The following is a 57,671-nucleotide window of genomic DNA, read 5'->3' as shown; positions in this document are numbered from 1 at the left end:
TATCATAGCGCTGTTGGTCCATAAAACGTTGAGCAATCTCAATAGGATCAAACTTTTTCTCATGATTGATAGCTGTTTGAGTAGGCGTACTTCTAGAAGCAGCATGCTTCGATAAGGGCTCAGTTTTGCCAGTATTTGCACTCAATCGCTCTGATGGCTTTTGCGCTTTGTTTTTGCGCATGATCAAGGCCGCAACAAGTAAAACAACCACCAATCCGGCGATGATATATAGCATATTGTCCATAGTTACTCCCACGCCTACGATCAGAGCTGCTTGCATTGATCTGTTAGGCAATTATTGATTGCGTAATTTTTCGAGACGAGCTTGCAGCTCAGCCAGTTTTTGATTTTGTAATTGTAATTTGCGAGTATGTTTTTTAAGCGTGCTACTAGTTTTTGATAGCTGCTGAGCTTGTGATGCGGTACTTTGTCTTGATGATTTCAGCAGTTCTAACACCTCAGTGCTAAGTCCGTTACCCGTTGCCATGCCTGCTTTGGTTTTAGTGCCATCTGCGCTGCCTTCATGACCGGGAGCCACGACAGAAAACTGCGCCTTCGATAAAATTTGAGTCTTAGTGGTCGCCGGCTTTTCAATATGTTTTGTTGCTTGCGTATTGGCACCTTTGGACACAGAATCTGATGCAGTTGGTTTTTTCGCGACAGGCGTATTGGCGCCTCTATATTGCCTTTGAGCACTGATGGCAGCTTCAAGTTTTTGCTGTGAAGGTAGCGCATCATAATTAGGTAAACTCAACTGTGCATCTGCTTTTAATTGATTGGCGTTTTTATTGATAAAAGCGTCAGGATTTTGCGTCTGAATTTCCTTCATGACGGTTTGAACGTCAATATTGTTTTTTTCTGCGATTTGCTGTGCAATCACCCATAAGTTGTCGTTACGCTGTACGGTATAATTGATCTCGCTACTAGCTGACTTGTCTGATACTTGGCTTGAAGTGTTTTTTGCTGCGACCGACGTTTTAGGCGTCACTGCTTTCTGCAAAGCGTTCGAGTTAGAGAGCGCATTATTGAAAGGGGTTGTAGCGACCATATTATTATCGCTATCATTTGGGATAATAGCTTTATTTTTATTGGTGAAAGCTGCTTCATTCGGCGTCAGGGTTTTGAGCGCCATAGGACTAGCAACCATCATATCTGTATTGCTTTGACTCTTCGGCTGTATCTGACGAGTAATTTGTATGTTTAAAATATCGAACTGTTTATCAGTCTCGCTAGTAGCAGAAAGCGTACTATTTGATGAGACGGTTAAAGCTGTACTATTATCATTATTCACACCCGCTATGACACTATCGTTCTTTATATTAATAGGATTATTTAATCGACCGTTTTCTAAACGGCTAGGCGCATAGGTTGTGATATTGCTTTGTGTTGTTACAACTGCTATTGGTAAGCCAGAGGATATAGTCGTTGCCTGAACGCTCGGTATTTGTGAGCTTGACGCTTGGATACTTGGCGTTTGAATAACAGGTACTTGTATATTAGGCGATTCAACATTGCGCTCGGGTAATGTTGCAGCCTTTAATGTAGGTTTCGATGAACCAGATGATATTAAAGGTGGCGGTGCCCCATTTCTAACCGTCAATGGCTGCGCGTTAGTTGTAGAAACCACGGGTAAATTAGGTTTCTTTGCGCCTGTTACGATATTTTTAGAAGTCGCAATCGGTAAGCTATCATTAAGTGGCATCAGTAATGTTTTTGGAATAACATTACGCTGATTGCCATCATTAATTGCTAGAACCACATCGGCAAAGGGTTTGGACATAAGCTTGGTGGTGGTAATAAAAACTTGACCACTTGTAGCTGAAATCGGATGAAAGCGTACGATCATGGAATCAGTTGGGGTTAGCCCCATTTGCTGATAAGTAGCAGAATTTGCCAAACTGGCTGAAAAGTCAGTGTTTTCAATATCCGTGACCATAATACTGGCAACTAAAGGTTCGTGCTGAGCTGAAATAACAACAGTCTTGCCAATGGTTGCTGCTTGGGCGCTAGACACTAAGGCTGCATAACTTATTGAATAAAATAATGCCATCGATACTGCGCGATGTATGCTAGTCAAGCGATAAGATAAATGACAAGACATATGCAGCCCTTTGGAGTAAAAGTTGTCTGTGTTGTTATAACAAAATACTGTTTAGTTTACCAGTTTATTCCACTGCTGTTGTGACCAATAGCTCAATTGTATGTTTACTATTTACACACATCAGTCAACTTTTTTATCAAGCAGCATGGCATCACCATAACTAAAAAACCGATACTCGGATTCGATGGCATGTTGATAAGCTTCTTCGATAGATTTTTTTGTGGCAAATGCGGACACTAGCATCAGCAATGTAGACTTTGGCAAGTGAAAATTGGTCAGTAGCTTATCCACGACGCCAAACTTAAAACCGGGATATATAAAAATCTCTGTATCACCTGCCCAGCCAGAGAGTGGCTGTCCATCGGCTGCGGTTTGTTGGTAAGCCGTTTCAAGGACACGTGTGACAGTAGTCCCGATAGCAATGACTTGCTTGCCATTGGCATGGGTCTGATTGATAAGGTCGGCAGTGGCTTGAGGCAGGTCTGCATATTCGCTATGCATCGTATGATTCAGCAGGTTCTCTGTTTTTACCGGAGCAAAAGTACCTGCGCCGACATGCAGTGTAACAAAAGCAGTTTGAATACCTTTTGCTGCCAGCTTTTCTAATACAATATCATCAAAATGTAAGCTAGCTGTCGGGGCAGCGACGCTGGCAAGCTTAGCAGGGTCATGAAAAACAGTCTGATAGCGAGTATTGTCGGTCGCATCGGCATGGCGTTCGAAATAGGGTGGAATAGGCAGCTCGCCATAACGCTCTAAATCAGGCAGAATGGGCGCATCAAAAGCCAAGATAAATAAGTTCTCTTGGCGTCCAATCATGACGCCAGTCATATGACCATCAGCAAGTATAAGACCTTGTCCAATTTTCAACGCTTTACTGGCTTTAACATGACAAAGAGCGATATGCTTTTTTGCAATAACCGTCATGTCTATGATGTCAGAGTTTGACGTTATTGTGTCTAGATCCGCGCTATTTAAATCCGATAGAGCGACTAGACGCTCTATTAATACTTCAATCTTGCCACCGGTATCTTTTTGACCAAATAAGCGCGCTTTCATCACTTTGGTGTCGTTAAAAATAATCAAATCGCCAGTATTAAGTAGATCCGGCAACTCAGAGAACTGTTTATCTGCAACTTCAACATGAGTATTTACATGATTAGCAGGTAAATAAAGTAGCTTTGATGCGGAGCGCTGCGCCAATGGATAACGGGCAATCAGCTGGTCTGGCAGTTCATAATCATAATCATCAACACTTAGATACTCTAAAATATCGTCATTATGACTGGCAGTAATTTCAGAGTTATTATTTAAGGTTTGAGGTTCAGAAGCAGTCATAAGAAAGTCTTTCGATAGGTGAGAATTTTGAGAGCAATTGTAGCAGATATGAGGATATGAAAGAATGCTTTGCTAAGCAGTACTTTTTTATTTACCTCTGAATATAAATAAAATAGCCTAAGTAAAAATTGAGATATTTATTTAGGAAAATGCTCTAAAAAATTCAGGCGAAAAATCATTCAAATAAATTTAATTGTGGCGTGACTTGCGTTGCAGATGTGAGCGAAGAAAAAGTTACACCAACGAGTCGAATAGGAAGGTCGCGCGGAATGTCCAAAAATAGCTTATCTAACCAAAAGTGAGCGGATTCTGCGCTATTAAATGCTGTCGATAAGGTGTGCGAGCGCGTGACTTGAGTAAAATCTGAGTATTTGACCTTTAGAGTAATAGTATAGGCAATAAGCTGTTTTTTGTGCAGCTGACTAAAGGCATCAGCATTTTGTTCACAGATTTGTATTTTTAGTTCATTATCATCCGTTAAGTTTTCTCTAAACGTAGTCTCAGAGCCAACCGATTTGTGTGTGCGCTCAGACTTGACCGCACGCTCGTCACGTCCATGAGCGATATCATGATAAAACTGTCCACGTTTACCGAACTCATTGACCAATATGGCAGCTGGCGTGCCCCGAAGGTCAGCGCCGTTATTAATACCCATTGCATGCAGGCGTTTGGCCGTTGCCTTACCAATACCGTGGAAGCGCTCAATAGGCAAAGCGCTGATAAAGGCATCAGCTTCCGCTGGCGTGATGACCGCTGTGCCATTAGGTTTATTAATATCAGAGGCAATTTTCGCCAGCATCTTATTAAATGAGACACCAGCAGAGGCGTTTAGACCGGTTTGTTCTAAAATCTGCGCTCGTAACCAATTTGCCATTAAGGTAGCTGAGCCTTGATGAACAGACAACCCAGTAACATCCAAATAGGCTTCATCTAATGACAAAGGCTCAACGTGCGGCGTCAGACTGTGCATTATACGACGTATCTCAACACTAACAGCACGGTACACATCAAAGCGTGGCGGTACAAATATCACCTCAGGACAGCGCTTTCTGGCTTCATAGCATGACATGGCGGAGCGTACGCCAAACTTACGAACTTCGTAACTTGCAGCAGCAACCACGCCGCGACCATTGGGATCGCCGCCAACCACCAATGGCTTACCACGCAGCTCAGGGAAATCGCGCTGTTCTACACTGGCATAAAAAGCATCCATATCGATATGAATGATTTTTCGAAGGTTAGATTGGCTAATGACAGGCTTAGCGTCTGTTGTAATATGTATTGTCATAAAACTATTTTACCTGATTTTTCGCATCGATTTTGGTCTCTAATACTCACTCAAAACTTGAGAAGTGTTACATAGATTGATAAAAAACAAGAGTTTCATTAAAGTTTTGAACTACTGAAAACTATTCTAAAAATTTAGTATCGATAGTACATCATCGTTCATTTAATCAATAATATTCAAAGAACTTAGATTATAAGGTGCCAAATATGCATAACACTTAGTCGTGTTTTTAATTATACTGACCGTTCATATTCATATCTTGACCATTCATCGGAGATACTGTTTGTATTTATTACAATTTTTCTTGTATAGCGTTACAATAAGACAGCTAGGATACAAAGCGTTTATAGAATAGATCAAGAAAGGTAAATCATCGTAAATATAGGCATAGTTTTTGATGGGTACAGATGAGTAGCAAGTGGATTTGTATCGCTTATATCAAGCTCATCGCGTTAGCAACGATGAAGATCATTAATAAATATCAGTATAGAAAACCCAATATTTCATGACGATTAGCTCAAACTATGATGAGAGAAGTTAAGGAGCTGGGTATGAATAATGAATTAAAAGGGAGTGATTTAACACGCGCATTGCTTGCACGGGGCGACAAACAAATATGGTGCGCAGTTGATGATGAGAGTGACGAGCACGCGATGATGGACCATTATGGTAGTGATTTCACTGCTGGTATTGTTACATTTGAAGAGGGCTGTTTTTATTGTAATAGCGGCACAGCATGGCTGTTTGCAGTACCCATAAAAATAGTTGAGGCAACGCAATCTGATATGAATATTTGAATAGCCTATTTTTCATACTTTAAATTAGATAATATAAATGGTAATAGCACCACTATATTTACAGAAAAAAGCCTCCTAAATCGGAGGCTTTTTACAGCTTATATTAAGCATTTGGTGCATCAGGCTGCACCATAGGGTCGGCGTCGGCAAAAGCCCTTAATGTTCGACAGTGGGCGTCGATCGCAACGATATTTGGATAAGCACTGAGATCTACTTTGAAGCGTTCGGCAGAAGAGACCTGCGGAATCAAATAACAATCTGCAAAAGTAGGGCTGTCGCCATAGCAGAATTTACCGCGTGTTTTGTCTTGTGCCAAGCGTTTTTCGAGAGCGTCAAAACCTTCACTCATCCAGCGATGGCACCAAGCCATGACTTGATCTTCATCTACTGATAGCTCATTACGTAGATACTGCAAAACACGTCGGTTATTTAGCGGATGGATATCACAGCCAATCATAGCGCTCAAAGCCCTTACTTGCATGCGACCTGCTGTGTCTTTGGGCAACAGAGGATGCTCAGGATAGACCTCTTCTAACCACTCTAAAATAGCAGGACTTTGATACAACCATAAATCATTTACTTGTACAACAGGTACCAAGCCCTGAGGATTGATAGATTGGAAGACAGCTTCTAATTGCTCATCTTTTGCTAAATTAACCGCAATATAATCATAATCTAACTGCTTTAAATTCATGGCGATACGGGTACGATAAGAAGTACTACTGCGAAAGTAGCCATAAAGTATCATCATAAGGTATTCCTTTTATTGTGCTGTGTTGTGAGTAAGATAAAGGGTTATAATTACTGAGCTTACTAATGTCTTAAAGAGTGAAAGATGCCGATTATGACATTAAGTCTTTATTTCAATTTTCTAATATTGTATTGATAATGCATTCAGTTAATCATTCACAGAGTAAACCATGCCAGTAGCTGAAAACCTGATAGAAAATCTTCCTACCATGAATAAAAACCAAGGCGGCGTACAATCGCTTGAGATTGGGTTGTCAGTATTAGATGTGCTCATCGATTGTAACGAGCCGATGATGCTAAAGGATATTGCACAAGCCATGCAAATGCATCCAGCAAAGTGCCACCGTTATTTGGTCAGTCTTATTCGTAAACACTATGCTCGCCAGCTCAGTGATGGACGCTATGGACTTGGTGATAGAGTTCATGCAATGGGCGCGCTAGGAGCTATGGGGCATACTGGGTTTAATCAAAATAATATCTTAGAGCGACTGACATATATTGCCAATGAGATTAAAGATGCACTAAATTGCGGCGTACAAATCGCTAAATGGTTTAGCGAAGGACCTATTATCATTCAATCTGTTGAACCAGATAGCGCTATTAGTATTATTACTCGTATCGGATCGCGTATGCCCTTGACTACATCGGCGACAGGTCATCTGTTTGCAAGCTATCAGCCAGATACCCTTATCAAACCCTTGGTCATCGCAGAATGGCAAGCGAAGCAAGAGCCGGCGATAACAGAGAAATGGCAACACTTTAACCAATTGCGAGCCAAGGTTCGTACCCAAGGCTATGCGACTGTTACTGGTGATATGTTAATGGGGATTAATGCGATTACTATTCCCGTTATCATACCGCAGCTATCAACCACTGCGAATCTATACTCCAAAGACAAATTATCTGTTGAAAGTTTGTCTTTGGAGTATGCCATTACTATCATTGGTACCACAGAGCAGTTGCCCATGAGTGAGCAGCGTAATGTGGTCGAGCAAATATTAGCGATAGCGCAGCGTTATCAAATAGTGTAGCTCATAAAATAGCTAAAACTGATCTTAGCTATTTTATAAAGAATAATCTAAACGCTAAAAAATATTACTCACCGGCAGGCGCGACTTCTCGTGCTTCAGCCAACTCCTCTGCATGTAAAAACTGAGTATGAGCGGGTGCGCGTTTGGTACGTGACCATTCGTCCAGCATCTCATATTTCATCTCTTCCGTAATCATCGAAACTTTTTCTTCTGAGGTGACATCGTCGTAAGTAAGCTCCATACGATGTCCATTTGGATCGAAGAAATAGATAGAATGAAAGATGCCATGATTCGTCACACCAACCACGTCGATGCCGTTTTCTTCCAAATGCTTTTTAGCTGCCATTAAGGCATCGCGGTCTTTCACCTTCATCGCTAGATGTTGTACCCAGCTTGGCGTATTAGGGTCAAAGCCCATTTCAGGCTGATTAGGCACTTCAAAAAATGCCAATACATTGCCATTGCCCGCATCCAAAAACACATGCATATAAGGGTCAAAGGCTTTGGTCGAAGGCACATGGTCTTCTGCAAAGGCTAAGATGAAATCCATGTTTAGGTATTTCTTGTACCATTCAACGGTTTCTTTGGCGTCTTTGCAGCGATAGGCGACATGATGGATTTTTTCAATTTTAAAACTCATATCAAACTCCTTTTGATGGGCGTGCTATCAGATTAACTGTCAGGCAGCATGTATAAACGATATACCAATAGCTATCTGACAGCTCAAATTTGCTGTTTGCGCGCCTGTGTTATATAAAGATGCTATTTGTCAAAATCAAAAGTAAGTGCAGGCAATACTTTGCCGCGCACTTCACCAAAGCCAACACGAATACCGTCTTTTTCGCTATAGCCCTTCATGATTACCGTGTCGCCATCTTCGATAAAGCTGCGTGTCTCACCGCCTTGTAGGGTGATAGGTTTGGTCGCATTCCACGCAATCTCTAACATCGAGCCATAAGAATCAGGCGTCGGTCCTGAAATAGTCCCTGAGCCCATCATATCGCCCACTTCTACTTTACAGCCAGTAATCGTATGGTGGGTCAGCTGCTGCGCCATAGACCAGTACATATATTTAAAATTGGTTTCGCAAACCACCGTTGCTTCTTCAGCATTTTCAGGCAATAGCTCTACCGATAAATGGATATCGTAGCTGTTATTGCTGTCTTTTTCGTTTAAATAAGCAAGTGGCTTTGGTTCTTGTGTTGGGCATGGCATCTTGAACGGTGCCAAAGCATCCATCGTCACAATCCAAGGAGACACTTCAGAGGCAAAGGTTTTGGCATTAAATGGACCTAACGGCACATATTCCCATTTTTGAATATCACGAGCTGACCAATCATTCAGCAAAACCATACCGAAAATATGATCAATAGCATTGTCTACGGCAATCGGTTGACCGATGCTATTTCCTTTACCAACGACAAATGCCGTTTCAAGCTCAAAGTCCAAACGCTTACAAGGCGAAAAGATAGGGCGATCATCAGCATTGGGCTTTAGCTGACCAGATGGACGTATCACATCCGTGCCACTGACGATAACGGTGCTCGCGCGTCCGTTATAACCGACTGGCATCTCAGTCCAGTTAGGTAATAGGGCGTTATTTGGGTCACGGAACATGGTGCCGACGTTGGTTGCGTGTTCTTTAGACGAATAGAAGTCAGTAAAGCCGGGCACTTGAACAGGCAAGTGCATGGTGACATCCGCTTGCTTAAACAGGGCTTTTTGCTGCAAGTCTGTGTTGTCACGTAAGGTATCGCAATCATTAGAGAGTAGCGTTTGAATGGTTTGACGTGCTTTGGTCCAGTTATCTCGACCAGAGTCAATAAAGGCATTTAAGGTGTTTTTATCGAAATATGAACCACCGTCTAAACCCAATAACCCTTCTGTTTCAAGTACGGATAAATCCAATACGTGATCGCCGATAGCGATACCAGCGCGACGTTTGCTGTCGGTGCTGTCACTAAAAATGCCATAAGGCAGGTTATGAATAGAGAAGTCAGAATCGGTTGCGATATCGAGGAAAGATGAGAGGTTTTTGTCAATCGTTGACATGATCGGCTCCTTGCTAAAGCGAATATTAAATTACGTTATAATTAACTACTTACGTATAATGTAATTTATAGCATAATCGATTGCAAGTTTTTTTATGTGCTCGTTCTATAAATTGATTGAGTTTTGACCGAGACGAAAAGCTATTTGGTTATTGTTTTTGCTAAAAATATCACCATTACGAAATCCAACGCATGAAAAAAGGCTAAGTAATGATACTTAGCCTTCGTTTATTTTTTAATAAAAGCGATTAGGACATTAGTTTTTTAAAACGTCAACCATCGCATTGGCAACATAGTCGATATTGCTGCTGTTTAAGCCGGCAACACACATGCGTGAGTTCGATACCATATAGATACCATACTTGCTTTGTAGCTGTGCAACTTGTTCAGGTGTTAGACCTGTGAAGCTAAACATACCGTTTTGTGCGGTCAAGTAACCAAAGCTACGACCTGGGATTTTTTCTTCTAATACTGATTTGAGCTTGCTGCGCATAGATTTGATACGGTCACGCATGGCATACACTTCGCCAACCCATTGCTCATGCAAGGCTTCGTCGTTCATAACGATATCGACCACGCGACCACCATGTGACGGCGGGCTTGAGTAGATACGACGTACCGTAGAGTTCAGCTGACCAAAGACGCGATCAGTTTCATCTACCGTTGGGCACACGACTGATAGACCGCCGACACGCTCGCCATATAGCGATAAGTTTTTAGAGAATGAGTTACTGACAAACAATGGCAGACCCATATCGACGGCTTTACGAATGGCGTAAGCATCGCTGTCCATATCTTCGCCAAAGCCTTGGTAAGCGATGTCCATAAACGGAATCAGCTCGCGCGCTTGAATGACGTTTAGGACTGTATCCCATTGCTCACGAGTCAAATCAACGCCCGTTGGGTTATGACAGCAAGGATGAAGCAGCAGAACATCATCTTTATTCAATGTCTCAAAAAACGCGATCATCTCATCAAATTTGATGCCACCAGTAGCAGTATCGTAGTACGGGTATTTACCGACTTCGACGTCAGACCCTTCAAAGATCGCAATGTGATTGCCCCATGTAGGGTCGCTCACGTAACACTTAGACTGCGGGAACCATTCGTGGATGAATTCTGCGCCGACTTTTAACGCACCAGAACCACCGATGGTCGCGATAGTAGCAACCAAGCCATCTTGTAAAATCTGAGCGTCTTTACCAAACAGCAATTCTTGACAGCCTTTGCGATGTCCTGGTAAACCTGCCATTGGTAAGTACGGACGCGGCGAGATAGGGTCAGCAATACGTTGTTCAGCGGTTTTTACACACTCAAGTACTGGCATTTTGCCATCTTCATCATAATAGACGCCAACACCCAAATTGACTTTGTCTGGGTTGGTGTCTGCTGCAAATTTGTCCATCAATCCTAAGATTGGGTCGCCGGCATAGTAATCGATACGTTCAAACATGTGTTTTCCTTACAAGGGATATAAGTACAAAGGTATAAGTTGAGGCGCTAAAAAGCATAAACCAGTTTGGGTATTAACTCAATGTTAGATTCCATTATCCCCACCAATTCATGCATTTTTTTGCCTAGTGATATCATTTTTTCTTGGATCATAGTTTAAATTGCTTTGATAAGGGATATAAAACTGGCTGTTAAATATTTTGCAAATCATCAAAATGGCTAGCAAAGTAGTGCTGCAAAAAATGCTTAAAAGCAATGCTGGCTGGTGATAGGGCACGCGATGAGCGTTGATAAATAAAAAATCGACGCATTTTGACAGGTTGCGTCAAAGGTCGCATCTGTAAACCATTGGCGCTGACCCAGTCTATCACCTCCGGCATATAAGGCAGACACAAGGTAATGCCAAAGCCTTGGCGGGTCATCTCGAGCGCCGTCGACATAAAATTTACTTTATAGCGTGCTTGTTGTATGTGGTTTGCGATGCGCTCATCAAGCTCAGCGGTCACTTGCTCAATAAATGGACCTTGCAGGGTAATAAGCGGCGTATCGATCAAATCTTGCCAAATAATTTCTGATTTATGTGCCAGCGCATGACTATCAGGCATGACCACACAGAATGGCAGCTGATATAGCAAATCGGCACTGATGTCATCTTCAGCTTCCATAAATTCAAGCTCAGTGCCCACGCCCAAATCCACCTCAATATTTTGAATGTGTGCTAAGACATTTTCTGCTGAGCAATCAAGCAAAGACACGCTGATCTCAGGATATTCTTTGGCAAACTGAGCGATAACCGCTGGCATAGAAGAGGCCGCAAACTGTGATACGGCGAGCCTGACTTGACCTTGCGCTAAGCTCGTTAAGCTACTGGCTTCATTCTCAAACAGCTGCATCTCATTTAAGATGCGCCGAGCTTGTGGCAATAGATGCCGTCCAACTGCCGACAACGACAGCTGGCGTGTAGTGCGATCAAATAATACGATGCCAAGGCTAGATTCGAGCTCTTTTATCAATCCACTGACCGCAGATTGGGTCAGATGCATCTGATCACTGGCACGAGTAAAGCTGCCGTTGTCAGCGACTTTGATAAAAGCGGTAAGTTGGCGAATGCTGATATTCATAAGTAAACCTGATAAATAAATCAAAAAATACGATTAGTCTTATAAATCAAGCTAATCTAATATAAATGCATCGTCAATAGGAATGATTGATGAAACTTATTTTTTGCTGATTTTTAGCGCTTTATACCACCAATTGCAATTAAGGATGATGACAATGGCAGATTTATTTGACAACCCTATGGGCCTACAAGGCTTCGATTTTGTTGAGTTCGTCTCACAAGAGCCTGAGCTTGTCGAAGAGCTGTTTCGCAACCTTGGCTTTACCCACATCGCCAATCACCGCTCAAAAGATGTTGCCTTGTTTCGTCAAGGAGACATCAACCTTATCTTAAACCGCGAGCCAAAAAGCCATGGTAGCTACTTTTTAGGTGAGCATGGTGCCGGCGCCTGTAGCATGGGCTTTCGTGTAAAAAATGCCCAACAAGCTTATGATTTGGCGATCGAAAACGGCGCTGAGCCAGTAGATGTCAAAACAGGGGTGATGGAGTTGCGTCTACCAGCAATCAAAGGTATCGGTGGCTCGCTCATTTATCTTATCGACCGTTTTACGGCTGGTAATTCTATCTATGACATCGATTTTGAATATCTGCCTGATGTCGATAAGCATCCAAAAGGCTTTGGTTTCAAAGTCATCGACCATCTAACGCATAACGTCTACCGTGGTCGCATGGCGTACTGGGCTGACTTCTACGAGCGTATCTTTAACTTCCGCGAAATTCGTTATTTCGATATTAAAGGCGAATATACTGGCTTGACCAGTAAAGCCATGACGGCGCCTGATGGCAAAATTCGTATCCCACTGAATGAAGAGTCGAAACAGGGCGGCGGTCAAATCGAAGAGTACTTAATGCAATTTAATGGCGAAGGTATTCAGCATATCGCGCTATTGAGTGATGACTTATTGTCTAGCATCGACAAGCTAAGAGAGATGGGTATTCCGCTCATGACGGCACCAAATGATACTTATTATAAGATGCTTGATGAGCGTCTACCAGGTCATGGCGAGAATATCTCTGAGCTACAGATGCGCGGTATCTTGTTAGATGGTACGACCGAGGGCGATGTTCCGCGTCTGCTACTACAGATTTTCTCTGAAACTATCTTAGGTAGCCCAGTATTCTTTGAGTTTATCCAGCGTAAAGGTAATTACGAAGAGGGCTTTGGTGAAGGTAACTTTAAAGCATTGTTTGAATCTATCGAGCGCGACCAAGTACGCCGCGGCATGGTTGGTCAGACAGAGATTGAAACGCCATAATTGTCAGAGATTTCTTAAGAATGCCTTTAAAAAAGCACTTTTAAACAAGTATCAAAAGGGCAAGATGAAAGGGGTTTATCTTGTCCTTATTACCTTTGTTACTCTGCTATTAATAATAAACGTTAAAAGCTAGGCGAACAAAGTAAATAAAGCAAATGACTGATACCAAGGTATCAGACTCATTGCAACACAAGGAAACTAGGCATGGAAAGCCGTCAAGAGAGAACTGCGTACACAAAGCCTCTCAGTAGCAATGCATTAAGCACTGAAGCTTCTACTCATCATTTAACTCAGAAGAAGCAACCTTACGTATCGCGTCAACCAGACAATCATGGTCATATTCATTATAGTGACGATGAAAACGCGATGTGGCAAGCGCTGCTTGAACGTCAAGCCAAGCAAATACCCAATCGTGCCAGTTTAGCCTATCTTGAGGGTTTAGAGAAACTCAAACTATCGCGTACGCATATTCCGCAACTACAGGATATTGATGAAGTATTACAAGTCAGTACTGGTTGGCAAACCGCTGCTGTACCGGCGTTAATCAGCTTCGGCAAATTCTTCAAACTCTTAGCTGATAAACGCTTTCCAGTTGCGACCTTTATCCGCCGCTTTGATGATATGGACTATATCGAAGAGCCGGATATTTTTCATGAAATCGTCGGACATTGTCCGCTGCTGACCCATCCTGCGTTTGCAACTTTTAATGAGACTTATGGCAAGCTTGGTCTCAATGCGTCTCAGCAAGAGCGTCTTTATTTAGCGCGCCTGTATTGGTTCACCATCGAATTTGGTCTAATGGGCGCGACCAAAGAAACCCGCAAGATTTATGGCGGTGGTATTTTAAGCTCACCATCTGAAACCATTTATGCCCTAAGCGATGAACCGGACTGTCGTGCGTTTGATTTGATTGATGTATTGCGCACTCCTTACCGTATTGACCAAATTCAGCCTATCTATTATGCAATTGATGATTTGGATACGTTATTTGATATCGTGAATAGCGACATTATGGGCGCTGTAAAAAAGGCGATGAGTTTAGGGCTGTTTGAGCCAACATATGCTATCAAAACGGCTTAATAGACAGTCCATTTTTCATAAGTCATAAAAAAACCAACGTCAACACGGACGTACATTCATTAAAAAACCAATAGTTAAAATAAAAGGATATTATCATGACGACATTATCACAAGCCAGCTGTGAAGCCTGCCGTATTGGCGCACCAACAGTCAGCGACAGCGAAGCAACAGAGTTATTACAACAAATTCCAGAGTGGACGTTGATTGAAATCGATGGCATCAAGCAATTACAGCGCCAATATAAATTTAAGAATTTTGTCTTAGCAATGGCATTTGCTAATGAGCTTGCTGAGATTTCTGAGGTAGAAGGGCATCATCCGGGCATATTGGTAGAGTGGGGCAAGGTGACGGTCACTTGGTGGTCGCACAGTATTAGAGGTTTGCATCGCAATGACTTTGTCATGGCAGCCAAGACCGACAGCTTACTCACCAAATAATCAGAGTAGCAATACTGCTAACAACTGATTAAACTTGTCACCCTAAAATCAAACCCTAATGCCAGAAGCTACTGGCACTCTAAGGATGTGTGATGCCTCCAAAAATTCTAACCCAAATCTCACCGCAACTGGCATTTATGATTTCAGCCATTGTCATTGCTATCATGGGCGTTACCATGATTGGCTTTGGCTGGGTACCACATTTATCATTGATACTTGCTATCTGTGTGCTTTTAGGCATTGGTCTATATAAAGGTCTCAGTTTTGATGATATGCAGACGCAAATGGCGACTGGCGTCATGCGTGGTATCGGAGCAATATATCTGTTTTTCTTCATTGGTTTGATGGTCGCTGCCTTAATGATGTCTGGTGCTATTCCAACCTTGATGTATTTTGGTTTTGAGCTGATATCGCCGCAGTATTATTATATCTCCGCCTTTGTGTTGACCTCTATTATTGGTATCGCTTTGGGCAGTAGTTTGACGACTGCTGCGACGCTTGGCGTGGCTTTCATTGGTATGAGTGATGCCTTTGATGCTAACGTTGCGATAGCGGCAGGCGCTGTGGTATCAGGGGCATTTTTTGGTGATAAAATGTCGCCATTGTCAGATACGTGTACCATTGCTTCAGCCGTTGTAGGCATCGATTTGTTCGAGCATATACGCAATATGATGTATACCACGATACCAGCATGGATATTGACTGTCATACTATTTTGGTTTTTCTCCGGACAGACGGCTGGCTCAGATTTAAGTCAAGTAACGGTGCTGAAAGGACAATTGATTGACAGTGGTTTGGTACATGGTTATGCGGTATTACCATTTGTGGTCTTGATTGCGCTGGCGCTACTTCGAGTGAATGCCATTTACGCCATTATTTGTACCATTGCTATAGCAATTATCATTACTTATATGCATAGCACACCAAAAGTTGGGCAGCTGGGTGGTTATTTCTTTGCAGGTTACACATCCGCAGAGTCATTGGAGCTTGGTGAAGTGGGCGGTATGCTGTCGCGTGGTGGTATGCAAAGTATGTTCTTTACTCAAGCGATTGTGATATTGGCGCTGAGTCTAGGAGGATTGCTGACGGCATTGGGAATTTTACCAGCCTTGTTATCTGGTATTAAAGACAGTTTAACGACAGCAGGACGCGCTATCTTTGCTGCTGCCATGTCAGCACTCAGTATCAATGTCCTTATCGGTGAGCAGTATTTGAGTATTCTTTTATCGGGTACAGCATTTCGTCCGACGTTTGAGCGCTTGAACTTGCATCCAAAAAATCTATCACGTACCATTGAAGATGCTGGTACAGTGATCAATCCACTTGTACCATGGAGTGTGTGCGGTGTGTTTATCAGCCAAGCGTTAGGTGTGCCAGTGCTTGATTATCTGCCTTATGCGTTCTTCTGTTATTTATCACTGCTACTGACGATATTGTTTGGCTTTACAGGGATAACGATTACGCGCAAAGATGGGTCTAGCGTCCGTAAGCATCAAAAAGCACAAGCAGTTCATTAAATAATAGTGTCGGCATTTTATCGATAAGACACAGTTGAATATGACCGCCATGCACGGAGTCTAATTGACGAATGTAATGCAGTTGATGTTGAAAACTGGCGACGCGCCGATGGCTTAATTCGTCAACAGGGTTTGTTAGGTTATGGTTTGCCTGCCGCGATTGGCGCCATGATCGGTTCAAAATCGTCGGTTGTGAATCTGATTGGCGCTGGCGGTACTCAGTTTGCGATTGCAGAACTCATCTACGCCGCCGAGCTTGAGCTGCCACTGATTGTCCTCCTTTGGAACCATCAAGGCTATGGCGAAATTCGTCATTACATGGAGTAGGGTGGGTTGCCACTGGTTGGAGTTAATATCAAGACGCCGCATTTTTAGCCATAGCTGCAGGCTGTACCGTACTGTTAAAACCTTCTGGAATGACATTAATCCAATCAGGTCATATTTAGATAAATGAGCAACAAATAGTATTGCCAGAAGCAGGCTGAGGTGGGTTTAAGCAAAGTGGTATTGGTCGAAAGTTGGGTGCAGGTGGTCTATCGGCTTATCAAAAAAGAAAGCATATCTTGTTACTGCAATAATGCTCAAAATCTGTACACTGAAAAGCCTCCAACAAGGAGGTTTCTTTAAGCCAATACAAAATCATGACGAGAAAATGGGTTGCTGTGATAAATGCCTTGTAAGCACGATTAAATTCAAAGAATGTCAAAACAATAAAACCGCTAAGATATTTCCATAGCGGTTTTATTGTCTATATTTTGAGCAGCTTAGTATTGAAAAATATACGATACTAACCGAATACTTTCATGCGATCTTCAATAGGCTTAAACGTTTTGTCGCCTGCAGGCTGCTTGATAGCACCAAATACCATTTGAGCGTTTAGCGTCCAGTCTTTGTCAATATTCCATGCTTCAGCAATTTTGTCATCGATAATAGGATTATAGTGTTGCAGATTTGCGCCAACGTCGATACTGGCCAAAGCCGTCCAGATAACATACTGATGCATCGCGTTGGTTTGATGTGCCCAAATGGGGAACATATCGGCATATAACGGCGCGTTTTCTTGCATGTTTTTCACGACACTTTGATCTTCAAAGAACATGATTGTACCTGCACCCGCCTTAAAGCCCGCGATTTTGTCTTTTGTTGATTTAAACTTCTCTTCATCTCCAACGATTTTACGTAACGTCTCTTCAGTCATATTCCACAGTTTCTGATGCTCTTCCCCAAACAATACGACAACACGCGTCGATTGTGAGTTAAACGATGACGGCGTATGCAAGATTGCATGCTCAACCAACTTAACGACTTCGTCATTCGAGACGGGCAATTGATTGCTCAACGCATAGACAGAACGGCGTTTTTCGGCAAGTTGTTGTAAGGTATTTAGGTCTGACATAGTATTTCTCCACATGGTTAATATAAATTGATTGGAACTAATAAATGATCGGTACTGTTAATGGTTATATCCAGTATCTGAACTTCCAATAATTATCCTTTAGTATAGATAAATTAAAATGCCTTGAAGCGTCCATTAGCTCACTGGTACTTCCATTAGCAATACTTTAGCATCATCGATGACGTCCATCGTGAGGCTTTTGGTGTCCGAAATGCCAAGACCATCGCGGATATCTAAAGTGTTACCGTTTACGACGACTTTACCGCTGATGACAAAGACATAAACACCATTGTTAGGATCTTTTAGCTGATAGGTTTGGGTAACGCCTTTATCAAAATCACCCATGCTAAACCAAGCATCTTGATGAATCCATACACCTGCATCGTCAGCATTAGGTGACAATACTTGATTGAACTCATTTGGCTTTATAATATCATCCATACGGATTTGCTGATAGCGAGGCGTGACGTTCGTCTTATTTGGGATGACCCAAATCTGTAGGAGTTTTACATCTTCTTTATCATCGCCGTTCATCTCACTATGAGTAATACCAGTACCTGCTGACATGACTTGAATCTCGCCCGTTTCGATAATACCATTATTACCGATATTATCGCCGTGACCGAGCTTACCCGATAAAGGAATACTGATAATTTCCATATCGCGGTGCGCATGCTTACCAAAGCCTTGACCACCAATGATGCAGTCGTCATTGATGACGCGTAGGGCACCAAAACTCATGCGTTCTGGATTATGATAATTAGCAAAGCTAAAAGTGTGCTTGCTTTTTAGCCATCCATGGTTGGCATTGCCACGAGAGTCTGCTGCATGATAGATCATTTTCATAATTTATCCTTAGATATTAATAGGTTAAATATCTACAAATTTACTATTAGTTAACTTATTTAAACAATAAGTCTATTATAATTGTTGTCCTCTGATAGATAAACAACGTTAACTGCAATTAACTATTCTTGTTTTTAGAACAATTGGATGGTAGGGATAGCGTCACATATTCATAGTGAAACCATTAACTTTATAACAGGGTCAGTTGCATAAACGGTTGCTATTAAGCCCAAAAATATATTATGCAATATGTTGTAAAAAGTCTCTATCACGCGCTCTAACTGATAGATACAGCACGGGCAAAACAAATAAGCCTACCGCCCAAAAACTTAGCTGCATATATAACAACGCACCCACTAATGCGCCTACTAAAAAGCTAGATACCAATACTGAGCTGTGTGCCAGTTTTTTGCGATTGTCGGCTGTGCGATTGACTAAGTAATCGGTCAGATTGATACCCAGTTGTGTAGTATTACCCGTCATCAATACTGTCGGACTCATATGCTTAATCACCGTTTTACTAGCAGTATTACGAATCGCCAGCGCAATTAAGCCTAATCCACCTGTTATCGCCACGGTTATATCACCAGCATCGACAAAAGGCTGATAGTACAAACCAGCAATCATAAAAGCGGTCAGAAAAAATGCTTCCCCTAAGAATAAATGACTCAGCGTGAGCTGTTTATTTTTACTATGGTCAATAAACATCTTGGTCACCATCACCGTTAAAATAAATAACGGTAAGGCAGCAAGCTTAATCCATAGACCAGCTTCACCTTTGACCAAACCGCTGCCCGCCATCACCAAGTTACCCGTGACATGTGCGGTGAAGAAACCAAACAAGGTGATAAAACCGATGGTATCAATCGCGCCGCCGACCACTGTCAATAACACAGGCGTTTGGTAGCGCTGCCAAAAGCTTGGCAAGTTATCACTGGCAGTGCTGTGATCATTAATTATCATAATTATTAGTTGCCCTAGATGTACTCTTAATTCCCGTTTTCTTAGTTATTTGCAGTTATCTGCGCGTACTACGGTTATCTATTGAATAAGCGCCTTCACCATAAACAAAAATATATGTACCTAAGCAGTGTTCATATTTTAATTATTGACCAGATATAGATAAACCGTAATAATCGCAAATAACAGTTCTTATTTAGAGAACAGTCAAGGAGCATCTTATATGGGACAATTAGAAGATATGGCAATGTTTGTGCGCATTGTTGAAGCCGGCAGCATCACAAAAGCCGCTGAGCAATTAAATATTGCCAAATCAGCGGTTAGTCGTCGCCTCAAAGATTTAGAGACGCGCTTGGGTAGTCAACTTATTAGCCGGACCACGCGCCAATCTAACTTAACCCAAGCCGGTGAGCATTATTATCAAAAGGTGAACAATATACTGAGCGAAGTTGATGCCCTAAACGAAGAAACCAGTGGTGCGCCCACGCGTATCGAGGGTATCTTAAAAATGACTGCACCATTGTCATTTGGCTTGATGCATCTAAATGATGTCATTGATGAATATGCCAATCAGCATCCCAATTTGAATTTTGAGCTCGATTTCTCTGATCGGCATACAGATTTGGTTGAAGAAGGGTTTGAATTGGGGATTCGTATTAGAGAGTTGCAGGACTCGAGCTATCAAGCCAAACGTCTGGCACTGATTCGCTATACCTTATGTGCCAGCCCTGAATATCTGAGTAAAATGGGTATACCAAATACATTAGAAGATTTTGCCAAGCATGAGTTTTTACAATACGGTCTAAACAAATCCAACACGATAGAGCTCATAGATGAGCAAGGTAAAAAGCACCAAGTCGCTATCAACTCAAAGACAAAGGCCAATAATGGCGACTTTTTACGAGAAATGGCGGTAAAAAATCATGGAATCGCTTTGTTGCCCAATTTTATTACTTACAAAACCTTAGCCAGTGGTGCACTTGTGCCTATCATGCAACAGTATCAATTGCCGACTTTAAATGCTTATGCTGTTTATCCTAAAAACCGTTTCTTATCGCAGCGCTGCCGTTATCTAATCGATTTTATCGCTGAGCGTTTTGGCGATGATCCTTATTGGGATCGTTTTTAACTTTGTTTATTGCTCTTAACTAAGTGAGTAATTATTTTACTGCCAGCCCAATGTTGCACCATGCTCATCTTGGTGCGTAAATAAAGGATGCGCGCGCGCTTCCTCTAGTGTAAGGACTGGCGTAACGCACACATCTGCCGATTCAAAAACCTGCTGCCAGTGAGCAAGACCATAGCTGGCAAAGGTATCAGCGACCACTTGCGCTGCTTCTTGGCTGTCTCTGGTATTGGGCATGACACCCATTTGCCAATGCTTAGTTTTGAGCTCAGATAATTCTAATACGTCACATAAACCTTGCCAAAACTTTAGCTCTAAAGAGCCGACTGCCATATGACGATCATCTGCTGTTCTGTACAAACGATAGCAGGGTAGTAGACCCCCTAAAAAATCATGCTCCGGCTTTGGGTTTTTACCAGAGAAGCTTGCAACCAACTTACCAGTTGCTTTTGGCATGACCAGATGCTGATACAAGCTATGGGTCATACTGACCGTAACGTGACGGCCTTTTCCAGTACGCTGTGCTGAGAACACAGCAGCCAAAAGGGTAATGACTGCCGTATCACTGCCGCCTGCCAAATCTGCAAACTGGATATTAGGCATTGCTTGACCACCATCTGCGGTTTTGAGTTGATCAAGCACGCCGCTCATCGCCAGAAAGTTGATATCATGACCAGCTTTATTAGCCCAATCATGAGTAATGCTTTTGCCATCAACAACGCCATAACCCGTAATCGATACCATGACCAGCTTTGGATTGATAGCATGCAGAGTCTTAGCATCCAGTCCCATCCCTTCTAATACTTCGGGGCGAAAACTATCAAGCATCACATCGGCATCTCTAAGATGTGTTTTGATTGTTTCAATACCTGCTGAATCACGAAAATCAACTTTTTGAGTCTCTTTACCATGGTTTAATGCGGTGAACAGCTCGCCAAAGGCGCGAGCTGGATCACCATTAAGCGGTTCAATCTTAATAACATCCGCGCCCAAGTCAGAAAGCAGTCTAGTCGCAAATGGTCCTGGGAGGTTGCGCGTCAAATCAACAACACGTAACCCCTGTAGGCAGTTTTTCATAGTATCCGCTTGATTAGCCATCAACAAACTCCTCATCACTTGAAGCCATATCCACTAATATTTGAGCCGGTTCAAACCGCTTACCATATTTGCTAGCAAGCTCACGGCTACGTTTAACAAATTTATCAACACCTACTGAGTTGATGAATTGCAACGTACCACCTTGGTTCGGTGCAAAACCCCAACCGAAGATTGAACCTACGTTTGCATCAGCTACCGTACGTACGACGTTTTCCTCGAAACACTTTGCGGTTTCATTGGCTTGCACGTAAAGTAGGCGGTCTACCAAGTCTTGCTGAGTCGGCTGCTCATCTGTCGTTGGATAGAATTCAGTGAGCTCAGGCCATAAGTACTTTTCGCTATTTTCTGGATAGTCATAGAAGCCTTTAGCAACTTTTTTACCTTCACGGCCAAGCTCGTTAACCATTTTCTCTACCACGGGCATGGCAGGATGTGGGGTAAAGGTTTTACCTTCTGCTTCCAACGCCTTTTTGGTTTGCTGCATGACATGTAATGATAGGCTTAGTGACACCTCATCTTGCAGAGCCAGTGGCGGCATCGGCATACCAGATTTCATACCTGCCACTTCAATACTACGAGGATGAATACCTTCACTCAACATCGCAATACCTTCAGATACGTAAGTCCCAAAGACACGAGAGGTATAAAAACCGCGGCTATCATTGACAACGATCGGTGTCTTACCGATTTGACCGACATAATCAAAACCTTTAGCCAAAGTGGCATCATCGGTTTCTTCGCCCACGATAATCTCAACCAATGGCATCTTATCTACTGGCGAGAAGAAATGTAGACCGATGAACTGGTTTGGACGCTTGCTGGCTTTTGCAAGCTCAGTAATAGGCAATGTAGACGTGTTTGACGCATAAACGGCAGTTTCTGGAATAACGGCTTCAGCTTTATGCGTGCATTCTGCTTTAATGTCCACATCTTCAAAGACCGCTTCGATGATTAAATCACAGCCTTCTAAATCATCATAAGACGTTGTGGTTTTAATAAAGTCTAATAGTGCTTGTTTTTTCTCTTGTGTTGAACGACCATGGCTAATCGCCTTGTCTAACAACTTAGTAGAATAGTTTTTGCCTTTTTCAGCACCTTCGATAGTCGTATCTAATAGCACCACTTCCATGCCCGCTTTGGCTGAGACGTAAGCGATACCAGCGCCCATCATGCCAGCACCTAGTATGCCGACTTTGCTCACTTTTGAGCGCTCAAATCCTTCTGGGCGTGACTGACCTTTTTTGATGCTATTTAGCTGCTTCCATAGGGTGTTTATCATATTTTTAGACACGTCTGATAATACACAAGCGACAAAAAAGCGTGATTCGATTTTAAGACCATTATCGATATCGGTTAGGCAGCCCTCAAATACGCTAGATAAAATATGGGTAATGGCAGGATAGTTGCCGTGCGACTTCTGATTTGCCATCGCTGGCGCAATTGAAAATACTTGCACTATTTTAGGATGCTTGCTGTCGCCACCCGGGATCTTAAAGCCTTTTTTGTCCCAAGGCTGCTGCGCTTTTGGATTTTTAGTAATCCACGCTTTTGCCTTACTGATAAGCTCATCATTATCATGAGCCACATCATCGATAAGACCAATGTCAAGCGCTTGCTGCGGGCTAAGCGCTTTGCCTTGCGTCATCAGCTCAAGTGCTTTTTGAATACCGATCAAGCGTGGCAGACGCTGAGTACCGCCACCACCAGGTAATAGACCAAGCTTGACTTCAGGTAGACCCAGCTTGGTTTTAGACGCGGTCTTTGGAGAGTCGATTGCGATACGATAATGACATGCTAAAGCAAGCTCAATGCCGCCACCCAATGCCGTACCAGTAATGGCAGCAACCACTGGCTTACCTGACGATTCAAGTTTACGCAGGCTAGTTTTTAACTCCTCAACCAAGTCAAACGCTTGCTCAGCAGTTTCAATAGTAGCCAGTTGGTCAATATCCGCGCCGACCACAAAGGTTGATTTACCAGACGTTAGGATCAAACCTTTTGCTTCTTGGTCGTTGACAAAAGCATCAGTCAGTGTGGCAAAGGCGTCATTAAAGCCATCACCAATGACATTCATCTTACGATCGGTTTGGTCGATAGTAACGGTGATAATACCGTTATCGGCTTGGGCAGAAAAATGATTTAATATATTGATGGCATCTACACTATTAGTACTCATTTGATATCCTTATTTTGATGCATAAGTTATGTCCGTATCTAGAGTAGATCAGTCATACTTGAGGCTTATACACGTTCAATGATAGTCGCAATACCCATACCACCACCCACACATAGGGTAATCATTGCTGTTTTTAGATCGCGGCGCTCAAGCTCATCAAGCACCGTGGTCAGCAGCATCGCGCCTGTCGCACCTAGTGGGTGACCCATCGCAATAGCGCCGCCATTAACATTGACGATATCAAGTGAAAGACCAAAATCATCAGCAGTATTAAGAGGTACAGCAGCAAAGGCTTCGTTAATCTCCCATAGGTCGATATCTGCAGCAGTCATACCAGCCTTAACCAGTGCTTTCTGGCAGGCAGGGGTAGGGCCAGTCAACATAATGGTTGGCTCTGAGCCAATTACAGACGCCATGATGATTTTGGCGCGTGGTTTTAGACCGGCTTCTTCGCCAGCAGCCTTACTACCCACAAGACACAATGCTGAGCCATCAACGATGCCTGAAGAGTTGCCCGCATGGTGAACATGATTGACATATTCAATAGTCGTATATTTATCAAGAATAACGTCATCGAAGCCCATTTTACCTGGCATCATAAATGATGGGTTTAGGCCAGCCAAAGTTTCTACTGACGTATTTGGACGAATGGTTTCGTCCTTATCTAATAGTAATAAACCGTTTAGATCTTTGACTGGAACGACTGACTTATCGTAGTAGCCCTTTTCCCAAGCCGCAGCGGCTCTTCTATGTGACTCTGAGGCAAAATCGTCAACGTCTTTACGGCTAAAGCCTTTTAAGGTAGCAATGGTATCAGCGCCAACACCTTGAGGTACGAACTGAACCGCCTCGTTTACTCGTGGATCCATATACCAAGCGCCGCCGTCCATACCCATTGGTACACGGCTCATTGATTCAACGCCACCGGCAACGACTAAGTCTTCCATGCCAGACATGACTTTGGTTGCCGCAAGGTTAATTGACTCTAGACCAGACGCACAAAAGCGTGACAGCGTTAACCCTGCCACGCTCTCATGCCAATCGGCGTCGATAACGGCGATACGTGCAATATCAGAACCTTGCTCACCGACTGGTGTTACACAGCCCAAAATAACGTCGTCTACCAAACTGGTATCTAAATTATGGCGTTGCTGCATCTCTTGTAGTAGCGTGCGAACCAGCCAGATAGGTGACGCCTGATGGAGGGAGCCATCTTTTTTGCCTTTGCCACGTGGAGTGCGAATGGCATCATAGATATAAGCGGTCTGGGTCATAATAAGTCCCTTTAATATTTCATTGGATATGTGTTCAATAATGAAGTGTTGAGGAGAACGTACGTTCCGCAATCTTAAGCGACTACATAAAGCGTGAAGCCAACTCCTTCATAATCTCATTAGTGCCGCCGTAGATTTTTTGGACGCGAGCATCCGCATACATACGAGCGATCGGATACTCTGTCATATAGCCGTAACCACCAAATAACTGTAAGCATTCATCCATGACCTTGCACTGTTTTTCAGTTACCCAATACTTAATTAATGACGCTTGCGGTGCAGTTAGAGTGCCATTGATCATCGCTTCAACAGCAGAGTCACATAGCGCTCTTACTGCTAGGTAATCAGCTTGAACTTCAGCGAGCTTAAAGCGAGTATTTTGGAACTTCCAAATCGACTTTCCAAAGGCTTCGCGCTCTTTTACGTATTCAAGTGTCAACTCTAGCGCCAGCTTGATAGCACCGCAACCGCTTAGCGCAATGATTAAACGCTCTTGTGGCAACTCTTGCATCATTTGAATAAAGCCAAAACCCTCTATACCGCCCAATAGGTTTTTCTGTGGCACACGGACATTGCTAAAAAACAGCTCTGAGGTATCTTGAGCGGACATCCCAGTCTTTTTAAGGTTACGACCGCGCTCAAAGCCTTCTAAACCATCCGTTTCGACGACAATCAGAGACACCCCCTGAGCGCCCTGATCGCGATCCGTTTTGCAAGCTAAAACGATAAGGTTGGTATGCTGACCGTTAGTAATGAACGTTTTTGAACCATTGATAATGTAGTCGTTACCATCTTTTACCGCATAGGTTTTGATTGCCTGTAAGTCAGAGCCTGTCGTTGGCTCAGTCATCGCGATAGCGCCCACAGATTCGCCCGTGGCCAGTTTAGGGAGCCATGCTTGTTTCTGCTCTTCAGTCCCATGCTTTAAGATATACGGTGCTACAATACCTGAGTGAACCATACCGCCAAAACCAGCTTGGTTAGCCTGTGCCTGAGCTAACAAAATAGCGGCTTCGTGACCGAAATCACCACCGCCACCGCCGTACTCTTCAGGCATTGACGCACATAAAAAGCCCATCTCGCCCGCCTCGTGCCAAGCTGCGCGGTCGATCATGCCATTTTCACGCCACTGCTCATCTTTATCTTCCCAGCTTTTAAACATCTTCAAAGCACTGTCATACACCATGCTATGTTCTTCGGTCATCCAGTTCGAGGCAAAGGCTTCAATACTCATGTTGTCTATCCTTGACAGTAATTATATAGAAATTGAATCTAGGGTAATTTATATTACCCTTTAGTTAGGTATTAAAAACTCTTTAAAATAAAAACTTGTATAAGATATACTAGATGACCAAAATGCTTTATTCAATACGTTTAAAATAAATGGTAATACATCTTACCTTAGATAAAATTGGCTCATTGAATAAAGTGATTGACTCTAGTCCAAGTAGATTAAAAGGGAGTAAATAGTAATGATAATGAAGGCGGTCAAGCAAAAGGATGGTATTGAGACCTCTCAACATTTAGCGCCCTTGTCAGATATGCGACCTGCCACCTTGGATAAGATTGAACAAGCGGTTCGTAAAGTGTTCGCAGGCTTCGACCCTAGTGAAGTCACGATGGCGCAAATCGCTAAGTCTGCCAACGTTTCATTGCAAACGCTTTATAAATATTTTGGGGACAAGCAAACCCTGTTTAATATCATTATGGATATCGTGCTTGGTAGGTTGGCGACGCGGATCATGGACCATTTACAAGGGATTGATAGCGTCAAAGATCGATTGCGTAAGACACTTTGGGTCTGTTTTGATTTTGTCGACAGCCATCCTGATGCAGTGATGGTACTGTCCTCGATATCGGTATCACGCATTCGTAGTATTGCTATTTATGAGAATAAAGAGCTTATTGGCGCATTTTTAGATGTGCTTGAAGATGGGCAGAAACGAGGGGTATTAAACGACAGCGTGCCGCTATACATTCTATTTGATGTATTCATGGGCTTTATCAGTCGTTTAGGCTTTATGCATATCATGCGTCAAAGCCATGCTCCGATAAATAAAGAGTTTGACGCGCTGTTTGTGATTTTGTGGCGGGCGATATCTAAGCCTGAAACAGAGAAAGTATAATGATTTATCGCCTAGACCATATCAGAACCTGACTTTCTCATAGCGTCTCTAATCTTAACTTTTATCGTTAGACAGTCATTCCAGTAAACTTAACATTAAAAAGGGTCATTACTGTTATTAATCTCAGTTTGCTATAGAACTGCTCGGACAACTACTGCATTGGCTGAAACGGTCAATGGACTGTATAAGTCTGAGGTGATTGATTATTTAAAGCAGAGCTGGACTAATGTTAATGATGTTGAACTGACAACCCTTGAATGGGTGGACTGGTTCAATAAAACACGATTACACAGCACGATTGGTTATGTGTCACCTTTTGAGTTTGAAAAGCGGTATTATGATAATTTAATCCTGTCAGGCATTGCTGCCTGACTTAAGTAAAACACTCTTCGATATAGTCGGGGCGGTTCAGGTTTATCGGACAATTGAATTTAGCATACCTTTACATTTTTGCGTGGTATGAAGCAGGCTTTTTCTAAGCATACTTAGCAGCATACCCTCTAAGCGTAGTGGCTTTGAATAAAAGAGATCAATTGCTGAATCTTTAGCGGCTTTAATATCTTATTGGATAATAGGGATATCGCTATCCATTAAGATAAACCTTTTATAATAGTTTAATCGCTGTTTGATCTTTATCTAATACTGGTAGTTCCTGCTCATCTTTTAGCTCAACCCCAGATAACTTGAGGTCGTAAGATTTTTCCATTAATGCTAAGAGACGGCTTGCTGCGACTCTTGTTGGAAGGCCAGCGGTACGCACATTAGAGATGCAATTCCTCATAGCATCATGGCTTGAAGATTGAGCATCCCAAGTATAGTAAATACCTAAGCTATCAGGAGAACTTAAACCTGGACGTTCTCCAATAAGCATGACTAGCATTTTGGTATGAAGACGTTCGGCTACCTGATCACCTAAAGCGACACGGCTCCCTGTAGCAATAACTAAGGGTGCGATAGTCCAACCTTTATCATTAAAAAGCGAGATGAGTTCTGCAACAAGCTTTGGAGCATTTTCAGCTATTGCTCTTGCTGATAAACCATCTCCCATAACGATAGCAACATCATAACACTTGTCTTTACCAAATAATTCCAATTGCTTAGCGGATTCAATACTAAGAAGTCTTCCCCAATCCGGACGTTTCAGATATTCAGATTTATCTTGTGCTTGGCTTGTTACTCTCAGTATTGTCAAACTATCGCTTATTTGATTGACTTGGCTATTTGTCTCATTCGAACCCTCTGTAAAGACTTTCAAATCTAGCTCTACTATAGATGAACGACAATGTTCAGAAAGCTTAGCTATTAAAGAATCAACATCTAAGCCTTGCAGGACAGCGTCTTTAGCCTCAGCGTGATCAAGTTGAAACTTGAGTAAGGGCTTAGTGGGAACACTACAACCCACACGCCCTAAAGCAATTCTAGAATCCGTATATTGTTTTAATTTTTCCCAAGGATCTAAGTGGACTAAATCACTAGAACTGCTTGTATCTGATTTGAAATGATCTTTAACAGTCAGTGATGTCTTATTTTGCGAATGATCAATGGACATAGCATTTCTCTTTATGGTTTATCGACGTTTTCTATACGCTAGCTTAAGTAAGCTTACTACCCATTATTCCTGACAGTAAGGCAGACGGTTTATCTGACCAATCAATGCTAGTCCCAGATTGGGTATAGATGTCGTTATTACTCAGCCAAAGCGCAAATTCAGGGGCAGGGGTGAGACCAAGAAGTTGTCTAATGTATAGGGCATCGTGAAATGAAGTTGTTTGATAATTGAGCATGACATCGTCTGATCCTGGAATACCCATTATAAAATTAATCCCAGCATTGGCTAACAAGGTCAATAAAGTATCCATATCGTCCTGATCTGCGTCAGCGTGATTGGTATAACAAATATCACAACCCATAGGTACGCCAAGAAGCTTGCCACAAAAATGATCTTCTAGTCCTGCTCTAATGATTTGTTTGCCATCGAAGAGATATTCAGGTCCAATGAAACCAACCACTGTGTTAACCAATAAGGGTTTAAATTCTCTTGCTACAGCATAAGCTCTAGCTTCAAGTGTCTGCTGATCAGCGCCAAAGTTAGCATTACTGGATAACGCACTACCTTGACCTGTTTCGAAATACATGACATTTTGACCTACTGTGCCACGATTAAGACTGGTGGCAGCTTCATAGCCTTCTCTTAACATAGCTAAGTTTATACCATAGCTTGTATTCGCTTTTTCACTACCTGTGATGGACTGGAAAACCAGATCGACAGGGACGTTTTTATTGATCAACTGTATGGCGGATGTGATATGGGTTAAGACACAAGACTGAGTAGGGATTTGGTATTCAGAGATCACATGATCTAGGAGTTTCAATAATTCAGACAGGTTCTGTATGTTATCGGTAGCAGGGTTAATCCCAATGACCGCATCACCATTGCCATACATCAATCCATCAATGATGCTTGCGGAAATTCCCAACAGATCGTCGGTTGGGTGATTAGGCTGTAGTCGTGTGGATAGAGATCCTTCTAGACCGATGGTATTACGAAATTTAGTGACGACGCGACATTTTTTTGCTACCAAGATAAGATCTTGTACACGCATTATTTTACTTACAGCTGCTACCATCTCAGGTGTAAAAGCGTATTTTAATTCTGATATGGTCTCTGTGGTCGCTGACTCTCCTAAAAGCCAGTCTCTTAAGTCCCCAACAGTAAAACTGGATATTTTAGAGAAAGCTTGAAGATCGTGTTGCTCCATAATTAAACGAGTGACTTCATCCGTTTCATAAGAAATTAAAAAGTCATCTAGAAAGTCAGTTAACAAACAGTCTGCTAATGCCATTTGCGCTGCTACGCGCTCAGTTACATCGATGGCTGCTACTCCAGCTAGCTCATCACCCGAACGTCTCGGTGATGCTTTTGCAAGCAATGTTTTTAAGTCTTTAAATTGGTAGTTTCGCTGTCCTACATTATGTTTATATGCCATGTTAACCACCTTGGTTTCGTAATCACGTTGATTGGCACTAATATGTGCGTTGACAACGAAACTATCTATTTCAAATTATCGAACCCTTAAGTTCCAACTATGTTGAAACTTAACGCCTTATGAGAAATTTCTAATTAACTTATGCAACTTCATAATCATTGAATTTAACCCAACTCATCAGTTGCCGCTTCTATTTGCGCGAACTCTTCTTCTGGTGTACCGCTGACTAAATGATGCTGACTGAATATAACAAAATAAAGGATAAATACGACGTAAATACCAGCAGCCATAAACCATACTTTAGGATCTACCATCAATCCTGCTATTACCGCAAGTAATGCCAAACCTAAAGCAACGCCTGAAGTAAAAATTCCACCGGGTGTTTTATAAGGACGAGCAAGATCAGGCCGAGATAAACGTAATTTAATATGAGATGCCATCATTAGAACATATGAAACGGTTGCACCAAATACCGCCATAAGGATAAGTAAATCACCTTCACCTGTGAGCGATAACAGAAAGCCTATGATTCCAGGAACGATAAGCGCTAAATAAGGCGCTTTATTGTTGTTTGTTAATGATAATTTCTTAGGTAGATATCCTGCACGAGATAGGGCAAATATCTGTCTAGAGTAGGCGTAAATGATAGAGAAAAAGCTTGCAATCAAACCAGCCAAACCAACAAAGTTTACAAAACTTGCTAACCAAGAGTTACTTCCATACACAGAAGCCAAAGCATCTACTAAAGGGGCACCTGAGTCCTTCAACGCATCTGCGCCAGCAGCTCCTGGTCCCAAAAATAGTATAAGAATCGCAAATGTTGCTAGTATCAACATTGAGCCAATCAATCCACGTGGTAATGATTTAGCTGGGTCTTTGGCTTCTTCAGCTGCTAAGGGTACACCTTCAACCGCTAAAAAGAACCAAATAGCGTATGGCACAGCAGCCCAAATTCCGATATAGCCGTATGGTAAGAATGAGCTTGCACCTGCTTGATTACCAACTGCGATGTCAAAAAGGTTTGTACTATCGAAATGTGGAATCATTGCTACTATAAATACACCTAGTGCAATGCAAGCAATAGCTGTGATCCCAAACATGATCTTCAAAGCCTCACCAGCACCTTTCAAGTGAATGGCTATGAAGAGAATATAGCAAGCTAAATATACCATCCACCCACCAATACCAAATAAAGATTCACAGTAGGAACCAATGAATACGGCAATAGCAGCTGGAGCAATAGCGTATTCAATTAAAATTGCTGTACCCGTTAAATAGCCTCCTAAAGGACCAAAAGCAGTTCGTGCAAAACTATAACCGCCACCAGCGGTAGGCAACATTGTCGCCATCTCTGACATAGACAAACACATACAAAGGTACATTATAGCGACCACAATTGTGGCAACAAACATACCACCCCAACCACCTTGAGCAAGTCCAAAATTCCAACCTGCAAAATCTCCAGAAATCACATAGGCAACACCAAGCCCTATCAATAATACCCAGCCGACTGCGCCTTGTTTGAGTTGCCTTTTAGCAAAATAGTCATTCTCAACCTGAGTATTTCCTGCTATGCCATTCATTTGGCCATTCGCGTTTGTAGACATGTCATTCTCCAAAGCTCAGCCAATTAATAATGAATTGGTAAGCTATTATCAAAATATGTGAAGTACTCTGTAAATAAATACAACAAACTCTCTTGGATTAAAACGTGACAATCTTGTTATATCTCCATAGGGGGCAAGTTCTATGCCACATAAAAAATTGACTTCCCTAATAAATTAGTTAGGAAAAGCACTATTTTGAGACGATTGTTTGCTTCATTTCGGTGCCCTAGTAAGAAAAAAGCATATTTTTAGAGCACATATTTTGAATTTAGAAAAACCCCATTGCTTTCGGACTATAAGAGACCAGCATGTTTTTGGTCTGCTGATAATGATCGAGCATCATTAAATGGTTTTCGCGTCCGATACCAGATTGCTTATAGCCACCGAATGCTGCGTGTGACGGGTAGAGGTGATAACAGTTGGTCCATACGCGTCCTGCTTGAATACCACGACCGAAGCGATAAGCTTTATGCACACTACGTGTCCAAATCCCAGCACCTAGGCCATATAATGTATCATTGGCAATTTGCATGGCTTCCTCATCGTCTTTAAAGGTAGTAACAGCCAGCACCGGTCCAAAAATCTCTTCTTGGAACACACGCATGTCGTTAGTGCCCTCAAAAATAGTAGGTTGCACATAATAGCCATTGCCAAGATCACCGTCATGTTTGGCTCGATCACCGCCAACTAAGACTTTTGCGCCTTCTTTTTTACCGATATCAAGATAAGAGAGAATTTTTTCTAACTGATCTGAGCTTGCTTGCGCACCAATCATGGTGTCAGTGTCTAATGGATTGCCCATTTTGATGGCTTCGACACGGGCGACACAGCGTTTGATAAATTCATCATAAATGCTTTCATGGACGAGAGCACGCGATGGACAGGTACAGATTTCCCCTTGATTCAGTGCAAACATCACAAGACCTTCGACGGCTTTGTCTAAGAAATCATCGTCTTCATCCATGACATCGGCGAAGAAGATATTGGGACTCTTACCGCCCAGCTCTAGGGTGACAGGAATGATGTTTTCGCTAGCGTATTGCATGATGAGACGACCCGTGGTGGTCTCGCCCGTGAAGGCAACTTTATTGATACGTGGGTTGGAGGCTAGAGGCTTACCCGCTTCAACGCCAAAACCATTGACGACGTTAAGCACGCCCTTTGGTAAAATATCGGCAATACCGATGGTCTCAAGCATAAACAGAATAGAGGCTGGTGTTTGCTCGGCAGGTTTTAGGACAACACAGTTACCAGCGGCAAGGGCAGGTGCCAGTTTCCAGACCGCCATTAAGATAGGAAAGTTCCACGGGATGATTTGACCGACGACGCCAAGTGGTTCATGAAAATGATAGGCAACGGTATCGTCATCGATTTGACTGATGCCGCCTTCTTGTGCACGAATGGCGCTGGCGAAATAGCGAAAGTGGTCAATGGCTAAAGGAATGTCTGCGGCGAGGGTTTCACGCACGGGTTTGCCGTTTTCATAACATTCGGCAATGGCGATGGCTTCTAGGTTGGCTTCCATGCTATCAGCGATTTTGAGTAATAGATTGGCACGTTCAGCGACGCTGGTTTTGCCCCACGCGTCTTTGGCGGCATGAGCTGCATCGAGGGCTTTTTCGATGTCGGCTTCTTTGGAGCGGGCAACTTGGCAAATGGTTTTGCCATCAATGGGGCTTGTGTTGTCGAAGTATTCACCATCGAGTGGCGCGGTCCATTCACCATTGATGAAGTTGTCGTATTTTTCGCGAAATTGGACTGGGCTACCTTCCGTATTGGGATTTGCGTACAGCATGAAACACTCCTTGTTGTGTAATAAAGGTATCTAGAACTCCCTAAAATTGATCTTCCTGATCAAGTCATAATTTTATGCTACTGATATTTTGGTTCGAGTTAAAGCTATTTTTTATGTAAAATTATGTATTTTTTAATGATATAGATTGATAATTTTGAATAGCTAAACTGAGATGATTAATTTATGAAGTGATTAAGGGAAAGCTCTATTTGCTACTAATAACGCTTCAATGTTGATTAAAAAACTACAGCTCACTATGAAATATCAGCCATTAAAATAAACATTTGAAATTTTTTCTGCGTAAGTACAGTAACTTATAAAAATAACTGATCAAATAGAAAAATGGTCGTACTGAATCAAACTAGTACGACCATTCTACTTATGATTTTTCATAGGTTACTAAAAGTAGTAACGTTTAACTTACTCTAAGTGATGAACTTCCTGTAAGCCGTATACAGGTGTTTCTATACCTTCCATTCTGGCTTTAAGTTGCAAAGATAAATATTGAGAATAATGTCGAGATTGATGCAAGTTTCCACCATGGAACCATAACGCCTCCTGCTGCGTTGGCTTCCACATGTTTCTTAATTCGCCTTCCCAAGGGCCTGGATCTTTCGCTGTATCTGAGCCCATTCCCCAACACTTACCAACTTTATCAGCGACTTCTTGTGAAATTATTTTTGCAGCCCAACCATTCATGGAACCAAATCCAGTAGCATACACAATTAAATCAGCTTCTAGCTCCGTACCATCAGTTAGTACCACCGAATGAGGTTTAATATGATCAATGCTTACTTTGGATTTAAGCTTTATCTTACCTTCCGCTACAAGTTCAGAGGCACCTACATCGATATAGTAACCAGAGCCTCGGCGTAAGTATTTCATAAAAAGACCAGTATGATCTTCACCAAAGTCGAGCATGAAGCCTGCATCAGTTAGTCTCTTATAAAAATCAGCATCTAAATCGGCGACTTTACGATAAACAGGCTCATGAAATTGCGGCATGATTTTAAAAGGAATAGAACCAAAAGTCAGGTCTGCCTTATAGGTGGTTATTCCGTTTTCAATGGCTTCTTCTGAGTATAAACCACCTAATACTTCATCCATCAACGTATTTGATTTGATAATATGTGTCGATGATCTTTGTATCATAGTGACATCTGCACCATTTTCCCAAAGGGCGGCACAAATATCATGCGCCGAGTTATTGGCACCTAATACAACACATTTTTTACCTCGATAAGCTTCACCTCCTGGATGTTGGCTGGAGTGCTGTTGCTCTCCAATAAAATCTTCCATACCAGAAATTTTAGGAATGTTTGGTAATCCTGACATACCCGTAGCTAAAACTAGTTGTTTAGGATGTAATACTAAACGTTCACCTGCTCTATCAACCTCTACATTCCACTGCTGTAACTCTTCATCAAAAGCAGCACTTATACACTCAGTTGACCCCCAATAGTTTAACTCCATAATTTTAGTGTACATTTCTAGCCAATCACCAACTTTATCTTTTGGCGTAAATACTGGCCAGTTTTCAGGAAAAGGAATATATGGCATGTGGTCATACCATACAGGGTCATGCAAACATAACGATTTATAACGGTTACGCCACGTATCACCAGGCCTTGGTTGTTTATCAATGACAATTGTAGGAACCTCGAGTTGCCGTAAGCGAGCTCCTAGACCTATACCACCTTGTCCGCCACCAATAACTAAGCAATAAGGTTGCTCGCTGTAACCAAGGTTTTTCTCTTCAAGTTCACGTTTTTCCTGCCATGTTAAACGATCAGGGTTAACACCATGCTCAGCCCCTTTTGAGCGTAATTTTTTGCGCTTTTCAGGGAAGTCTTTAAGTTCGGTCATAGTAGTCAATAAGGTCCAAGCTTTGCCGTCACGTAAACGTAAATGCCCATAGCCTTTTGATACTTTGGTGTTAAAGCTTATCCAAGCTTCTAGCACACCATCATTTTCTACAGCTTCTCCGTCAAGCTGCCAGCCATATGGTTCAGTGTTTTCTAAGGTATGCGAAAGCATGTCTCTAATTTCATCTTGCCCCTCAAGCGTTTTTACATTCCAAGTAAAAGAAACTAAATCACGCCAGTAACCTTCCTTTTCGAAATACTCAGCTGCTTTATCAATATCTTTTGTACACAAGGCTTGATCAAAATCCTGCAGCCAATTAATGACTTGTTGGCTTGCGGATAATTCATTGTCTGATTTTTGAATAGTCATAAAGTCCCCTTCCATGGTTGTTTTTTACTCTATTGCTGAACTCCATGTGCAGCAATCCAAGACCCGTTAAATACCAAGCAGTATAATCTTTATGGGTCATGCCTCTTTAAAAGAGACACTGTCCGTAAAGACTATATCTGCTGTAAACATATTTTGTCAATAATATTATAAACATATGTTTTTAAATAGACTAATGCGGTAAAACTACTTCAAGCATACTATTACTAGACTGTTTCTGATAACAAAAAAGCCACCTATAAGATGGCTTATTAGCGCTTAAATCACTTGAATTCATTGTTACACATTAAAGCCTATGTGTTTCCCTGTTGGCAGCTCAACGTCGATACGAAGCTTGCCACCCATAGCCTCAACATATTTTTTCATGGTCGATATTTTAAGATCATTGCCGCGATTTTCTATAGCAGACAATGAAGGCTGCTTAATACCCATGGTTTGAGCCAGCTCTTTTTGAGAGATCTCTAACTCTTCACGGATACGAGACAGCTGGTTTTCTAAAAGCAGCTGCTCGGCCAGTTGTTGAATACGCGCTCGGCTATCTAAAGAGCGCTCAGCTAACATCTCTTGTAGTGTTTTAGTCATGTTATGACTCTCCTAAGGTTCTGAGGTGACACTCATATGTTTTTGTCATTGCAGCGCCAACAGAAATTGGCGATGTTCTCTTAATACTTTGACTTACTCTTGATCATAGGTTACAACTTCATCTTCTATGATTTTATTTGTTTTTCTTTTTTGAGGGTATTTACATGAATTATTTAATTAAAGCCACTGCTTTATGCTTACTTACCGCACTGTCTATAACCTCATACGCACAAACGCTTAAAGCAGCTATCAGTAGTGAGACTGCTAGTAACGTTAAGTTTTTAAACTTAGAAAGTGAAAAATATTTTGTTCACGATAATGAGTATTTAGAAAGTGAAGCAATGAGGTTTACTTTTGATAACCAAAGCATAGTTATGAAAGATGTTAACTCTGACGGAATCCAAGATGCTGTCACACTTCTTTATTACTGTGAAGAAACTAATTGCCATGCAACAACAAAAAGTGTGGATTTAGTAGTATTCAAAGGCCTTGGTAAAAACCAGTACACTAAATTAGGCTCAGCCTCGATTGGGGTAGCTGCTAAAATAAAAAGCGTAAATAATGGGGTTATTAGCATTACTTCATATGCTTATGGAGAAGATGATCCATCATGCTGTCCTACAGATGAACTCACAATGTCGTATAGAATAAAAAATAAAAAATTGGCCAAAATTAACTAGGGCGTGTCATCAATTAGCACAGTTATTTTAAAACAAGCTATACTCAGTCTATATTTAGGGAACTGAGACCAGATACCATGACAAGACGACATGCCCTACGAGATGACCAATGGGAGAGAATTAAAGACATTCTGCCAGGTCAACCAAATGACGTTGGTGTTACTGCAAAGGATAACCGCTTATTTGTAGAAGCCGTCCTGTACCGCTACAAGACAGGCATACCATGGCGCGTCCTACCTGAACGTTTTGGCGACTTCAGAGTGATTCATACTCGTTTTAGCCGTTGGTCAAAAAAAGGCGTATGGGAACAGGTTTTTAATCAGTTGTCTGAGCAATCCGATGATGAATATGCCATGCTAGATGCCACTATTGTTAAAGCCCATCAGCATAGCGCTGGAAAAAAAGGGATCAAGCCATTGGGCGAAGCCGAGGTGGACTGACGACCAAAATACATACTCGTACAGATGCATTAGGCAATCCTACTGGTTTTTATCTAACGGGTGGCGCGGCTCATGACTTATGTGGCTCAGATGAACTGCTCGATGTCAGTATTAGCCAAACCTGGCTTGCCGATAGAGCTTATGATGCTAATGCCCGCGTCATTGAACCGATTAACGCCGTACAAGGCAATGCAGTCATACCGTTCAAGTGTCATCGACTGCAGCCAAGAGATTTCGATAAAGAGCTGTATAAAGCGCGGCACTTAATTGAGAACTTCTTTGCCAAGATAAAGCAGTACCGTGCGATTGCTACTCGCTATGACAAGTTAGCCTGTCATTTCTTGAGTGCTATTCATCTGGTTTCTTGTGTTATTTGGCTTAATTGATGACACGCCCGATAGGTACTTAATATTAATTTGGTACTGGACGTATTACTGGTTCTATAGGCATACCTCAAGGTACGCAATAAAAACTGATTTTTGATATCTCATGTCATTAACTCTGTTGTTGAAATACGTTCGGTGCGCTATATAGGTACCGAACTGCTAGTGCTAGATATGAATTTAATAACTATAAAATCGACAGCATGGCTCAAGGCTATGCTTTTCCAAAAAAATTGTATTGATAGAGTTTTATACCCCCTAGTGAGCGTTACCAGTACTAGCCAAAATACAAGAACATCATACTTCTAAAGAAGATGAGTGCAGTTAGTAACAGTTGTAACCTTTCGTCAATTTTCATAAAGCTTCGTAAAGCCATAATCCTTTATCATTTCCCTTATCGATAGAGTAAGGCTATATCAAGACATTTTGTCTGATGGTAAGCCATACATCCTAATTAATAATTCATGCTTGATAAGCATTTGGAAGGAAATGATAATGAAAAAAGTAATGATGAGTTCTATTCTAGCTGCTACTGCTTGTTTTGCGATGATTGGTCAAGCAAGTGCCGCACCTGCACCGCATTTTGTAAAACATAAAGTCTCCCATGGACAGCAACATAAAGCCCCTCAGAAAGTGGCCGTTAAGAAAGTTGCGCATAAGAAATTTGTGGTTCAAAACCATAAGCATGCATCTAAAGTGGCGTATGTTCAAAACCGCCGTTAGTTGACGTAATTTTAATCGTGTTACCTGACAAAAAACAGCTCCTAATTAGGAGCTGTTTTTTGTATCGCAGATTAGACCTCTTGCAAAAGTAGCAGAGGGAATTAAAATAACTAATACATTCATAACTGGCTAGGAACCATGCCAAACATAGATAAGCTACTCAAACAAAGTGACGCTGGTTTTAAACGCTATACTGGCATCCATAAAGCCACCTTTCATGAAATGCTGGATGCTATGCAAGAGCATGAATTATCTAAGACCAAATCAGGCAGACCCAGTGCGCTTAGTCTTGAGGAACAAATATTACTGGCCCTTACTTATTGGCGTGAATACCGAACGCTATACCACATCAGTATGGACTTTGGTATTCATGAGTCTTCTGCCAGCCGCATTATTCGTAAAGTAGAAGACGTACTGGTTGATTCAGGCAAGTTTGAACTGCCCAAAAAGCTGCCATGTCGCGTCGATGACGATATCAATTGGCGGGTAGTCATCGTTGATGCGACCGAAACCCCAATTGAGCGTCCAAAAAAAACCAAAGCGACTACTACAGCGGTAAGAAAAAACAGCACACATTAAAAGCGCAGGTTATCGTTCATTGGCAAACAGGCTTGATACTTGATGTGCAAACCTGCAAAGGGTCAATCCACGATTTTAAGCTCTATAAAGATACTTGTCCTGACTGGTTACCTGAAAATACTAACTATCTAGCAGATAGTGGTTATCAAGGTATAGCAAAACTACATAACCAAACCTTCACGCCATTTAAAAAACCTCGTGGTGGTCAGTTATTAGAGATATGCAAACAGGCGAATCATTATCTGGCAAAGTTCCGTATTATGGTTGAGCACAAAATAGGCTTAATCAAATTGTTCAAAATCGTGGCTCATAAATATCGCAACCGTCGTCAGCGCTATGATCTTAGAATGAAGCTGTTTGCTGGTATCGTTAATTCCGAGCTTAACCTATGACTTTCGCAAGAGGTCTACTATTTAAAACTCTTACTATAAGTATTAAAAATTTGAGCGCTAATAGTCTTATTAAAGACGTTAACTATAAATAAGGAATCAAAAATAACACAGCAATTAGATTATCTGTTTTAAGCTGTTCAATTTTTTATGGTATAGTTAAAAAGCTTTTCTGCAATTTGTCTAGTTCTTTGTTCATAAACCTTATTATTCAATATTTTTTTTAAATAAGTCGAAAAGTATACATTCAAATCATTGTTGTCTTCGTTATCAAGCCATTCAACAGCTAACTTGACTGTATAAGAGGTATTCTGTATGAAGCCCGCTTCTATTATCTCCTTTGCTGGAAAGCTTTCAATTGCTTTAATATTATTGGTATCTATCATACTAATATATAAACTTTTCTCCTTTTCAAGAAAAGGAAAAAGAGACATTGTTACTTCGAATATATTGACATCTAAATTGAAATTTTTACTTCTTATGTCTAATTTCCAGCCTTCTTGATAAATAAGAAATATACTATTGAGTATAGGGGACATTATTTTGATCATGTGATACTTCCAAGTAGGAATTTGTCTGAAGCGAGCATAACACATCAGACAAATCCGTAATAAAATCATGCTAGTAGCATTGCGCTTAAAAGCCATCCATTTTAACTTTTATTCCATAACCTTGCATAGTTTTGACAAATTGCTTTCTAACTTCTGGAGTCCAGTTTTGCCAAAAATGTCCTGATCGTTCATTCATTAAAAATACTCCATCATTTCCTCTATATACATGACCCCCAACCACTTTACTTCTATCAGCATTGATTGAGTTTGCTAAATATTCATGCATTGCAGGAGATTTTCTACCACCAACTAAAAATGTTGAGGTAGTAGGATCAAAAATATATTCTACATTTTTAGGATAATAATTTAACAATGCACCGTTAGATTTGCTACTAGAATTTAGTCCTATGATTCCTGCCTGAGGTCCAGAGCCAGACCAAGATAGAATCTTGTTGGTAGCATTGACTGGAATCGTTACTTTATTCATACTTGCAGCCAGCTTTAAACCACTTCTAATAGAACTAATCTCTCCTGCAACTCCCGCAGCGCTATAAACCATTTCAGCGGTAGAAAGAGGAATACCTAATACCTCGTTGAGAGCTTGTGCTCCAAGCGTGTTCTCTGTTTTACCTGAATAGGCTTGTCGAAGACCTGTACTCATAATATCTGAAGAGTACACTAAACCTGCTCCTGCTAACGCACAGCCTATACCTGTAGCACAAGTAGAGAGCCCAGCTGCGGATACTGCACCACTTCCAGTTCCTACAGCAGTAATAAATACGCCTTCTGCGCGAGTTCCAATTTGATACGTTGAATTGAGCTTGTTTGCTTTATCTGTAGTTGGTGTAGGTTGAAACAGTGTTTCCTTATTTGTTTGATTATAACCTCCTCCATCTCTAATTGAAGTTCGCACATAGCTTGTTGTCTCAAGAATTTGTTTCGAGAGTTCAGTTCTTAAGCTTGCATACTTAGCAGTTGCACCTTGTATCTCTATTTTTCTAGTGGCTTTATACTCAATAGACCTCTTGCGAAAGTCATAGGTTAAGCTCGGAATTAACGATACCAGCAAACAGCTTCATTCTAAGATCATAGCGCTGACGACGGTTGCGATATTTATGAGCCACGATTTTGAACAATTTGATTAAGCCTATTTTGTGCTCAACCATAATACGGAACTTTGCCAGATAATGATTCGCCTGTTTGCATATCTCTAATAACTGACCACCACGAGGTTTTTTAAATGGCGTGAAGGTTTGGTTATGTAGTTTTGCTATACCTTGATAACCACTATCTGCTAGATAGTTAGTATTTTCAGGTAACCAGTCAGGACAAGTATCTTTATAGAGCTTAAAATCGTGGATTGACCCTTTGCAGGTTTGCACATCAAGTATCAAGCCTGTTTGCCAATGAACGATAACCTGCGCTTTTAATGTGTGCTGTTTTTTCTTACCGCTGTAGTAGTCGCTTTGGTTTTTTTTGGACGCTCAATTGGGGTTTCGGTCGCATCAACGATGACTACCCGCCAATTGATATCGTCATCGACGCGACATGGCAGCTTTTTGGGCAGTTCAAACTTGCCTGAATCAACCAGTACGTCTTCTACTTTACGAATAATGCGGCTGGCAGAAGACTCATGAATACCAAAGTCCATACTGATGTGGTATAGCGTTCGGTATTCACGCCAATAAGTAAGGGCCAGTAATATTTGTTCCTCAAGACTAAGCGCACTGGGTCTGCCTGATTTGGTCTTAGATAATTCATGCTCTTGCATAGCATCCAGCATTTCATGAAAGGTGGCTTTATGGATGCCAGTATAGCGTTTAAAACCAGCGTCACTTTGTTTGAGTAGCTTATCTATGTTTGGCATGGTTCCTAGCCAGTTATGAATGTATTAGTTATTTTAATTCCCTCTGCTACTTTTGCAAGAGGTCTAATAGAATCCACTGGAAGATGAGCCGAACATTTAATCAAAGCACAGCCAGCAATGAAGTAGTCTGCTTCACTAGCTTTTGAGTTTTTTGCAGCCAATTGCTTAATACGCTCTACTTCGCGCTGTTTAAACTGACGATTATTTGCAACTGCCGTCTGAGCCGTATCTATTGCTGCAACAGCATCATAACCAGCGACAGTGGCAATAGTACCAGCAATAAACTGTGAGAGAAAAAGCTGTTTTTCTCTTGCTGCTTTGTATGTTTCGTAATCGTCACTCATATTGGGATCAGGAAGCAATTCAGCTACTACTTCCCCAACAGATGCACCTATAGCTCCTGCTGTACAATCAGCTTTCTTAGCAGCGGCTGAAGCGCACCCTGCTACTGCGTGTAATACTTTATGCAGAATGTAATTATTTTCTGTTGTCTTAATTTCACTAGCTGCGAAGCCATGGGCAGCATTAATACCGCTATTAAGCAAAGATAATTCTAAGTTATCAGATAGGCTACCGCCATTAATACCCGTAGTAATTAATGCTGAAGTTGTTCCTTCAAAAACACCATTCACTAATCGACCTTGTAAAGAGTTTAAATCTGTAATAGATAAGTTTTTAAATACACCTGGCATTACCGAGGTATTCATATATTGCAGTGTTCCAGCCGTCAATGCCGCAGTTGCCATATTGCGTATAGTATCGCTACTCGCCATATCTTTAAACGTTTTTCCAAGATCACCCTTATTATTGATTAAGGTAATAATGGCTTGCGTCTGTAGGGCAACGCCAGCAGCATGAGCGGCTACTAAGGATGCACTAGCCCCAGTACCTGCACCTCCTGATGCCACAGCGATAGCCAAAGCGATCAAAGCCGCTGCCCCTGGCGTCAATCCTTCTTGTTCAAACTTAAAGTGTTCTTGAATTAGTTGAACTTGTACCCAATTGATTTCATTGTTTTTATCAAGCTCTGCCAAATACTCATAGCCCGGCTGCTTAGATAAATTAAGGGCAATCTTGCCCAGCTCAGCTTGACTTCTTTGAATCTCAAGTTTGGCTTGATTATTATCACTAATATCAACATCCACAGGAACAGCTATGACCACACCGTTTGGTGAGGTTATCGTTGGCGTCTGGTTGAATTTAGGCAGCTGCGCAGTAGTGACGGTATCTCGTTGTTCTACAGTTTTTTGCCAGACCGTACTTTCTTTTTCTTGATTGTGCGTAGTTATGACTTGATGCTGAACTGCGTCTAGTATTAATTTTGCGTCTGCTTCTGCATAAGGGCCAAATCCAACTTGGATGTCATCAGTGTTTGAGGTGTTAAAAATAGTACCTTTTAGTACCGTGTCACCTCCTGACTTGGTATAGGCTTTACCGCCTATTAAGGTAGTCGGTAGTTGTGATAGCTCTTGACGAGTATCATTGGTATGGTCTTTGTTATAGCGAACGCCTAACTGTAGTGGCATAATAAAACTGGACAGCGCATAAGAGGCTATACTACCCCAAAAAGGAAACTAGTATGACCAACAAACGCAACCAATATACCCGAGAATTCAAACTTGAAGCCATCAGCTTAGTCACTGATCACAACCGTAGCATACCCGACGTTTCTGATTCACTTGGCATAGGCAAATCCACCTTACAGAAATGGCTGAGTCAGTACCGTCAAGAAATGGGTGGTCAAGCACCTAAAGTCGGCAACGCTTTAACCGATGAACAGCGAGAACTCCAAGAACTGCGTAAACAAGTAAAACGGCTGACTATGGAGCGCGACATTCTAAAAAAGGCTTCAGCTCTGCTAGCCTTGGACAGTCTGAGCGATTATCGCTGATAAGTCAGCTGGCAGAGCAAGACAAACAGATGAGTAAAAGCCTTTTGCTCAAGCTGTTTGGCGTGATTAAAAGCAGCTATTATTATGGACGGCAGCCCAAGCCAATTAACCTTGAAACCGTCAAACACAAAGCCTTAATCCGCCAAATATTTAACGACTCAAAGCGCTCAGCAGGCGCTCGCAGCATCGTTGCCATATTAATGAATGAACACGGCATCAAGCTGACCCGTTATATGGTAGGTAAACTTATGGCGCAGATGGGGCTCATCAGTTGCCAGCTAAAAACACATAAATATAAGCATGCTGATGAAGAACACCAAGCTCATGACAACATACTGAACCGTAATTTTAGCCCATCAGCGCCCAATCAAGTCTGGACGGGTGATGTCACTTATATTCGCATTAAAGGCAGCTGGTGTTATTTAGCGGTGGTGTTAGATTTGTATGCTCGGCGTGTGGTGGGCTTTGCCGTGTCAGATTCGCCTGACAGCATGCTGACAACCAAAGCGCTACAGATGGCATATCAGACGCGCTTACAGCCAACTGGAGTGCTGTTTCACTCCGATCAGGGAACCCATTACACTAGCAAGAAGTTTGCCCAATCCGTGGCAAGTTGTGAGGGTATGACGCAAAGTATGAGCCGAAAGGGCAACTGTTGGGACAACGCTCCGACTGAGCGCTTCTTCAGAAGCTTTAAAACAGAGTGGATGCCAAAGGGCGGTTATGAGGATATCGCTGAAGCTCGGACTGCCATTGTTGATTACATCTGGGGCTATTATCAGACCGTGAGACCGCATGCGTTTAACGATTATTTATCACCAGCAGAGAAAGAGAGACGTTATTTTAACCAAATCTCTTATAAGCTGTCCTAAATTAGTTGACCACTACAGCTTCACTGATAAAGCTTTCAGGCGCTTTGATGGCCGATAGCGCCCCTGTGCCTTTTTGATAATGCACGCTTGCTGTCATATCGCCTAAAGAGGTTTGCCGCTGATGATTGATACCTGCTTTCCAGCCAGAGGTACGACGTCTTTGTACTTCGATTTCTTGGTCATCAAAGTAATTCTTTGAATTTTTATGATAGCCATCAAAGCTGGCAATGGTTTTAGAGTAGCGGTCTCTATGAACCAGTCTTTGTAACCCAACCGAGCTTTGGTTCGATTTACCTTTATAGACAATGTCTTGGTTTAGGCCGGCTAAGGTTTGATTGAAGTCATAGTCGCTATACAGCAGTTGCAGCTGCCATTTTTTATAAGGATAACGGTAGTTGACGTACAGACTGTTATTATTAGACAGGGTGTCTGTATTATTCCAAGGATCTATAGAATGCGTATAAGACAAACTTAATGCGTCATTGGCACCCAAAGGATTGTCGATGCTGGCGGTTAAGGTGCCTTGGTACTTTCCGGTGTCTTCGCTTCCAGAATCATCAAGACTCAGTTGCCACTGTATAGGCGTGGTGCGTTGTTGGGCGACAACCAAGTCACTGCTGCCATACCGCTCATTATCACTGGCACTAATACTTGGGATGATATCAATGTTGGTTATCGCCGATTGCGGCAAGCGGAAGTTCTCTAAGCTGGTTTCAATCTCTCTTAGATTGATCAAATCGCCTTTTGACAAGGTTAGGGCATTACTGATATTCGTTTTTGGGTGACCGTCTTTAGATCGCCATACTTTATGGAGTCGCCCTGGTGTGATGGTGATATTAAGTACACCAGTCGTCAGATCTTGGGGCTCAATGGTCGCTTGCGTGGTGATAAAGCCTTGTTTGATCAGCTCGTTTTGTACATTACGCATCGCATAATTTAGACCTTGCTGACCAATGCATTTGCCTAGTATTGAGCCTTGTCCGTATTTTATAGGGCCTAAAATAGTGGCGAACTGTCTTTTGAGTGCCGGTTCATCGGGTAGTTGTAGGTTGACCTGATAAATAGTGAAGCAAGGGTTCTCATTAGACGGTGGTTGTTTTAAGCTTGTCCCTATGGTTGGTTCACTCAAACTCACGAAAGGTTTAGAAGTCCTGTCTTCTAAATTTTCAAGTCGCTGTTGATATTGATTGTATTGCTGCTGCTCTATTTGAGTAAAGTCTGTTTGAGCGTAAACCTGACAGGTAAGACCGCCTAGGCTGCATAATTGAATACTGGTTATCAAAACAGGTTTTAGATGATTCGCAAGTAACATATCTATGTCTATAGTGGAAAAGTAAACAATAATTGTATATTATTTATAGGATTTTTTATTAAGAATTTTTAACTAAGTTAAAACGGTCTTTTAAAATTAAAGAAATCGTATTGCGATAGTCTAAGCTTAGGTAGATATGGGAAATGATACTGATGACTAAGTACACATAACTTGGTATTACGTCAAATGCCCCAGCCATATATTCTGCGTAAAGTTTGGCATCGTTACGCATCTTCCATCTCATTAAGACGCTAAAGGGTAGCAGCGCTTTTTGCTACTTGCCATCATTGACCATTATCGCTTTTTTTATGTCAATCTCATCACTGCCTGTATCAAACTGACAAGGTGGGTTTTTAGCTGTTCGTTTCAAAGCGCCACCATTTGCAAATGACTCTGTTATTTCAGGTATAGATCCACTAAGTAAATTGCTGGTATTTGTCTCTCAAGCTTTCGTAATATCAGAATGATTGAAATATTGAGTAGCTTTTACTTATAATGACTTTTTAGAGAAACTGTACAGAATAATGCTTATAATTAGGGCGTGTTGAACATTGGATAGAAATTGATGGCAAAAAAAATAGCGAACGGTTAATCTTTAAGTTCTGACACAAAAAAGATATCGTTCGCTATGCCTCGCACTATGCTCAAAGATGAACACTGGACAAGACTGAAACCTATCTTACTAGAACTTAAGATCTATGACAAAGAAAATCTTAGAAATACAGTTGAAGGCGTGCTTTATCGTATGCGTGTTGGCTGTCCTTGGCGGGATCTGCCAGCTTACTTTGGCAAGCCTAATACAATATACAAAGCTTACCAGCGCTGGTTTAAGAGTAATAAGCTGATTGCGCTGTTTGCTTTATTAATCAAAGACGCTGACTGTGAATGGGTATTTATTGATGGTACTCATATCAAAGCGCATCAGCACAGTAGTGGTGGTAATGAGAACACCCAAGCCATTAGTAAAAGTGTGGCAGGACGCGCGACCAAGATTCACTTAGCCGTTGATGCTCATGGCAATCCACTGACCTTTATTTTATCAGATGGTACCACCCATGATGTTAAGGTCGCACCTGATTTAATAGACAAGATAGATTTAAGCGATACAGAGGTTTTATGTGCCGATAAAGGCTATGATTCTGATGCACTACGAGCCCATATTGAACAAGCAGGGACGCATGATAACATCCCTAGAAGATCAAACACGAAGTCCTCTAATGATCATATGGACTGGGACTTGTATAAAGTACGCCACTTAGTAGAAAATGCCTTTGCTAAGCTAAAGCAGTATAGGGCGGTTGCCACTAGATTTGATAAGCTCAAGCAGAGTTATGAGAATACGGTGGCGCTCGCTTGTGCTTATATTTGGCTAAAATTATGAATGTTCAACACGCCCTACTAAGATTACAAAAATAGTCTTTTTATAAAAAAAGACTATTTTTAGCTTATTATTTATAATAAAACTATATAAAACAATAACTTAATTCCCTCTCTAGAGACGGTTAAATAGTCTTAAGTTTGTCAATAAGTAACGTTTTTTAGTGTTTTGACTGAAAAGGTAGGTAGGCTATTTTAGAATGAAACCGGTTAGATAAGACTGGTTATATGCTTACCTGAACACGCATATCTTCCGTATCCTCACAGTATTTTATTCTAAGCTCCTTAAAGATGACCTGCCCATTTTCGATTACTTGCTTAATAATCTTCTGTCGCTGGTTGAGTCTTGCATTTCCTGTTTTAACTTCTGCAATAATAAGCTGAACGTCTTCAATAGACACGTTGCCATCAGCGCATTCGTGCAAGTTCTGGAAGATAACGTAGTCAATCGGTTCACCCATAAATCGGCAATCTGAAGGATTGTATGGAAAATCAGTAATAAATGGTGTGAACTGTTCACCAATTTGACCTTTTAGGACATTACGCTGCATGTTGTTTGAACGCTTTTGCGCCTCTTTAATGTCTTTATCTAATCGCTGTTGAAAGCCTGCTTCTTTTTCAAGCATATCGTGCTTAATTTGCGAGATATCTCGTTCGCTCTCTAGTAGAGCCTTATTTTGCAATTGTATTCGCTGTATAGTCCATACAAGTAGCGCCATCATTAGCAATATTATTATTATTAGTAGTATCGTAGTAAAAGTCATGATCTTATTTTCCGTATTATCGAATTGAGTTATTTTTAATTTTTGGGAGTCATATCCATTTCCTGCAGTCGTTGAAAGACAGTGTCTGAAAACGGCTTAAAGTAATTCCATGACTTGTATTTTTGATTATATTGCCCACCGCCTTCGTTACGCCATTGCTTTAGTATTTCAATAACATCATGGTTGTAGGTCACACATTTAATAGACAGCATGCCTGAATTAAAGACCCTGACATCTACCCAAGCGTGTTTGATGGTAAAACGATAGATGGTATAGCCTTTATCAAAGCTTCCATTGCTATTCTCGTCAGTGCTGCTCTGGCAACTATAGACAGGCTCAGGTAATGGTGTAGGGGCTACTGGTATTGCTAACGATCTCGGTACTGGAAATATCCACTGCTTATTACTGACACAATCTAGAATATAATCTTTGGCTTCCTCACTTGGCAACTCAACACCTTGTTTAATGATTTCTCTCAAATCGATCTCAATAGTCTTAATGCCCAACTGCTTAATAAAATCTGATTTGTCAGTATCGATGAAAGAAGTCAAGGCAACTTCAATAAACATCATTTCATCATCAACCGTTGCGACTATATCAGGTCGAATACAGCCTACAGATTGTTCCTCAATCAAATGATCAAATTGCCACGTTTTATCCTCACTGTGTTCGTCATCAGGTAGGGATGGCAGTATTAAATATCTCTCTTGCATAATGACTTGTTTAGCAAACTTGTGTAGGATACTTTCAGGATGAATAGTGCAGCTTTCTTTATTGTTAAGATGTGCAAAATGATGCTCATTCTTTTCACCTTTACGAGCCACCACAGGCTCCGCGCATTCAAAGCAAAAACACATACAAGCCAGCCCTCGCTCGACTTGCTTAACATTGAAGATTTGCTTTTGCTCATTAACAGCGATTGACATTGACATAGTTACCATCCTCTTGTTAGTTGGTTAGGAGTGAGGTAATTATGAAAAAGATTTGACTATCAAAACAGACCTCTATTAGGGTATCAATAGGGGTTTAATCGGTGCATTACTATGGAAAACAAATACTTAGAAGTCTTTAGTGAGTTGCATAATCAGTTATTGAACTATCCTCGTAATACGCTGCGTGATAAATATCTAGAAATTATTGTTCAAGAGCAACTTAAACAGTTCAAGTACTCAGACGATGGTTTTGAACCTGAGAAGTTATCAAGGCAACAAATTTATGCTAGAGCCAAGAGTATTAATGAGAATACAGTAGATAGCCTAACTGCTAAAAACGCAGTTCAAACGTCAAAGCTAAAATCGACACTATCAGAATTTATTCAATGGCAACCAGATTGTAAAAGAGCATTTATCGATCTAGGATATAAGCCAATCATTGTTAGTTCAGCATCAGGGGGTGGATCAAAGAATAAAACATTGATATGGATGGATATCGAGGCTATTGACAGTGCGGATGAAGGGAATGAGCAGACAGATGGGTCTACTGTTTTGGATTCTGATGACGAAGATCCTGAAGATTTAAGTAGTATCACGTACGAGCGTAAAGCCACATCCGATGTTAAGCCATCATTATTTACGAGACTGTTTTTTAAGCAAGGTGAGCTTAAGATGATGAGCTTTAAAGGCATTGTGTTAATGCTACTGCTACTATTAAGCTTTTTTCTAGATATCTTGATTGCCATATATGCTGTATTCGTTGTCATGCTAATGAATGAGATACCAAACTTAAAGCTTTGGCAAGCGTTCTTATACGCTATTCTTATTCCCGTAGCATACTTAAACTGGCGATACTTTTTTATGCCGCTATATATGCTGCCTTATCATCGTGTTGTTAAAGCGCCTATGTTCTTTGCTAATATCAATGTTGTTAATGCTGATATCGAGATGTATTGGGACAAAGATAAGCTAAATGTAGCGAGAGTTACTGAGTTTACGGCAACCTGCCCAATTTGTTCCGGAGTAATAGAGCTAGCGAATGGCAAACATGATCAGAAGCAACCTTTGGTAGGACGTTGTAGAGAAGCACCTCATGCGCATGTGTATAGCTTTGATCGGATGACAATGAAGGGGTGCTTTTTGGGTGTGGCAGATTATTTAAGAAATAATAGGCTTGAGAACTAAGCTCAGCGCAATTACTTTGTGTCATCTGTAGTTTTAAACTCAAATAGAGATCTCACAACCAACCTCAAAACCATCCACCACGCATAAACCGATACGTACGAACTAGAGCTTTGATCGTCCAATAACCCATGGGCAACTCCGTTGCGTAAGTTAGCGCCAATGGATTCGGTAAAGACAGCTTTTAATTCGAACAGGAGGTCTTCACCCAATATCTTCTCAGCCTGCTCATTCCTAAGCAATGTTGATAAGCCGTTTTCATTGTTGATGCCATCTTTATCAATAGTAGTAGTATGAGCACCTCCATTTTTTAAAAGTGTTCTGACTATGTGTTCGACTTGGGGAGCTAATAAGTGAATACTGTTTCTAAAATCATGTTCAAAGCCGCTCCAAAGAGCACTAGCTAAAAGGTATTCTCTATCTTCAGGAACTATTGGTGAATGCTCACATAGTTGTATTAAGTAATCCTTTGTCACTCTAAATTCCATGAGAATTTGGTTTAGTGCTGGAACAATGCTTCCTTCAACTATAAACTGCATGTTTAACTGAAAATCTTGAGTGACTTTGTTAAATATCGCTGGTTCGTTCTCTTCATCTGTTTTGTGATCAAGACCTAATGCTGGGCTTTTAGCAGTAACTCGTCCATCTCCGGAATAATGAATGTTACTAAACAAGCTACTCAGAAAGTACTGTTGGAGGCTCTCGGTGGCTTGAGATCGTAGGTCTTGATATACAGGGGCGGGAAAGCCAGTAAAGCATAATAGAGCATGGCTTAAGTCTTGCTTATCTGATACATGCTCTATAGACGCCTTTACTATGTCAGTTATATCAATTCCAGGCAATTGAAAAGTAGGCATTTCGTCTAATATGTTTTGGCCTGTTTCAGTAATTCTATCTCTGACAGAAAACATTTTTTCGTCGACAGCGTACAAGCTTCTCTTCGCCTTCGGGATCTTTCGATAAGCCTGCAAAGCATTCTCATAGCTATGATTAGCAGCCATCTGACCTTGAATGTTATTTGATACTTTAGAATCACCTTCAAGTACAAAGCACTCAGCTGATAATAGCAAACAACTTAGCCATTTATCATCTTCTTGTTGAACTCTAAAAAACTCTTCAGCTATATCAAAATAATCACGAGCTTGCCAATAGTTATTTAAATTTAAAAGGTTTATACCATGACCATATAGCTCTTCTGCAATTCCTGTTAGTTCATTTCTAAGCAGACGGTTACGCCCAATTATTTCACCAAGCCAGAGATTCATAAAAGGGCCATCTGAATAGCTTTTTTCAAAGGCAATTTTTAATATTGACTCAATACTTTGGATCTCTTGATGGTTTTTTGTCTGTCTAGCTAATTGAATGCATCTCTCCCAACAATGCCCTACGTCAGGCCGCCACGTATCAAGATCAATCGGAAGTCGCATATAACTTTCTATAGCAGTTTGTGCATATTCAATTTTCCTTGGACTGACACATAGCCAAAGTAGATCAGTAAAACGAGCTTTAACCATTGGATCTGTTATACCAGTATAAATATCTGCAATGAAGTCCAATTGCTCATTAGTTAGGTCGTCTGGGATTGTTGAGCGCCAACTTTCTGTTAAGTCATTGTAAGTTGTACTAGCTACGAAAGGATCATTGATGCTACTCGGATTTAGCTTCATTGAACAGATATTTGAAGCGAGCTGTAATGCGTTTGCTAAAGGCTCATTACCTTGTTCTCGCTCCAGATTTGCTTGTTGGTAGTAAGCCACAGATATAGAAGAGTATCCAAACTCAAACGGAGCGTTAATAATCTGCTTGCTTTTATTGATGAATTCAGTAGCTGAGCACAGAATGTGGTTTGTCATCTAAATACTCCTTACTTATAGACATGGTTCTAAAATAAATTGATCGATCAATAACGTGCTTCTATTCGATATCTTTGCTAAGGAGCTTTAAAGAAGAGTCACTTGGCGTGTAAACATACCTACCAGTCACTTCCATTAATTTTTCATTATTTGCAATTCCTTTGCTGAAATGTTTTCTACCAAATCGTGAAAATACTAAAGACTTTCCGGATTGAGACAGGTAGTTATCTAAAATGTCTTTTCTGACATACAAAAAAGTGTTTCGTTCAGCAGTATGATTAAATGCTGCTAATTCTTGTTTTTCATCAAGCCAACCACTGTTTTGATCCCAGTAAAGTTTCATCCTCTCGACTAAATCAGGGCACGGCACATCAATAGAGCTTTGTTCAACATTGCTTGAATAATCGTACTCCCATTCTGCACCCCTCAAAAGTTTCATGCTAGAGAATATTCGCTGTTCATCTGAAATAGTTGTATCTTGTTCAGCAATACATTGTTTAAAAGCTAAACTTCTAGGGTACTCTGCCAAGTAGACAAGGTAGCAGTGGTTATTACTAGGATCGTAGAGTTCGAATTTTTCTGTGTTATTAAGATCAACAAAATAGCTATTATAGCTGGCTATACTGATTAAGGTATCAGCGTTGTATGAAACGTCGTCCTCATCTTTTTTAATACGGACATCTGAATAGAAACGCAAGTTAATCCATACAGTATCGTTTTCGTCTGGCAAGATGAGTACTTCGTTCGCTAGACAGTAATCATCAGTTTGCAACCAACAGTCAATATCACACTCTGGAATCTCAATATTTTGCTTTACTATGTCGTTCAACGGGTACTTTGGAGAGTGCGATAAATCTCTTATGTCAGATGCATCTACTTTTCGCAGCTCTAAAGACCAAAATCTATCAGAATTTAGTTGTGGCTCCCATTGACATTGGGCTATTGGTACGTTTTCAGCTAACAAGCCTATCAAACGATGAAAAGCAACCCAATAACATTTCTTGCCGATGGTTTCTGCATAGCTGGGCTTCGCTCTTCCTCTTCCATATTTATGAAGAGTTGCCAAGTCATGGTTGAGAGCACCATTGTTATAACCAGGATAGCCGATAGATTCTGCTTCTCTCATGATCCAACAGGCAATATTTTCATGACTTATATTTTGTGATTCTAGGTCAAAGGCTCTAAGTCTGGGTTCAACTTTGTAGCGCCAAAAATCAGGACCTAATTGGTCTCCCCATAGATGCATGTTTGATGGTAAATTTTCTAGCGTAAGCAATGTCTGCACATCGCTTAGAACAGGCCATATTGCTGGCAGAGAAGGGTGTATAAATTGATTTGATATTTTGTGTTCTTCAGCTCCTAGCCTTACAAGCTCATTTTTCAATAGTTGGGAATGTTCGCGAATTAAAATATTATTAGATCTTTTATTGGATTGAATATATCTATTTAATGGCTGTATAAATTTCTCTGCCGACTCAGGCGAAAGTAAGCAAGCCGTATACATAGCGATTATTAGGCTTTCAACTATGTAGTCATCTTTACAACCCACAAAAGTATTTACTGCATGTTGGCCTATCTCTGGGTACCTTTTAAAAAGCAAGCTAAGGCATCTTGTTGCTTGGTCTCTGACGCGCCTGTCTGTAGCAGAACAACACCAAAGTAGAGCGGAGGATGCTAATCTATAACTTTCTTCGGGCCACTTGGTATCATCTATTCTCTCTAGAGTTTCTATTAGAAACCAGATTGCACCTTTTTTATCGTATGACTCTGATAAGGCGACAGAAAGGTAGGTATCTCTTGATGGAGAATCTTGTCGCCATTGAAAATCTTTGAACCAACTTTCTGCGTTAAGGTAATGATTTGGTACTACCGATAGCTTAAATAGGCTTTCAAAAACGGTTTGCCATAACCCTTCGGTTTTTAATGCACCAAATATATGTTCCTCAATACAAGGAGTAACACTTTTTTTTGAACGCCAAGTGAGTGATTTAACGAAAAGATCATGGGCAAAATCTTGTTCTAAGGCCAAACGGCTATCAGTGATCTCGATTCCGATCTCCTCAGGGAGAATACTTGCGAGAGCTTCTAAGACACCATTTTCTATGTCACTTAAAACCGCCAGCTTCTCTGCAAGGATTGAGAAATCATTATTGCCAATTTCTTGATAAGATTGAATTATCGAAGATGCTCGCAACATGTCTCCAAATCTTTGATAGCCAAATTTAATTAGAAAATCATCGTCGCCATCAGTTGACAAAATTAGTAGCTGTTCTTTAGCTAGCTCATCAATAAACCTTTCTGGAGATAGTTCATTTCCTAGAATAGGTTTTATTGTATTTATGGCTGTTTCCCAATTTATAGTTTGAGTATCTGAATGCGCTAGAACGTCAGACAATTTAGTCATTACCGCTCGAACGATATTTTTGGGACTAACATAGTTTAAACGATCTCTTAGTGAATCATCGATTTGCTTGAGGTGTTTTGAAAATATGGTTGAGAAACCACTAGTAGATACATCAAGAGAAGGAGAGTCTTTCGGTTTGTATGTTTTGAAAACTAAATGTAAAAATAATGGATTTCTTAGTTCATCTGTAAAAATAGGGGTTATCTCACTTTCAACATTGTAGCGTTGTGAGAAGGAAGAGAGTACATCATGAAAGTTTCTAGTGAATCCAATATGGCTATATGCATAGCCAGGGAATCGTTCATCTACTACTAAATTGGTGTATATATCACGAGTAGATACTACAATTTTTATGCAATCATACTCTTTTAATTGTTGGATTATCTCTGGCAGTTTGTTTTTCCATTTTCTTGCTTTTGCACTTTCGTTCAACGCGTCGATAGCAATAACAAAACAATGGTTGTTGGCTTGAGCGCTTGCTTGAAGGCAAGATAGTAACTTGTCTCGTCCAATATTGGAGCCAAATCCAAGTTTACTTCTTATAACATCCCAAGGTTCCGCATTGTCAAAATCTTCACCAAATAACACCAGAGTATGAGCGCCTTTGTCGAGCCTTCTCTTCGCAAAGCTTACGATAGAGTGTGTCTTGCCTGCCCCTGCAGGCCCATTTAGTAGGAAAGAGCAAGCATGGTAGGATTGAACAAGAGGGCTATTTAGTATTTTTTCAATATCTACTATCGAAGAAAGTAATTCCCTCGAGAAATCTAGGTCCCCTGCTGGGAATGTACACATATATTCAGCTTGGAACTGTCTAAATGAAGGCGTGTCGCTACTTTCACCATATTTCGAAAAAAAGTGTTTTTCTTGCTGCTTTATTGCATTTTCACAGAATGGCTTGAATGATTTTACTATATCTAGAGTTGAACAAAGAATGGTTTTATCGAGGATATTGTGTTTACTAGAAGTTTTTTCTAAGAGTTCTTCTAATAGGCGCATAGCTTGTACTTTTTCGCTATCTGGAGTCTTAGAAAAAATCTTGTCTGAATATTGAGTTCTTGTCCTGAAGTCAGTTTTCAATGGTTTCCAACTATTAATGATCCATTGATTAAAGTCATAAACTTCGCCAAAAGCATCTAAAGCATCATGAGCTTCTGTGGTAATGTCTAAATCACTACAATATCGTGGTCCAGCAAAAGCAGCGGCAGAGTCTAAGCAGCTCTGTACTTTCTGAGAGGTTAATATATTCTCGTTAAACCAGTAAGAGGTGAAACCGCCTGAGCTATCCATCGTCAAGATTTGTTGTCTTACAGATTCGGCTGTAATGAGCTTTATATGAAGGTTCGGATTTTGAGTGGTTATGTCATTGCACCACTCTCCAAACTTCTCAACTTCACTTTTCCCTCGTTTTCCCTCTGCAACTCTACCTGTTAGATCGAATGGTAGATAAATCCAATACTCAGTTAGTGTGGGATGATTTTTAAGAGCAGTATCCAAAGACCCCTTAATCTGACCAAACTCATTACTGCCAAGCTTAAAGAAGTATTTAGCTTGGATTCCCAGAATTTTTCCTGTAGGTGTTTTATAGTAAGCTTCGACGCCACCGTCACCACCATCCCCTCTCAAACTAAAGAATGAAGAACCTTGTGATGATTACAGTGAAATTTAAAAAGCTGTATAGATAATGACTCAAAGCTATCGTTTTTGCTTTTAGGTGTAGATCGAATTTGCTTGAAGTCTATCGTAGCCACAATAATTTTTTCCTCAATAAAGGGTGCTATTGTTATAATTACACCTCTTTAAATACTATATACACTAAAAAGGTTTTTTTAAATATAGTGTGTTTTTCAATCTATTTAGACATTAAAATACTATTCTTTGTTTCTCAATAGCTCTAACACTTTATCCTCTCCAAGCTGATCAATCAATGCTTGCAGCTGAGTATTAGGATTAGTTTTGGTTTGTACATTTGCTCTAAACTCAGCCGTATCTCTACCTTCTCTAAGCGCATCTAAATAGTCAGCCCACTTCTGCATCATATCGCTACGATCATCAATATACTCAAATCGACCATAAGCTGAGCCGTTAGGGTCTTTAGTCGTATGACCCAATGCCATCTCTACAAGCACAAGAGGGTATTTTAGCTGCTCTTGCAGAGTAGTCTTCGCTGTCGCTCTAAAGCCATGGGCACAATGTATGTTTTGATAGCCTAAATCCTTGAGGCGTTTGTTTGCCGTATTCTCAGATATTATCTGATGCTTTTTTGCCGTTTGGCTAAAAAAGACATATGGAGTATGGCCATTAATCTTTTGCTGTTCACGCAATATAACCACGGCTTGATGAGGTAGGGGAACAATCATATCTTTAACCATGTTTACCTTACCTTGACCCTTTAATGGCTTTAATTGCCACCTACCAGCCTCGATATTAAGCTCTTCCCACCTCATACGGCGTAAATCACCGTTACGCACGAATAGCAACGCTAATAGCCTAAGGGAGTTGATCGTATTCAAATCACCTTCTATTGTTTCAATGGCTTGTAGTAACTTGGCTAAGTCTTTCGGTTTGGTAACAGCTGGACGATGACCATAGCTAGACTTAGCTAATTGACTCTTAATAAGCGCCGCAGGATTGCTGCTACAGAATCCACGAGCGCCAGCATAGACAAATACGTCACTAGCGATACCTGCACAGCGTTCAGCCTTATCTGTGGGCTTGCCAGCTTTATTTAAGGAGTTAGCTTGAATGTCTGACAATACTTTGAGCATTTTAGGTGGGTCAATTTCACTAATAGGTTCATTACCAATATAAGAACATATAAGCTCTAAACGGCCTTTCTTACGAATGAGAGTATTACCTTTTTGAGTCTGCTCTAGTCCTTCAAAGTACTCCCAAGCAAAATGATTAAAGGAATTTTTAGTTTTACTAATAAGACTATTCTTAAATTCTTCACGATAAGTTTTAGGGTCAATATTGCGGCTTAATAGATCTTCATATTCATACCAAATTTTACAGGCACGTGAAAACGATA

The 57,671-nt window shown here is 41.2% G+C and carries 48 protein-coding genes and 4 pseudogenes (2 of these 52 only partly in view); 19 read left to right on the top strand and 33 right to left on the bottom strand.

All coding sequences use genetic code 11. The features are described 5' to 3' along the window. From AC0J5Y_RS07810 to dinB, 4 genes are all read right to left on the bottom strand, one after another. A protein-coding gene (locus AC0J5Y_RS07810; RefSeq protein ID WP_475130185.1) for a FimV/HubP family polar landmark protein crosses the window boundary here: on the bottom strand, nt 1-244 show its start. It extends 1,289 nt beyond the left edge of the window; the window shows 244 of its 1,533 coding nt (coding positions 1-244); its start codon is at nt 242-244; its stop codon lies beyond the left edge, outside the window. Between the two features lie 51 nt (nt 245-295). Continuing rightward, complete coding sequence (locus AC0J5Y_RS07805; RefSeq protein ID WP_475130184.1) at nt 296-2,101, bottom strand: type IV pilus assembly protein FimV; 1,806 nt, start codon at nt 2,099-2,101, stop codon at nt 296-298. Nucleotides 2,102-2,221: 120 nt separating this feature from the next. Next, entirely contained in the window at nt 2,222-3,439 is a 1,218-nt protein-coding gene (gene queA / locus AC0J5Y_RS07800; protein ID WP_475130183.1) for a tRNA preQ1(34) S-adenosylmethionine ribosyltransferase-isomerase QueA, read from the bottom strand. Between the two features lie 175 nt (nt 3,440-3,614). Then, nucleotides 3,615-4,727, bottom strand: a complete 1,113-nt coding sequence (gene dinB, locus AC0J5Y_RS07795; protein ID WP_475130182.1) for a DNA polymerase IV — start codon at nt 4,725-4,727, stop codon at nt 3,615-3,617. Between the two features lie 551 nt (nt 4,728-5,278). Between dinB and AC0J5Y_RS07790 the strand changes: the two genes are divergently transcribed. Continuing rightward, nucleotides 5,279-5,524, top strand: a complete 246-nt coding sequence (locus AC0J5Y_RS07790; RefSeq protein ID WP_475130181.1) for a hypothetical protein — start codon at nt 5,279-5,281, stop codon at nt 5,522-5,524. 103 nt (nt 5,525-5,627) lie between these two features. Here the strand turns inward: AC0J5Y_RS07790 and maiA are convergent, their stop codons facing one another. After that, complete coding sequence (gene maiA, locus AC0J5Y_RS07785) at nt 5,628-6,272, bottom strand: maleylacetoacetate isomerase (protein WP_475132125.1); 645 nt, start codon at nt 6,270-6,272, stop codon at nt 5,628-5,630. A 172-nt stretch (nt 6,273-6,444) separates the two neighbouring features. Between maiA and AC0J5Y_RS07780 the strand changes: the two genes are divergently transcribed. Then, complete coding sequence (locus AC0J5Y_RS07780) at nt 6,445-7,305, top strand: IclR family transcriptional regulator (RefSeq protein WP_475130180.1); 861 nt, start codon at nt 6,445-6,447, stop codon at nt 7,303-7,305. Between the two features lie 64 nt (nt 7,306-7,369). Here AC0J5Y_RS07780 and AC0J5Y_RS07775 read toward each other — a convergent pair whose 3' ends face one another. The 4 genes from AC0J5Y_RS07775 to AC0J5Y_RS07760 form a co-directional block, all read right to left on the bottom strand. Continuing rightward, nucleotides 7,370-7,945: a VOC family protein gene (locus AC0J5Y_RS07775; RefSeq protein ID WP_475130179.1), complete on the bottom strand. Its 576-nt coding sequence runs from the start codon at nt 7,943-7,945 to the stop codon at nt 7,370-7,372. Nucleotides 7,946-8,067: 122 nt separating this feature from the next. After that, nucleotides 8,068-9,357 (bottom strand): fumarylacetoacetase, encoded by a 1,290-nt coding sequence (fahA, locus tag AC0J5Y_RS07770; protein ID WP_475130178.1) that lies wholly within the window; start codon nt 9,355-9,357, stop codon nt 8,068-8,070. 255 nt (nt 9,358-9,612) lie between these two features. Continuing rightward, on the bottom strand, nt 9,613-10,809 hold the full coding sequence (locus AC0J5Y_RS07765; RefSeq protein ID WP_475130177.1) for an amino acid aminotransferase: 1,197 nt from the start codon (nt 10,807-10,809) through the stop codon (nt 9,613-9,615). Nucleotides 10,810-10,999: 190 nt separating this feature from the next. After that, nucleotides 11,000-11,929, bottom strand: a complete 930-nt coding sequence (locus tag AC0J5Y_RS07760) for a LysR substrate-binding domain-containing protein (protein ID WP_475130176.1) — start codon at nt 11,927-11,929, stop codon at nt 11,000-11,002. Between the two features lie 154 nt (nt 11,930-12,083). Here AC0J5Y_RS07760 and hppD point away from each other — a divergent pair, with 154 nt between their 5' ends. The 5 genes from hppD (at nt 12,084) to AC0J5Y_RS07735 (ending at nt 16,545) form a co-directional block, all read left to right on the top strand. Next, a complete protein-coding gene (gene hppD / locus AC0J5Y_RS07755; RefSeq protein WP_475130175.1) occupies nt 12,084-13,184 on the top strand; it encodes a 4-hydroxyphenylpyruvate dioxygenase in 1,101 nt (366 codons plus the stop codon). A gap of 204 nt (nt 13,185-13,388) precedes the next feature. Further along, nucleotides 13,389-14,264, top strand: a complete 876-nt coding sequence (gene phhA, locus AC0J5Y_RS07750; protein ID WP_475130174.1) for a phenylalanine 4-monooxygenase — start codon at nt 13,389-13,391, stop codon at nt 14,262-14,264. 95 nt (nt 14,265-14,359) lie between these two features. Then, nucleotides 14,360-14,701 (top strand): 4a-hydroxytetrahydrobiopterin dehydratase, encoded by a 342-nt coding sequence (locus AC0J5Y_RS07745; RefSeq protein WP_475130173.1) that lies wholly within the window; start codon nt 14,360-14,362, stop codon nt 14,699-14,701. A gap of 92 nt (nt 14,702-14,793) precedes the next feature. Next, entirely contained in the window at nt 14,794-16,218 is a 1,425-nt protein-coding gene (gene nhaC / locus AC0J5Y_RS07740) for a Na+/H+ antiporter NhaC (protein WP_475130172.1), read from the top strand. Between the two features lie 147 nt (nt 16,219-16,365). Then, nucleotides 16,366-16,545, top strand: coding sequence for a thiamine pyrophosphate-dependent enzyme (locus AC0J5Y_RS07735; protein ID WP_475130171.1), 180 nt, complete (start codon nt 16,366-16,368; stop codon nt 16,543-16,545). A gap of 460 nt (nt 16,546-17,005) precedes the next feature. On the opposite strand, the gene AC0J5Y_RS07730 is transcribed toward AC0J5Y_RS07735, so the two are convergent. The 3 genes from AC0J5Y_RS07730 to AC0J5Y_RS07720 all read right to left on the bottom strand — a co-directional run bounded on the left by AC0J5Y_RS07730 (nt 17,006) and on the right by AC0J5Y_RS07720 (nt 19,423). After that, the gene (locus AC0J5Y_RS07730; protein WP_475130170.1) at nt 17,006-17,614 is read right to left on the bottom strand and encodes a nitroreductase family protein; all 609 of its coding nucleotides are present in this window, start codon (nt 17,612-17,614) and stop codon (nt 17,006-17,008) included. Between the two features lie 135 nt (nt 17,615-17,749). Continuing rightward, nucleotides 17,750-18,460, bottom strand: coding sequence for a pirin family protein (locus tag AC0J5Y_RS07725; RefSeq protein WP_475130169.1), 711 nt, complete (start codon nt 18,458-18,460; stop codon nt 17,750-17,752). Nucleotides 18,461-18,700: 240 nt separating this feature from the next. Then, nucleotides 18,701-19,423: a YoaK family protein gene (locus AC0J5Y_RS07720; protein WP_475130168.1), complete on the bottom strand. Its 723-nt coding sequence runs from the start codon at nt 19,421-19,423 to the stop codon at nt 18,701-18,703. 220 nt (nt 19,424-19,643) lie between these two features. Between AC0J5Y_RS07720 and AC0J5Y_RS07715 the strand changes: the two genes are divergently transcribed. Continuing rightward, nucleotides 19,644-20,549, top strand: a complete 906-nt coding sequence (locus tag AC0J5Y_RS07715) for a LysR family transcriptional regulator (RefSeq protein ID WP_475130167.1) — start codon at nt 19,644-19,646, stop codon at nt 20,547-20,549. Nucleotides 20,550-20,585: 36 nt separating this feature from the next. Here AC0J5Y_RS07715 and AC0J5Y_RS07710 read toward each other — a convergent pair whose 3' ends face one another. The 4 genes from AC0J5Y_RS07710 to AC0J5Y_RS07695 form a co-directional block, all read right to left on the bottom strand. After that, nucleotides 20,586-21,644, bottom strand: coding sequence for a CaiB/BaiF CoA transferase family protein (locus AC0J5Y_RS07710; protein ID WP_475130166.1), 1,059 nt, complete (start codon nt 21,642-21,644; stop codon nt 20,586-20,588). After that, the gene (locus AC0J5Y_RS07705) at nt 21,637-23,820 is read right to left on the bottom strand and encodes a 3-hydroxyacyl-CoA dehydrogenase NAD-binding domain-containing protein (protein WP_475130165.1); all 2,184 of its coding nucleotides are present in this window, start codon (nt 23,818-23,820) and stop codon (nt 21,637-21,639) included. The genes AC0J5Y_RS07710 and AC0J5Y_RS07705 overlap by 8 nt, the downstream gene beginning before the upstream one ends. A gap of 65 nt (nt 23,821-23,885) precedes the next feature. Continuing rightward, the gene (locus AC0J5Y_RS07700) at nt 23,886-25,094 is read right to left on the bottom strand and encodes an acetyl-CoA C-acetyltransferase (RefSeq protein WP_475130164.1); all 1,209 of its coding nucleotides are present in this window, start codon (nt 25,092-25,094) and stop codon (nt 23,886-23,888) included. 82 nt (nt 25,095-25,176) lie between these two features. Then, complete coding sequence (locus AC0J5Y_RS07695) at nt 25,177-26,328, bottom strand: acyl-CoA dehydrogenase family protein (RefSeq protein ID WP_475130163.1); 1,152 nt, start codon at nt 26,326-26,328, stop codon at nt 25,177-25,179. A gap of 238 nt (nt 26,329-26,566) precedes the next feature. On the opposite strand from AC0J5Y_RS07695, the gene AC0J5Y_RS07690 reads away from it, so the two are divergent. Continuing rightward, nucleotides 26,567-27,220, top strand: coding sequence for a TetR/AcrR family transcriptional regulator (locus tag AC0J5Y_RS07690; protein ID WP_475130162.1), 654 nt, complete (start codon nt 26,567-26,569; stop codon nt 27,218-27,220). 156 nt (nt 27,221-27,376) lie between these two features. Beyond that, nucleotides 27,377-27,592: pseudogene (locus tag AC0J5Y_RS07685) on the top strand (integrase core domain-containing protein); the annotation flags it as partial. Nucleotides 27,593-27,824: 232 nt separating this feature from the next. Here the strand turns inward: AC0J5Y_RS07685 and eutC are convergent. The 6 genes from eutC to AC0J5Y_RS07655 all read right to left on the bottom strand — a co-directional run bounded on the left by eutC (nt 27,825) and on the right by AC0J5Y_RS07655 (nt 36,444). Beyond that, a complete protein-coding gene (eutC, locus tag AC0J5Y_RS07680) occupies nt 27,825-28,769 on the bottom strand; it encodes an ethanolamine ammonia-lyase subunit EutC (RefSeq protein WP_475130161.1) in 945 nt (314 codons plus the stop codon). Between the two features lie 43 nt (nt 28,770-28,812). Beyond that, nucleotides 28,813-30,207, bottom strand: coding sequence for an ethanolamine ammonia-lyase subunit EutB (locus tag AC0J5Y_RS07675; protein ID WP_475130160.1), 1,395 nt, complete (start codon nt 30,205-30,207; stop codon nt 28,813-28,815). Between the two features lie 164 nt (nt 30,208-30,371). Beyond that, the gene (gene eat / locus AC0J5Y_RS07670; RefSeq protein ID WP_475132124.1) at nt 30,372-31,790 is read right to left on the bottom strand and encodes an ethanolamine permease; all 1,419 of its coding nucleotides are present in this window, start codon (nt 31,788-31,790) and stop codon (nt 30,372-30,374) included. Between the two features lie 292 nt (nt 31,791-32,082). Next, nucleotides 32,083-33,609 (bottom strand): acetaldehyde dehydrogenase ExaC, encoded by a 1,527-nt coding sequence (exaC, locus tag AC0J5Y_RS07665; protein WP_475130159.1) that lies wholly within the window; start codon nt 33,607-33,609, stop codon nt 32,083-32,085. Between the two features lie 420 nt (nt 33,610-34,029). Beyond that, complete coding sequence (locus AC0J5Y_RS07660; RefSeq protein WP_475130158.1) at nt 34,030-35,844, bottom strand: NAD(P)/FAD-dependent oxidoreductase; 1,815 nt, start codon at nt 35,842-35,844, stop codon at nt 34,030-34,032. A 297-nt stretch (nt 35,845-36,141) separates the two neighbouring features. Beyond that, on the bottom strand, nt 36,142-36,444 hold the full coding sequence (locus tag AC0J5Y_RS07655) for a helix-turn-helix domain-containing protein (protein WP_475130157.1): 303 nt from the start codon (nt 36,442-36,444) through the stop codon (nt 36,142-36,144). Between the two features lie 164 nt (nt 36,445-36,608). Here AC0J5Y_RS07655 and AC0J5Y_RS07650 point away from each other — a divergent pair, with 164 nt between their 5' ends. From AC0J5Y_RS07650 to AC0J5Y_RS07630, 5 genes and pseudogenes are all read left to right on the top strand, one after another. After that, the gene (locus AC0J5Y_RS07650; RefSeq protein ID WP_475130156.1) at nt 36,609-37,124 is read left to right on the top strand and encodes a hypothetical protein; all 516 of its coding nucleotides are present in this window, start codon (nt 36,609-36,611) and stop codon (nt 37,122-37,124) included. Nucleotides 37,125-37,201: 77 nt separating this feature from the next. After that, nucleotides 37,202-37,950: pseudogene (locus AC0J5Y_RS07645) on the top strand (IS5 family transposase). 492 nt (nt 37,951-38,442) lie between these two features. Beyond that, nucleotides 38,443-38,670, top strand: coding sequence for a hypothetical protein (locus AC0J5Y_RS07640; protein WP_475130155.1), 228 nt, complete (start codon nt 38,443-38,445; stop codon nt 38,668-38,670). Between the two features lie 138 nt (nt 38,671-38,808). Then, complete coding sequence (locus AC0J5Y_RS07635; protein WP_475130068.1) at nt 38,809-39,249, top strand: transposase family protein; 441 nt, start codon at nt 38,809-38,811, stop codon at nt 39,247-39,249. Nucleotides 39,250-39,257: 8 nt separating this feature from the next. Next, nucleotides 39,258-39,641: pseudogene (locus AC0J5Y_RS07630) on the top strand (transposase family protein); the annotation flags it as partial. A gap of 137 nt (nt 39,642-39,778) precedes the next feature. Here the strand turns inward: AC0J5Y_RS07630 and AC0J5Y_RS07625 are convergent. From AC0J5Y_RS07625 to AC0J5Y_RS07605, 5 genes and pseudogenes are all read right to left on the bottom strand, one after another. Then, nucleotides 39,779-40,189, bottom strand: a complete 411-nt coding sequence (locus AC0J5Y_RS07625) for a hypothetical protein (RefSeq protein WP_475130154.1) — start codon at nt 40,187-40,189, stop codon at nt 39,779-39,781. A gap of 85 nt (nt 40,190-40,274) precedes the next feature. Then, the gene (locus AC0J5Y_RS07620; RefSeq protein ID WP_475130153.1) at nt 40,275-41,258 is read right to left on the bottom strand and encodes a polymorphic toxin type 43 domain-containing protein; all 984 of its coding nucleotides are present in this window, start codon (nt 41,256-41,258) and stop codon (nt 40,275-40,277) included. Beyond that, nucleotides 41,224-41,607 (bottom strand): annotated as a pseudogene (locus tag AC0J5Y_RS07615) (transposase family protein); the annotation flags it as partial. The gene AC0J5Y_RS07620 and the pseudogene AC0J5Y_RS07615, both read right to left, overlap by 35 nt. An 8-nt stretch (nt 41,608-41,615) precedes the next feature. Further along, nucleotides 41,616-42,056 carry a transposase family protein gene (locus AC0J5Y_RS07610; RefSeq protein WP_475130068.1) on the bottom strand — a complete coding sequence of 147 codons (441 nt, stop codon included), beginning with the start codon at nt 42,054-42,056 and terminating at the stop codon, nt 41,616-41,618. Between the two features lie 5 nt (nt 42,057-42,061). Beyond that, on the bottom strand, nt 42,062-43,582 hold the full coding sequence (locus AC0J5Y_RS07605; protein ID WP_475130152.1) for a DUF637 domain-containing protein: 1,521 nt from the start codon (nt 43,580-43,582) through the stop codon (nt 42,062-42,064). Between the two features lie 53 nt (nt 43,583-43,635). Here AC0J5Y_RS07605 and AC0J5Y_RS07600 point away from each other — a divergent pair, with 53 nt between their 5' ends. Together AC0J5Y_RS07600 and AC0J5Y_RS07595 are read left to right on the top strand one after the other, a co-directional pair. Continuing rightward, nucleotides 43,636-43,947, top strand: coding sequence for a transposase (locus AC0J5Y_RS07600; RefSeq protein WP_058025686.1), 312 nt, complete (start codon nt 43,636-43,638; stop codon nt 43,945-43,947). A gap of 29 nt (nt 43,948-43,976) precedes the next feature. Then, nucleotides 43,977-44,819 carry an IS3 family transposase gene (locus AC0J5Y_RS07595; RefSeq protein ID WP_475129900.1) on the top strand — a complete coding sequence of 281 codons (843 nt, stop codon included), beginning with the start codon at nt 43,977-43,979 and terminating at the stop codon, nt 44,817-44,819. Between the two features lies 1 nt (nt 44,820). Here the strand turns inward: AC0J5Y_RS07595 and AC0J5Y_RS07590 are convergent, their stop codons facing one another. Continuing rightward, on the bottom strand, nt 44,821-46,131 hold the full coding sequence (locus AC0J5Y_RS07590) for a ShlB/FhaC/HecB family hemolysin secretion/activation protein (RefSeq protein ID WP_475130151.1): 1,311 nt from the start codon (nt 46,129-46,131) through the stop codon (nt 44,821-44,823). A gap of 628 nt (nt 46,132-46,759) precedes the next feature. Here AC0J5Y_RS07590 and AC0J5Y_RS07585 point away from each other — a divergent pair. Next, a complete protein-coding gene (locus AC0J5Y_RS07585; protein ID WP_475130150.1) occupies nt 46,760-47,512 on the top strand; it encodes an IS5 family transposase in 753 nt (250 codons plus the stop codon). Nucleotides 47,513-47,732: 220 nt separating this feature from the next. On the opposite strand, the gene AC0J5Y_RS07580 is transcribed toward AC0J5Y_RS07585, so the two are convergent. Both AC0J5Y_RS07580 and AC0J5Y_RS07575 read right to left on the bottom strand, forming a co-directional pair. Further along, nucleotides 47,733-48,272 carry a Holliday junction resolvase-like protein gene (locus tag AC0J5Y_RS07580; RefSeq protein WP_475130149.1) on the bottom strand — a complete coding sequence of 180 codons (540 nt, stop codon included), beginning with the start codon at nt 48,270-48,272 and terminating at the stop codon, nt 47,733-47,735. 35 nt (nt 48,273-48,307) lie between these two features. Next, nucleotides 48,308-49,204 carry a competence protein CoiA family protein gene (locus tag AC0J5Y_RS07575; RefSeq protein WP_475130148.1) on the bottom strand — a complete coding sequence of 299 codons (897 nt, stop codon included), beginning with the start codon at nt 49,202-49,204 and terminating at the stop codon, nt 48,308-48,310. Nucleotides 49,205-49,315: 111 nt separating this feature from the next. Between AC0J5Y_RS07575 and AC0J5Y_RS07570 the strand changes: the two genes are divergently transcribed. Beyond that, complete coding sequence (locus AC0J5Y_RS07570) at nt 49,316-50,389, top strand: hypothetical protein (protein WP_475130147.1); 1,074 nt, start codon at nt 49,316-49,318, stop codon at nt 50,387-50,389. An 11-nt stretch (nt 50,390-50,400) separates the two neighbouring features. Here the strand turns inward: AC0J5Y_RS07570 and AC0J5Y_RS07565 are convergent, their stop codons facing one another. The 3 genes from AC0J5Y_RS07565 to AC0J5Y_RS07555 all read right to left on the bottom strand — a co-directional run. Beyond that, a complete protein-coding gene (locus AC0J5Y_RS07565) occupies nt 50,401-52,239 on the bottom strand; it encodes a DUF4209 domain-containing protein (RefSeq protein ID WP_475130146.1) in 1,839 nt (612 codons plus the stop codon). Between the two features lie 61 nt (nt 52,240-52,300). Continuing rightward, on the bottom strand, nt 52,301-56,266 hold the full coding sequence (locus tag AC0J5Y_RS07560; protein ID WP_475130145.1) for an NACHT domain-containing protein: 3,966 nt from the start codon (nt 56,264-56,266) through the stop codon (nt 52,301-52,303). Between the two features lie 245 nt (nt 56,267-56,511). Next, nucleotides 56,512-57,671, bottom strand: partial view of a tyrosine-type recombinase/integrase gene (locus AC0J5Y_RS07555; protein ID WP_475130144.1) — the 3' portion only. 202 nt of this gene lie beyond the right edge of the window; 1,160 of the gene's 1,362 nt are visible here — the last part of the coding sequence; its start codon lies off the right edge, out of view — the gene reads right to left on this strand; the stop codon is at nt 56,512-56,514.

The organism is Psychrobacter sp. TS_SC_6, assembly GCF_056156305.1.
The sequence above is the reverse complement of the archived record's forward strand: the minus strand, read 5'-3'. Positions and strand labels throughout refer to the sequence as shown.

Excerpts from the sequence above, each read along its gene's own strand:
- AC0J5Y_RS07805 (WP_475130184.1), bottom strand. The coding sequence starts at position 2,101 with ATGTCTTGTCATTTATCTTATCGCTTGACTAGCATACATCGCGCAGTA.
- queA (WP_475130183.1), bottom strand. The coding sequence starts at position 3,439 with ATGACTGCTTCTGAACCTCAAACCTTAAATAATAACTCTGAAATTACT.
- dinB (WP_475130182.1), bottom strand. The coding sequence starts at position 4,727 with ATGACAATACATATTACAACAGACGCTAAGCCTGTCATTAGCCAATCT.
- AC0J5Y_RS07790 (WP_475130181.1), top strand. The coding sequence starts at position 5,279 with ATGAATAATGAATTAAAAGGGAGTGATTTAACACGCGCATTGCTTGCA.
- maiA (WP_475132125.1), bottom strand. The coding sequence starts at position 6,272 with ATGATACTTTATGGCTACTTTCGCAGTAGTACTTCTTATCGTACCCGT.
- AC0J5Y_RS07780 (WP_475130180.1), top strand. The coding sequence starts at position 6,445 with ATGCCAGTAGCTGAAAACCTGATAGAAAATCTTCCTACCATGAATAAA.
- AC0J5Y_RS07775 (WP_475130179.1), bottom strand. The coding sequence starts at position 7,945 with ATGAGTTTTAAAATTGAAAAAATCCATCATGTCGCCTATCGCTGCAAA.
- fahA (WP_475130178.1), bottom strand. The coding sequence starts at position 9,357 with ATGTCAACGATTGACAAAAACCTCTCATCTTTCCTCGATATCGCAACC.
- AC0J5Y_RS07765 (WP_475130177.1), bottom strand. The coding sequence starts at position 10,809 with ATGTTTGAACGTATCGATTACTATGCCGGCGACCCAATCTTAGGATTG.
- AC0J5Y_RS07760 (WP_475130176.1), bottom strand. The coding sequence starts at position 11,929 with ATGAATATCAGCATTCGCCAACTTACCGCTTTTATCAAAGTCGCTGAC.
- hppD (WP_475130175.1), top strand. The coding sequence starts at position 12,084 with ATGGCAGATTTATTTGACAACCCTATGGGCCTACAAGGCTTCGATTTT.
- phhA (WP_475130174.1), top strand. The coding sequence starts at position 13,389 with ATGGAAAGCCGTCAAGAGAGAACTGCGTACACAAAGCCTCTCAGTAGC.
- AC0J5Y_RS07745 (WP_475130173.1), top strand. The coding sequence starts at position 14,360 with ATGACGACATTATCACAAGCCAGCTGTGAAGCCTGCCGTATTGGCGCA.
- nhaC (WP_475130172.1), top strand. The coding sequence starts at position 14,794 with ATGCCTCCAAAAATTCTAACCCAAATCTCACCGCAACTGGCATTTATG.
- AC0J5Y_RS07730 (WP_475130170.1), bottom strand. The coding sequence starts at position 17,614 with ATGTCAGACCTAAATACCTTACAACAACTTGCCGAAAAACGCCGTTCT.
- AC0J5Y_RS07725 (WP_475130169.1), bottom strand. The coding sequence starts at position 18,460 with ATGAAAATGATCTATCATGCAGCAGACTCTCGTGGCAATGCCAACCAT.
- AC0J5Y_RS07720 (WP_475130168.1), bottom strand. The coding sequence starts at position 19,423 with ATGATAATTAATGATCACAGCACTGCCAGTGATAACTTGCCAAGCTTT.
- AC0J5Y_RS07715 (WP_475130167.1), top strand. The coding sequence starts at position 19,644 with ATGGGACAATTAGAAGATATGGCAATGTTTGTGCGCATTGTTGAAGCC.
- AC0J5Y_RS07710 (WP_475130166.1), bottom strand. The coding sequence starts at position 21,644 with ATGGCTAATCAAGCGGATACTATGAAAAACTGCCTACAGGGGTTACGT.
- AC0J5Y_RS07705 (WP_475130165.1), bottom strand. The coding sequence starts at position 23,820 with ATGAGTACTAATAGTGTAGATGCCATCAATATATTAAATCATTTTTCT.
- AC0J5Y_RS07700 (WP_475130164.1), bottom strand. The coding sequence starts at position 25,094 with ATGACCCAGACCGCTTATATCTATGATGCCATTCGCACTCCACGTGGC.
- AC0J5Y_RS07695 (WP_475130163.1), bottom strand. The coding sequence starts at position 26,328 with ATGAGTATTGAAGCCTTTGCCTCGAACTGGATGACCGAAGAACATAGC.
- AC0J5Y_RS07690 (WP_475130162.1), top strand. The coding sequence starts at position 26,567 with ATGATAATGAAGGCGGTCAAGCAAAAGGATGGTATTGAGACCTCTCAA.
- eutC (WP_475130161.1), bottom strand. The coding sequence starts at position 28,769 with ATGTCCATTGATCATTCGCAAAATAAGACATCACTGACTGTTAAAGAT.
- AC0J5Y_RS07675 (WP_475130160.1), bottom strand. The coding sequence starts at position 30,207 with ATGGCATATAAACATAATGTAGGACAGCGAAACTACCAATTTAAAGAC.
- eat (WP_475132124.1), bottom strand. The coding sequence starts at position 31,790 with ATGAATGGCATAGCAGGAAATACTCAGGTTGAGAATGACTATTTTGCT.
- exaC (WP_475130159.1), bottom strand. The coding sequence starts at position 33,609 with ATGCTGTACGCAAATCCCAATACGGAAGGTAGCCCAGTCCAATTTCGC.
- AC0J5Y_RS07660 (WP_475130158.1), bottom strand. The coding sequence starts at position 35,844 with ATGACTATTCAAAAATCAGACAATGAATTATCCGCAAGCCAACAAGTC.
- AC0J5Y_RS07655 (WP_475130157.1), bottom strand. The coding sequence starts at position 36,444 with ATGACTAAAACACTACAAGAGATGTTAGCTGAGCGCTCTTTAGATAGC.
- AC0J5Y_RS07650 (WP_475130156.1), top strand. The coding sequence starts at position 36,609 with ATGAATTATTTAATTAAAGCCACTGCTTTATGCTTACTTACCGCACTG.
- AC0J5Y_RS07640 (WP_475130155.1), top strand. The coding sequence starts at position 38,443 with ATGAAAAAAGTAATGATGAGTTCTATTCTAGCTGCTACTGCTTGTTTT.
- AC0J5Y_RS07635 (WP_475130068.1), top strand. The coding sequence starts at position 38,809 with ATGCCAAACATAGATAAGCTACTCAAACAAAGTGACGCTGGTTTTAAA.
- AC0J5Y_RS07625 (WP_475130154.1), bottom strand. The coding sequence starts at position 40,189 with ATGATCAAAATAATGTCCCCTATACTCAATAGTATATTTCTTATTTAT.
- AC0J5Y_RS07610 (WP_475130068.1), bottom strand. The coding sequence starts at position 42,056 with ATGCCAAACATAGATAAGCTACTCAAACAAAGTGACGCTGGTTTTAAA.
- AC0J5Y_RS07605 (WP_475130152.1), bottom strand. The coding sequence starts at position 43,582 with ATGCCACTACAGTTAGGCGTTCGCTATAACAAAGACCATACCAATGAT.
- AC0J5Y_RS07600 (WP_058025686.1), top strand. The coding sequence starts at position 43,636 with ATGACCAACAAACGCAACCAATATACCCGAGAATTCAAACTTGAAGCC.
- AC0J5Y_RS07595 (WP_475129900.1), top strand. The coding sequence starts at position 43,977 with ATGAGTAAAAGCCTTTTGCTCAAGCTGTTTGGCGTGATTAAAAGCAGC.
- AC0J5Y_RS07590 (WP_475130151.1), bottom strand. The coding sequence starts at position 46,131 with ATGTTACTTGCGAATCATCTAAAACCTGTTTTGATAACCAGTATTCAA.
- AC0J5Y_RS07585 (WP_475130150.1), top strand. The coding sequence starts at position 46,760 with ATGCCTCGCACTATGCTCAAAGATGAACACTGGACAAGACTGAAACCT.
- AC0J5Y_RS07580 (WP_475130149.1), bottom strand. The coding sequence starts at position 48,272 with ATGACTTTTACTACGATACTACTAATAATAATAATATTGCTAATGATG.
- AC0J5Y_RS07575 (WP_475130148.1), bottom strand. The coding sequence starts at position 49,204 with ATGTCAATGTCAATCGCTGTTAATGAGCAAAAGCAAATCTTCAATGTT.
- AC0J5Y_RS07570 (WP_475130147.1), top strand. The coding sequence starts at position 49,316 with ATGGAAAACAAATACTTAGAAGTCTTTAGTGAGTTGCATAATCAGTTA.
- AC0J5Y_RS07565 (WP_475130146.1), bottom strand. The coding sequence starts at position 52,239 with ATGACAAACCACATTCTGTGCTCAGCTACTGAATTCATCAATAAAAGC.